Origin of the sequence: Methanothrix sp. (genome assembly GCA_029907715.1) — an archaeon.
In the GTDB taxonomy this organism is placed as follows: domain Archaea; phylum Halobacteriota; class Methanosarcinia; order Methanotrichales; family Methanotrichaceae; genus Methanothrix_B.
The window spans coordinates 1-57,671 of record JARYLI010000007.1 but is presented as its reverse complement, the minus strand read 5'-3'; the positions used below and the strand labels follow the sequence as shown (position 1 = coordinate 57,671).

The window sequence follows — 57,671 nt, the reverse complement described above, 5'->3', positions numbered from 1 at the left end:
CTCATCATCGCCCTCAAGAAGCACAGGAGTTCTCTTCTCGACGACCTCGACATCTGTGCCGTTGGTGAGAACGAACCTGAGGCTTCCCCTGAACGGCACCCTTGATATGCCAAGAACCGTCGCAGATGCGCCCATCTCATCCTCATAGGTCTCGGTGATCCTGGCGTTCTCCACAGCGACGAATCTGTTCATGAAGGCGCGCGTCTGGCCTGTGGACTGCTCTACTATCTTAACCCTGCCTGTGTACGTCTCTCCGGCACTCAGCAGCACAGGCCACTTCCACTCTATGAGCGTGGGCACGCCTCTCCCACCTGCGATCTTCACGGATCTATCTCTGTAGATGTAAACAGCCCTGTCTCCCGATATGAGCATGTAATAGATATCAACAATCGCAGGATCCGCTGCGTATATGATCATGTGTATGCCGGAGGAGTCTGCCAGAAAATCCCTGACATCAAATCTCAGAGGTGTCTCTCCTCCGTGGTAGAAGCTGTGGCATCTCCTCTCCAGGACGGTCCCGTCCCTGGTCAGGCTGGCGCATGCCTCATACGCCCCCTCTTCCTGATCGCTCAGGTTCCAGCTGATTATCACGGTGCCGGGCGTATCCACTGGAAGAACATGGCTGCTTAAAACAACACCGGAGCGCATGAGTTCTGCCAGGAGATAACAGCCAGATACATCACCTGATAAACTCACATCGCACGAATCGATATTTGAGTAGATGTCCTCCACATGCTGCGAGATCGCAGGTTCCTGGATGAAGAGCAGAACTGAGAGGAGTGCGAGCAACGATCTCATATCGCAGATCTCCATAGCACCTCTGCTTTATAGCTATCGCACCGGGATGTGCAGATAACTGATGTTTCATGTCTTGTGACTCTGTCGCTGAGAGCAACCGCATGTGGCTGTGCAGGAGCTGTGAAGTGTTGTGTCGAAGAACATCGATTTCGTTGCAGATCGTTCAATGATGCGATCCCACAAACTTTTCCTGAGCGATCTTCCGCCCGAGTTTCCATTTCATAACCATCACAGCCGGAACCGAAGGATTTATTTACCGATAGTGGATCAAGTTGGTTACGTGGGCTCGTGGTCTAGCTGGTTATGACGTCGCCTTGACATGGCGGAGGTCATGCGTTCGAATCGCATCGAGCCCATCGCCCAAGTAGCTCAGTTGGGAGAGCGTCAGACTGAAGATCTGAATGTCCCCGGTTCGAGTCCGGGCTTGGGCATCGCGACCATGATTTTCAGCCTGATTTCTGCCCACGTGGAGGTTGAGTTTGATCACTGTCTCAGTCCTCTCGACTCTCGTCCAAACCGAAGATCTCCACTGGTGGAGCTGTTCCACATGCAGCATCATATCATCGGATAAGTATTTACGATGTGAGCTGCATAAGACAGATGGCCGGCTTATATCATGAGAGGGTGTGGTAGATCGCGATGAGGCTCATGCTATGTGCAATCATGCTGCTTCTCCTCATTCCGTCTGAGGGGCGACTGATAAAGGTTGATGACGATGGAGTCGCGGATTTCGCAAGTATACAGGCGGCTCTTGCCCTGGCAGAGGATGGGGATACGATCGAGGTGCTTAGCGGAGTTTACGCGGAGAGCGTTAACATAACAAAGTCAGTAAGTGTAAGAGGGGTCGACTCCGGGGAGGGCATTCCGGTCCTGGACGGAGGCGGCCTGGATGGTTTTGTGCTCTCCTCAGAGGGTGTCAGTGTAAGCAGATTCATCATAATGAATGCGAGCGGATGGGGAGCAGCTGGTATCAGGGTCCTCTCAGAGGGCGCCATGATATCAGGATGCAACGTGAGCGATTCGTTCGCCGGCATCCTGCTCCTCGGGGGGAATGGATCTGTTGTTGATAGCAACATAACAGAATGCCACTTCGCCGGAATCGTGGCCGCGTCCCCTCATAATACTGTGAGAATGAACCGGGTGTATGAGAACAACAATGCAGGCATACTCCTTCTCAGATCTCGCGGGAATCTCGTGGATGGCAACAATGCGAGCTTCAACCTTGGAAGTGGGATTAAGGCTTACAGATCAGATGATTGCGTTATCAGAAACAACACCGCAGATACGAACGACTACGGCATAGTGCTCTCCGAGTCCCATGGATGTGCTGTTGAGGGCAACATCCTCGAGAACAACGATTACGGTGTATATCCATACCTGTCATCAGAAAACTTGATCTCGAGAAACACCGCAAGGACGAACGACTACGCTGTGTACCTTTACACCGCCTGGAACAACAGCATCACCGGGAATGATCTCAGGATGAATGATGCATATGGAGTGATGATCTACTATTCTGATAACAATACAATATCATCGAACGACCTGAGGTCTAATGATATCGGCGGGCTGAGTGTGAGAGGCTCCAGGAACAACATCATAAGCGGGAATGTTATGGGCGACAGCCCCCATTCGATCCACATGGAGGGCGCAGATCTCAATATCGCAGAAGGAAACCGGATAAGTGGTGGAGAGACGGGAGTCATCCTCGAGAGGTCGATGAACAACAGCATCACCGGCAACACGATCTCTGACGAGCTCACAGGCATACTGATCTCATCGGGCTCCAGGAATCTCGTTGCAGGAAATAACCTCACGGGATGCAGACTTGGCGTTCAGGCAAACGCCTCCAGTGGTAGCATCATATCAGCGAACACCATCGAGGGTGGCGATCTGTGCGTTCATCTCATACGCTCACCCAACTCCAGGCTCGAGGGCAACACCCTCAGGCAGAGCAGCTCAGGCGTGATCGCCGAGATGTCTGATGGCATCCAAGCGATCGAAAACTCGTTCGAGGGGGTGCCACAGGCGATTCTCATCGACAATTCCCCCGGATTCAGGACAGTCAACAGCACCATAACCGGAGCTGACGTTGCGATTCTCGTCAACGCCTCGGAGAGGGGCGCTGTGTATGGCAACACCATGAAGAACGCGGTTGAGGGCATAAGGCTCCATGCTGCATATGATACGGAGATCGCCGGGAATCTCGTCACAGACTCGAAGAGCGGGATTCGCCTGGACGGATCGAATGGGAACAGAATCGAGAGAAATAACGTCTCGAGGTGCAGCAGCGGAATTGTGCTCTCGCGCTCCTGGAAGAACCTTCTGAGGATGAACAGCATATCATACAACACCAACGGCCTGGCGCTGGATGAGGGCATGTATCCCATAGAGTCAAGCGAGAATCAGATATACCTCAACAGCTTCGTTCAGAACAGAAACGATGTCGTTTCATACATCTCAAGCAATTCCTGGAGTTCTCCCACAGCCATTCGGTACGTATATCGCGGCAGGAGCTTCGAGAGCAGGATGGGCAACTACTGGCACGGATTTGAGGGGGATGACAGGAACAGCGATGGGATACTGGACAGAGGCAAGAGTGTTGGCCTGGAGGACGACCCGTATCCACTCGCAGAGCCTCCGGAGAGGTACACACTCCTCGCAGGCATATGATGCACGGACGCAGACCTGGCTGCTCCCTGTGATTATATCGCATGGCTCCGGCGATCCGCTTCCGTGGCTGGGCAGCGTGGAGGGTTGCGGACCAATCAGGAGATGGAAGTCGTAACGAGCCTGTAGAATGTGGCCGCGGTCAGCGCGTCCCCCAGGCCGACGGTCGTAACAGGATCAGAAGCTATGAAAGACGGATGGACGCAGACGCTTGATCCACCTTTTTCTTTGAAAGCACCGAGCCCGGCCTTCGTTCCCCCCAGGCGAAGAACATCCTCCACCGCTTTTCTTCCCGCATCGCTCACGCCAAGCTCCACCTCTCGTTCAATACAACCTGTCGCGGCGAGCCTGCCTGCGATCTCCGCGCCCAGCTCCAGCGCAGCGATCTCTTTTATTGGATCGGGGGAGATGCTCACCGTGAACTCCCGGGTGTGGACACACACCCTTGGAATATCAAACTCATCGTGGATCTGCTCAGCAGCCCCCGCGATCTCCTCACAGTCGTCTCCTGAATTCGTCAGCATCGAGAGCTCATCCTCGTTCATGCCGATGCTATCGACATCCAGGATCCCCAGGAGGGATCTCATGATCTCCGGCCGCTCGAAACTGCCCATCTCAGCGTGGGTGTACCTTGTGGAGATCCATCGGCTCATCGATCCCAGCCGCGCCTCGAATATCTCCCTGTGCATGTCGTGGGGGACGAGATGGAATCCCGAGAGAATCACTCCCATCACATCCGGATCCTGCCTCTCCAGAAACGCTCGAAATGATGGATTGATGTGCATGATTCGATTCATCGGGTCGAACGTCGCGATTATCCTGTTCTCCCTCGGGGCTGTGATTCTTCCCGAAGGGAGATCGACACTCTCACCACCCCTGTACTGGATCACAAAGTGCCTTAGCTCCTGGCCCACCTCTGATGCATGCACGGGATCTGTGAGTGAGACGCCTCCATCCATGACCGGGACCCTGACCGCTGGATGAAAGAGAGATGCCTGGCGTGGGGTCAGTGATGGTACGTTGACGACAGGTTCTGCTCCGAGCGCGGCGAGAACGTTCGCGATGTTTCCTGCGTTCCCTCCCATCCTGATCTCCCAGTTGAAGAGCGATGATATCTCATCAGCGATCCTCTCACTCTCAATGATGATCTCGCCGCCTGTTCCACGGCGCATGTGAGAGAGGATCGAGATAGCGAGAGCATCCAGGGACGTTATCTCTGATGGGATCTCCGGAGATCTGATGTCCGGTGGTGGACAGAGATCCCGAAAGAGCATCTCAATCTCCTTCCCTGTGATGGTGTGAACGCAGTCGATGTTGACGTTGAACGCGCAGAGAACCCTGGGATCAGATCCTGATGAGTCTGTATCTGCTTGTTCCAAGTCCGATCTTCTCCCCATATTCGATCTGATGCAGTGCGTTCGTCGACTCCCAGCACCCCCTGAACTTGTCCTCTCCAGGCTTCCTGTTGCTCTTCAGGTAGCTGTTCTCGATGCCCATCTGCGCATTGACCAGATCATAGCTGGCCATGTCGATTGCAACCGGATCCCTTGACGCGAGAATTCCTATGTCCGGGACCACCGGGGCATCGGACCAGGGGACGCAGTCGCAGTCCGGCGTTATATCGATCAGAAAGTTGAAGAAACCGACGCGTCCGGATTTGCCGAGAACAGCTCCATATGCATACTCAACCATCCTCTCCACGAATGGGGGTATCGCAACAGTCCAGTCGAAGTCCATTGCCCTCTCCAGGCATGCCCTGACGCACTCACCGCAGCCGACACAGACACCGAGATCTATGTATGCTTTCCCGTCAACCACAGAGATTGCAGACCTGGGGCACGCCTTCATGCATCTGCCGCATCCCCTGCATTTCTCTTTATACACCATGGGCTTTGCAGTGTGCTGCTCAGCCTTTCCGATCGGCGGCGCGCACCCCATTCCGAGGTTCTTTATCGCCCCGCCGAAGCCCGCCACCATGTGCGCCTTGAAGTGAGAGAGCACGATCATGCTATCGGCGCTGGCGATATCCCCTGCGATCTTCACAGACCTGAAGTGATTGAGGTTCACATCAACACTGACGTGGTTCTCGCCACGCAGTCCGTCTGCGATTATGACGGGCGCGTCGACGACCGCATATGCGAAGCCATGCCCTATCGCTGTCCGGATGTGGTCCACAGAGTTCCCACGGCCGCCGCTGTACAGCGTGTTAGTGTCCGTCAGAAACGGCCGCGCCCCCTTCTCCTTCACAAGCTTCACGACCTCACGCACGAATACAGGGCTGATGTACGTGTCATTCCCCACCTCGCCGAAGTGGAGCTTTATGGCGGTGAGATCGCCTTTATCGATAATTTTATCGAAGCCTGCAGCGTTGAAGAGCCTTCTGATCTTCTCGAGCTTGTTCTCGCCGTCGCTCCTGGATCTCATGTCCGCAAAGTAAACATCGCTGGTCATGATACTCCCCTTTGTGAATGTGCTGGCCTGCTAATCAGGCTTTCCATGCTCTTATCGGACGTGTCCGAATAAGTATTAGGTGTTTATTATGTGCAAAAGAGGGGACGATCCAGATTTCTGGCCACAGCTCTTATCCGGACAGGTCCCTCTTATCACGCTGTGAGAGCTCTGCTGATATCGAGCATCCAATGCTCGGATGTGGTTTCACGAATTGTCGATACGTATTTACTCAATATCGTGAGCGTACTTGAGTTACTGATCAAGTGAAGCCGCTATCATCGGGCATGTTGTTCATCCAGAAATCCGCCAAGAGGGCAATTTACCTCAACGTATTGAGCATGTTCGTCGATACTCCTCGCAAGAGGGCCGGATCATGCGGCTCACCGCAGAATCAGATCCCGAGCGCAGATCGTTTCTCCTCGATGTGCCCCAGTATCAGCTCTGCAGCCTTCACAGGATCTTTCTCCACAGATATCACGCCGCCTGTTATCTCCCTGCAGCCTCTGAGGAGCAGATCCAGCAGCCGAGGAGCTCCGGTGATTGTCGGCACAGGGTTCACGTATGTGTAGAGGCCAAACGCAAGCGCGAAGATAGCATCGATTGTGGCCTTCTGCTCCATGTATTCAGGCGCTGCAGCAGCCACCGGCAGATCCTTGACAGACACGCAAAGCATCTCCGAGACGCTCCTGAGAAGCTCGGAGAGCCTGCCGACATCGGTGCATGTCCCGTAGCTCAGCACTGGAGGGATACCAAGAGAGCTGCAGACCCCTTCCAGACCGCTGCCTGCCAGAGCTGCAGCCTCCTTTCGACAGAGTCCGGCGAGCTGCATGGCAGCATTTCCGCAGCCCATTGAGAGGATCAGAACATCTCTTTTTATGAGCTCCTTTGCCAGTGCGACGCTGTGCACATCCTGACCTGAATCTCTGAGCGTTGTGCATGAGACCAGACCCACAATGCCCCTGATCTGCCCTGATTTCAGCGCATTCAGAAGCGGATCGAGGCTGCCGCCAAGCAGTTCCAGAATGCTCTCCGTGGAGAAACCAACAGTCGCCTCCCCAGCAGGCAGATCCCTCACGTGCCTCTCTCCCGATCTGCGCGAGGGATAGTTAGATATCGCCATCTCCAGGAGCTTTGCGGCCTGATGCTCCACCTGCTCAGGCACATAATTCAGCCTGTCACTGATGCCTTCAAACGCAACAAGCTCGCTGACGGGAACCAGCCTGAAGCCGTATCTCCTCGCATACTCCGGATCAAGAGGAAGCGAGCAGTTCATATCGCATGCCATGAGGTCTATGGAGCCTGTGGCCATCATTGGCTCCTGAGAGATCCAGTTTCCGGTAAAACCACCGAGCACCTCATCCATGGACCAGCGCTGTATTATCTCCTGGCCGGTCTCGATGCTCGCTATTATCCTCAGACCCCTTGCGCCCGCGCTCCTCGCCCTCTCCTGCCATTCAGGCTGCCTGGCGAGCATTATCATCGCGAAGCCCATGAACGGCTCGTGGCCGTTGACCACGACATTCACGTAATCCGGATCCAGGACTCCAAGATCGACCATCATCCTGTGAGGCCTAGGAACACCGAAGAGCACGTCCTGGCAGTGTTCCAGCATCATCTGGCTCTGATACGCCATGGCTATCGAGAGGCGCATCGCCTTCATCGCCAGGCTCTCATAACTTCCATCAACGTTTGTGAGGCATGAGCCTGTGGCCAGAAGTATCTCCCCGTGGATGCCTCCAGGAAATATGCCTAAAGCTCGCCACAGATCCTTCCGCTCAGCAGGTGCGAACGCCTCCACGATCTGGCTCTCCTGATAGTAGCTCCGGTTGAAGTCAGCTTCGACCGCATCACAGAGCCTGAGAGCTGTATCCTCTGGAGATCCGGATGTATCGATATCGAGCATGGAGGCGAGACGTCTCAGCTTTTTCTGCTCAACGATCCTGAACGGAGTTCTGCCAAGAGCTGTTGCTCTGAGCGTCCTTATCGTCTGCTCCGCATGGTAATGGTATGTCGATGCGCCCATCACGTTTCTCAGAAGCATCATGCGCATCGCCATGCCATCCGCTGATATCCCGCAGACACCCCGCCTGTCCTTCGATGCATCTGCCCTGCAGGGGCCGTTGGAGCAGAGATCGCATCGCGTCCCTGCCATGCAGTACGGGCATCTCCTGTCGGGATCTCCTCCCATGCCCTGGGACTCATAGCGGTCCCAGAGGTTGCTCATGCCATCTTTCCTTATCTGCTCGTACATCCGCCGAACAGATTCATGATATGATATCCTCTCCGGCTCCATATCTCTCACTCCATACACATCGCACCGGCTGGCCACACCCAGCATGGTTGCGTGAATTCCGCCATCTCTGCAGTAATGAGACGTGAGGCTGCTGCAGGATCACAGATCTCATCACCACACTCATTCCACCAGCACCAGCTCCACCGGGCGTCTCGGAGTGTGCCTGGTCGGCGGGGCGTATCCCATGCGTATGAGGAGCTGTGGATACCTGACGCCAAGAAACTCCGCCATCTCTCCTCTCAGCTCATCTATTGCTACTGGCTGGCTGAAGAGATCGAAGCGCACGTCCATCTCAGTCGCGAGAAGGAACAGCTTCTCGAAGGTGACGCCCAGCCTGACCCACGTCAGTTTATCTTCCGAGTCTGATGATAGAACTGCTGCTGCAGGAGATTCTCTCATGAGAGCAGACTCCTTTCTGGCCCTTGACCAGGATGTGTCGAATGCCCCGAAGATGAACTTTCCAAGGTACGACTCGAAATCAGAATAGCCAAATGCATATCCAGGCAGCCCGTCATACGCATCCGAGGTGTTGGGTCTTATCCAGGATGCCAGCTCCCTCCTGAACTCCTTGTTCCCGAGCTGTATCTTGTGGGCGCGTGCGAGTATCTCTGCCATCCGGTTCTTGCCATCCGGATCCGTCATTATGTCCAGCCTGAATCCATCATTCTCCACGAGCTCTTTCATCCTCTGGAGCTTCTCAGGCTCGATCTCCCGCTCCTCAAACCTGCTTCGATTTGTGTGCCGCTCTGTTATCTGTCTGAACAGGTCAGGGAACCTCCTCTCAGCGATGCCCTCTGAAAAGCCGATGACAGCGATGCGATCCTCATCAATCCCATCCGGGAAGCATTCGACACTGTAACCCAGATTGAAGTGCTCTGCAGCTATGAGCATGTTGGCCACTGCACAGCCCAAACTCATGTATGCGGTCCGGTGCGTCGGATCGACTGCAGGAAGCGTTCTGGATCTATCGAATATCACAGATATGCTGCTGTCTTTGATTGAGAACTTCCATGGCTGTGTGTTCGGACCCGAGGGGGCGAGAACCGCGTACCTCAGGACAAATTTAAGCTTATCATACATGCTTCCGCGTGATGGAAAATCCTCCTCACGTACATCCCATGCGGCAAGGTTTTTCATCATAGATGTTTCCTCCTTGGCATGCAGTGGCCTGACGCGCCACATGCTGCACAGCAGGGAGCGCAACCGACAAATATATTGTGAGCTGATGAAATATAAAAGTTGGCTCATCGTGAATGGGCTGGAGAAATGGCAACTCTGAATCCGATCCTCTCGCTGATCTTCGACGAATATCGATTCTCTTCCGTTTGCTCTCCCTGAGTCATCGTGCACTCCCTGCTCCTCTGTTTCAGATGAATTACAACCCGCAACTCCTTTAACATGGCAAATTCACCTGCAGAATCATGCCGATACATCCGATAGATTACAGGTATGGAACGCCGGAGATGAAGGCGATCTGGGAGGAGGATTACAGGATCAGAATGCTCTTCAGGGTGGAGGCTGCCCTTGCCAGGGCCGAGGAGGAGGTCGGCCTCATCCCAAAGGGTGCTGCAGATGCGATATCGAGGGCAGCTGAGATCGCGTCGCCCCAGCGGGCAAAGGAGATCGAGGCTGAGATAGGGCATGACATGATGGCGGTGGTCCTGGCGATGGCAGAGGTCTGCGATTACGGGGAGTGGATACACCTCGGCGCGACATCGAATGATATTCTCGACACAGCCACAGGCCTGCAGCTCAAAGCATCCCTGGCTATCATCGAGTCAAAGCTCAGGGAGCTGCTCAGAGTCCTTCTGGATATGGCCATGGAGAACAAAGATCTCGTATGCTCCGGAAGAACACACGGACAGATGGCTGTTCCAACAACATATGGACTGAGGTTTGCGATATGGGCCTCAGAGATCGCCCGCCACATCGACAGGCTCAGGGAGATACGGCCCAGAGCCGCAGTCGGGAAGATCAGCGGTGCTGTTGGGACACAGGCAGCATTCGGGCCTCACGGAATGACCATACAGCGCAGGGTCATGGAGATCCTCGGGCTAAACGAGGTCGATGTCTCCAACCAGGTCGTCCAGAGAGATCGCCATGCAGAGGTCATCTGTCTCCTGGCTCTCATCGCGTCGACTCTCGACAAGATCTGCGTGGAGATAAGAACGCTGCAGAGAACAGAGATTGCAGAGGTGGAGGAGAGCTTCGGGAGGCGGCAGGTCGGCTCCAGCACAATGCCGCACAAGAGAAATCCGATAAGATCTGAGCAGGTCTGTGGCCTTGCGAGGGTTGTCAGAGCACAGGTCGAGCCGGCGTTTGCGAACATACCCCTCTGGGACGAGAGGGATCTCACAAACTCGAGCTGCGAGCGCGTCATATTCCCGGAGGCGTTCGTGCTCACGGATCATATACTCAATCTCACCATCAGGATCCTCAGAGGTCTCAGGATACGAAAGGAGAATGTTGAAAGAAACCTCAACCTCCTCAAGGGTCTGAACATGGCTGAGGCGGTCATGGTCGAGCTGGCGAAGAGGGGCGCTGGCAGGCAGACATCCCATGAGATACTGAGGAATGCATCAATGAGGGCTTTCGAGGAGGGGCGGCAGCTGCTGGACGTTCTCCTCGAGGATGGAAGTGTCACAAAGTACATCGGGGAGGATGAGCTCAGAGAGCTGCTCGATCCACACAGGTACACAGGCACAGCTGTTGAGCAGGTGGAGCGGCTTGAGAGGAAGCTCAGGGCATACTGTGGGGATTGAAGAGCGTGTAACATTGAGAGAATTGGGAAGATAGGAGGCAAAAGGCGGGTGTCGGAGGTGGGAACGCGTCCGGCTTTTGCCCAAACAAATTAAGGCAATTGTCGAATATAAATATTTCGGTCGTCTCATGGGACCTGTCCGATAAGGAAGAGGTGCTCATATGATCGGCGTCCTCAAATCTCAAATATCTGGCTCAGAACTTTCGGACAGAGCCGTCTCAGGGGAGGTGTCCGGGTAACAGCAGTACCTTCTCGCGAGTTTTAGATCATAAACATTTTCGCTCTTATGTATTCAGCAACTTGAAGGACATGCAGGCCGGTTGCTGAATGCACTCATACCCTCGGAAGGAACGCATAGCGTGACTGGTGCCTCTTTGGGCCAAGTTATCAGATGGATAAGAGCGACTACAATTACAATTTGTATGAATTGGCCTTATGCTATCGGATTCTCAAACATTATTCAACACAGCACGTACTTCGAATACTTTATAACCGATCCAGTTTATCTTCTGCATGATGCGCTTCCAGATCCTGGATGCAAACTATGTCTATGACAGGAGTGGATATCCTGTTGTGCAGCTGTTCGGCGTCAGCGATGGTGGGGACAGCGTTATCTGCCGTGTGTCGGGATTCCGGCCGTATTTTTATGCAAGCGCTCATGACCTCACCGGTGCTGCGGAAGCTGTCAGATCTCTCGGCCTCGATGTGGAGATCGTCGAGCGATACGAGCCCATAGGTTACCAGTCGAAGCCCACAGAGATGCTGAGGATAATCGCAAGGGATCCGAAGTCCGTCAGGGAGATAAGGGATAGGGTGAAGGAGATCCCGTCTGTGAAGTCGGTCTACGAGACCGACATTCTCTTCAAGAACAGATTTCTCATAGATACGGGCCTCGGCGGTATGGCCTGGGTTACAGTCCCGGACTTGGGGAGGAGCGAGACGCGTGAGAGGCGCCGGTGGATCGTTGATGTGCCTGTTGATGAGCTGGTGCAGGAGGATCTGGAGAGCACGGCACCACTGAGGTTTATGGCCTTTGATATCGAATGCCTCCCGCAGAACGGGGAGATGCCCAGGCCTGAGACCTCACCAGTGATACTGATAAGCATGGCATTCAATCCCCCTTATCGAGGGCTGAGCGACCTCGTTCTTGTGGGAAAGGAGCTAGGGTGCGAGAGGCCGGATGTTGAGGGATATGGTGATGAGAGATCTCTCATTTCCAGGTTCGTCTCCGTGATCGACGACTATGATCCGGATATCCTGGCGGGCTACAACTCGAACGAGTTCGACATTCCGTATCTCAGGGAGCGGGCATCCAGGCTTGGCATCGAGATGGATGTGGGTCGCGATGGGAGCACCTGGCTCATCAAAAGCATAGGCGGTAACAAAAATGTCGCTGTGACAGGCCGGGTCGTTGTGGACCTCCTTCCGATCATCAGATCATCATTCAGCCTGAAGCAGTACACTCTGAGAAACGCTGCCATGGAGCTGATCGGGGAGGAGAAGCGAGATGTGAACCCTGCCAGGATGGAATCGATCTGGCTTGAAGGAGATGGGCTCTCAGATCTCATAAGCTACTCAAGGCGGGATGCGGTGCTTGTCATGCAGCTCCTCCTCCGCCTGAGGCTGATGGATAAATACATAGCTCTGGCGAGGGCGAGCGGCTCGCTGCTCCAGGACATAGTCAACGGCGGCCAGAGCGGCATGGTGGAGAGCCTCCTGCTAAGAAGGTTCCGATCGCATGGAAGGGTTCTCCCACCGAAGCCGGACTCGGAGGAGTCGGACGGGCGGTTCATGGATGCAGATGAGCTCAAGGGCGGGGCGGTTCTCCCTCCGGTGAAGGGACTTGTGGAGAACGTCATCATCCTCGACTACAAATCGCTCTATCCCACGATAATGATGGCCCACAACCTCTGCTACTCAACAGTGGTCACGAAGGAGAGGCCCCCGGAGGTCGTCAAATCGCCATCAGGTGGGGATTTCGCAGCTCCATCTGTCTGCAGAGGGATTGTGCCAGAGATACTGAGGGAGCTGCTGGAGAAAAGGACAGAGACGAAGAGGCTCATGAAGAGTGCAGGCGAAGAGGAGCGTGCGTTTCTCGATGCAAAGCAGTACGCGCTCAAGATCCTGCTGAACAGCTTCTACGGATACTCTGGATACGCCAGGGCGAGGCTTTACAGTCTGACCCTGGCGAACGCTGTTACCAGCTTTGGAAGGCACAACATAATAAGGACAAAGGAGATGATCGAGGAGATCGGCTCCGTTTACATTGTTGACGGGAAGGCTGTGCTCCCCGGAGAGAACCCAGCTGGAGGCAGGCGCTACGGTCTCTCTGTCGTCTACGGGGATACGGACAGCGTCTTTGTCAGGATATCCTCAGATCGGAGCATCTCCCCCGAGGAGGCGGAGCTCATAGGACGAAAGATCGCGGAGACGATAACATCAAAGCTCCCGGAGCCGATGGAGCTCGTATTCGAGGCGTTCGCCAGGCGTGCGATCTTCCTGGCGAAGAAAAGATACGCCCTCTGGCTATTCGAGAGAGCTTCCGGGAATGGATGGAGGGACAGGATAAAGGTCAGGGGCATGGAGACCGTCCGGCGTGACTGGTGCGAACTCACCTCGAAGACGCTCAGGAGATGCCTCGAGCTGATTCTGAAGGAGGGCCGGGTGGATGATGCGGTTCAGCACGTGAGGGACGTGATCCAGAGGCTGAGAGATATGGATATCAGGCGGGACAGGGAACTCCTTGACGATCTTGTGCTAACGAGACGTTTCACAAAGGACACATCATCATACAGGAACAAGCAGCCACACATACAGCTGGTCGAGAAGATGCGGAGGCGCGGCGGGAGGGTCCCGGGCGTGGGCGACAGAGTCGCGTTCATAATAGTCAGGGGCGGCAGAAAGACGCTCTTCGTCGACAGGGCTGAGGATCCGGAGTATGCTGTGGAGAACAACCTTCCGGTGGATACAGAATATTACATTGAGAAGCAGCTCCTTCCGCCTGTTCTCAGGCTCTTCACGCCATTTGATGTGGGCAGGGAGAGCCTGCTCCAGTGCAGATCGCAGAAGAGTCTCCACCATTTCGATCAGCGGGCTCAGAAGCAGCGATCCCTCCTGGACTTTTAGCAGGATATACAGTTTTGATCCGGCACTCCGCATCGAAGTCTTCTTCCGGATTTGTCTGAATCGCTCTCATGTGGTTGGCAGCGTGGAGGCCATGCAGCCTGGATGCTGGAAGCAACCATTCGCGGGGAGCGCATGGCCAGACCAATGTATTTGTGAACGAGCAACGGACAAGAGCAGCCAAACAGCACTGATCCAGCCTCGGAACATGGCCCTTGATGGTCGGATGGGTTCCCGGGGGCACGGCACCTGCGCGCCGGTTGCTGTTGCGGTTTGACGACAGCTTCATTGATACGGATGCGTCGCCTGGCGCGCTTGGTGCATAAAGTGGACGACCATTGGCCCTGGCAGTCGAAGGCAACCGCAAGGCCTATAACTCCGGTCTGAATTCCATTCAGCCCATGCCAAACCTCAATGTGGCGGTGCTCGGTAAAGCAGAGTTCTCGAAGGATCTGGGAAAGAGGGGTACAGCAAGCGATATCACATTTTACAACCTCAAGAGAGGCGAGACGACTGTGACCTTCGTCGAGCCCACCAGGTATCCTGACCGACTTGCGCCGCTCTTCTATGCCCTGTCAATGGCTCGCAGGGCCATCCTAGTTGTGGAGAAGATTGACCAGCTCTTTGGGGAGGCAGTTATCGCCCTGGACTGCATGGGCATTCGCGATGGCTGTATTGTGCTCAAAAACTACATATCAGAGGAGCAAATCGCGCCTCTTGTCCGCTCCACTGCTGTCGAGAGGTATTCTGTGATTGATGACAATCCCATAGAGATACGCGAGCGTCTTCTTGAAGATGCTGATGCTGTGGTGCATGAGGAAAGCGCATCCGGGACGCTACCTGTCGATCACTTCTTCAACGTTCGGGGAGTCGGGACAGTCGTCCTGGGGAATGTTGCAGAGGGAACCATCAGAAAGCACGATATCCTTCGGGTTCTGCCTGAGGGTAAGAATGCCCAGGTGAGATCCATACAGAAGCACGACGAGGATTTCGAGAGCGCGAGCACGGGGGAGCGGGCAGGTCTTGCGCTTAAGGGCATAGAGGTCTCGGAGCTCGATCGGGGAACGGTTCTGACCACGAACGATGCTGTGAAAACCTCCACCAGCCTCAGATCGGAAGCAGAGCTCGTGAGGTACTGGCAGTCTCCCCTGAGAGAGGGGATGGTGCTTCACCTGGGGCACTGGATGCAGTACGTGCCTGCGAGAATCGAATCGACCTCCGGCGATCCGCGGAGCCCTGATCTGACACTCTCCCTGGACAAACCTCTCGTGCATCTTCCAGGGGACAGGGCACTCATGACATACCCGGAGGGAGGAAAGCTGAGGATAGTCGGGACGATCGAGCTTCCCTGACAGCAGCGTGCGTTAAATCACAGGCGCTCATATCTCGCTCCATGCGTCATCGGTTAAGATCGACATGTGTAGAGTTGGACTTAATAGTCTTATCTCGCCTCAGTACTGCTATCAGGACTCAAGTCCACAGGCGGTCGATTTGAATCAAACTCACCGATCTGGCGCGATCTCAATCTGTCAAATTTCATGATCAATATATTTACATAAAATCCTTAACCGATGACCAATGTATCCCGCTCATAACCATCTGATGACTTGCTCGAAGAGGCACCAATCATGCTATGCGCCCGTTTCGACTTATCTTCGACTGCGTCGAAGGCCTGGCGAGCGAATGGGTGCACTCAGCAACCGGCCTTCATGGCCTCCAAGTTGCTGAATGCATGAGAACGAATCGCAGGGTGAGATAGCACCTCTGTGCATCTCTGAACAGGCAGTTTCGCAGTCATCGTGTCTCGCTCGTGCTGAAGCTGCTGGCTGCATCCAGGGCGTTCACGTAGAACTTGCTAGTGTACTCCTTCACCATCCTCCTCGAGGAGAACCTGGGCGCGGTGCTCTTTATCGCCTCCTTCATGACCCTGACCCAGCCATGCGGCACCCCATCGTTGTTCTCCACCCTGTAGAACAGGGGCACGATATCGTTCTCCAGAAGATCGTACAGGCTGTGCGCATCCCTGATATCCCGATCAGCGCCCTCTGCGCCCTCGAATGCCCAGCCATTTCTGCCGTTGTATCCCTCTATCCACCATCCATCCAGAACGCTGAGCTGTGGCACGCCGTTGACCATCGCCTTCATGCCGCTGGTGCCGGATGCCTCGAGCGGCGGCTGCGGCGTGTTCAGCCACAGGTCGACACCATGGACCATGTACTGAGCGAGCTGCTCATCATAGTCCTCGACGAACGCTATCCTCCCCCCGAAGCTCGGATCCTTCGCTATGTTGTAGACTTTCTGGATGATCTGCTTGGCTGTGTCATCCGCAGGATGCGCCTTGCCTGCGAATACTATCTGAACAGGCATGTCCTCGTTGTTCAATATGCCCCTGAGGCGATTCAGGTCCTGGAGTATCAGCGTGGCCCTCTTGTATGTGGCAAACCTCCGCGCGAAGCCTATTGTGAAGACAGATGGGTCAAAAAGCACACCAGACGCGACTATTATCCTCGGATCCGCGTTGTCCATGGACCACCTGAGCCTCGCGCGCTCCCTTATCGTTGTTATCAATCTCATCTTGGCCATCCGATGCGCCATCCAGAGCTCTCTGTCGGGTATATCGTCCACAAGCTCCCATATGGAGGGATCGTCGTGCTCCTCCAGCCATCCGAGTCCAAGATACCTGTTGAAGAGATCCTCCATGCCGCGATCGAGCCAGGTGAGTATGTGCACGCCATTGGTGACATAATCGATGACTATGCCGTTCGATTTTAGCTCGGAGATCAGATGCCGCCACATCGACTCGGTGACCTCCAGATGCCTCCTGCTGACGCAGTTCCTGTACAGGGACATCCGCATCGCGAATGCGGTCATGTTGAACCCGGCCTGCGGGTTTGCCGGATCTATGCCCAGCCTGAAGAACTGATCGCGAGTGAGTCCGATCGAGGGCAGATACGAGTTGAAGTACTTCTCCATGAGATGGAACGGGAATATATCATGGCCCGCCGGAACGGGAGTGTGCGTTGTGAACACGGTCGTTCTCCTGATGTAATCGATGGCGTCACTGCAGCTCATTCCCTTTCCTGTGAGGTGCCTGAGCCTCTCCAGGACCGCGAATGCAGGGTGGCCTTCGTTGAGATGCAGGACCAGATTATCTATGCCCATGCTCTCAAGCACGCTCATGCCGCCAATGCCCAGCACTATCTCCTGCCTCAGCCTCTGCTCAGCATCTCCGATGTAGAGGCGTGATGATATCCCCCGGTTCCATGGGTCGTTCGCCTCGACGTCTGTGTCCAGGAGGTACAGCGGGATCCTGCCGATCCTGAGCTTCCAAACCCCCACATATATCGGAGGCTCTATCACCGGGACCCTCACGAGCAGTGGTTTGCCATTTTCATCGAGCACCTGGGATATCGGCGCGTGGCTCTTGTCCAGGATCTCGCTCTCGCTCAGCTGCCAGCCATCTGGAGACAGCCTCTGCCTGAGGTACCCACCGGGGTACATGAAGCCCACACCGATGACGGGAAGCCTGAGATCGCTGCACTCCTTGAGGTAATCGCCAGCCAGGAATCCCAGGCCGCCGGCGTAGAACGGCATCGAGTGGTGTAGGCCATACTCAGCTGAGAAGTATGCGATTGGCAAGTTCATCGGGTTTCTGATGTGGGATGGGAACCATCCACCCTTTGCCCTCATCTCGGACCTGAACCTTGAGATGACCGCATCGTAATGTCTCAGGAAATGCTCATTCTCAGCCGCTCTCTCTAACACAGATCTATCGATCTCGTGGAGAAGCTTCACAGGATTGTGAACGCTGAGCTGCCATGCAGCGGGATTCAGCATGTTAAATAGATCCCTGGCCTGATGGTGCCATGACCACCAGAGGTTGCATGCCAGCTCCCTCAGCCCCTCAATCCTCGCCGGTACCTCTGGAAATCTGTCTATCACTCTGCCTGCCCTCCGCAAAGAACATCGACTGTGACCCACCGAATGGAGGAGCATCCTGCTTTTACATCCTGCTGGGGGATCGCTGCCATCCGGCTCCTCGCATGTTTTTTGGATTTTCCTCTTCCCATCTAAAGAACCCGCAATGCAGATTCACCCACCATCTGGGGTAGTGATGGCTCAAAGTATCTTCGGGTTGTCTTCTGATTGACAGCGAGGTTGACTCAAGAGCAAAGAATAAAAGGGTTGCGCATAACATAGATAGCCGTCGAGCCCCAGAACATCTGACATTCGCTCTGAGCCGTCTGATATCCAAGTTGATGAGTACATAAGAGCGTTTGGTGTACAAAGTCGAGACTTTCAGGCTGAGCAGGGCCCTGATTTGCGATAAAATCTTTATATAATGTCTGCGAGAGATGAGTGAGACATTTAGGATATTGTTAAATTGATCGCATATCCGGACATGAGAAGATGGTGCTGAAGAGAGACAAGCTGAGCATAATATCTGAGATACTTCAGAAATGCATTGGCGGTGCCACGAAGACCGCTATAGTCTACCAGGTGAACCTGAACTTCAAGACAGTCAACCCGTACCTGGATCTTCTGATCGCCCGTGGCCTTATTGAGATCTCGCAGGGCTCAACTGTGACATACAAAACGACCGAAAAGGGCGTCAAGCTGCTCGAGGATCTGAAGAGGGTGCATGATGTTCTGAAGGAGGCCTCTGAGCAGGATTAGCATGGGATCTGCCTGCATTCGAACTGCCTGAAGGCTGCATGCCCCAACACCGCATACGTTTTCATGCGTCATCGGTTAAGATCGACATGTGTAGAATTTGACTTAATAGTCTTATCTCGCCTAAGTACTGCTATCAGGACTCGAGTCCACAGGCGGTCGATTTGAATCAAACTCTCCACCATGGGGAGATCTCAATTCGTCAAATTTAATGATCAATATATTTACATAAGACCCTTAACCGATGGCCAATGCATACGTTTTTCAGATTTCGGTGGTCGCGATTTATTTTATACCGCTCTGCTCAGATCTCTCCAGGACGTGGTTTTCATAGTTGACGAGTATCTCAGATGCCACGGTCCAGACCGGGAGGCTTTCTCCGTAGATTGATATCGTCTCGTCCGCTTCAGAGCTGACATCGCTTATGAACTCCCCCTTCGGAAAGCCGCCGAGTATGAAGAGCGCGCCATCGCATCCCCTCACGTAATCGCTGAGCCTGACCATTCTCCCCCTCGGGGACAGTAGGATGACCTTTTCGTGTGGTATCTCGCGTATGCATGCGCCTATATCCCGGCCCCTCTGCATCACAATGAGCGGCTCCCTCTCCGGCACACTCCCCGCCTCGAAGAGGCTCTCCATCAGGCCCACAAACCGGGGATAGTTCTTTGGTATCCTGGTCGTGGGGTCTATGGTTATCATCTCGTTGTTCCTTGTGTGGATGCAGACCCTGAGCTGACCCATCCTGTTCAGCACCGATTCCAGAGCCACAAGAAGGAAGATGTGGACTATATCCGGCCTCCCGCGGCGATCGCCCATGGGAAGAGACCGCATCGCGGAGTGGTGGAGACTGGCATCCAGAAGACTCTTCGCAGGCGATTTGTTCCTCCTCCTGGCGTTGAGCCGGACCGCCGGATACCCCACGATCTCTCTCGGCACAAGCTCAAGCTCAGAATCCGCAAGAAGCATGCTTATCATGGTTACTCTCCAACTTTTCAGGCGAACTGCTGAGACTCTTGCAAACAATGCTGCTGGGATGGTGCATTGGCAAGCCATTAAAGCGCTAATACCGTTGTCATCGGCTCCCGACCGTATCTGAATTTATCGACCGGATTGCCAGCGCGATCTACCTCTCACAGGACGATGGACATCATGTCGTGTGCAAGCGGCCACCTCTTCGCAGCCTCATCATGCGGCGGGTACAGGTGGCTCAGGTGCGTCAGCACGGTCTGTCTCACGTTCAGCCTCCGCGCCAGAGAGATCGCCTCCTCAGCGTTCATGTGCTTGTTCAGTTTGTATCCGGGGGGCATTATAGCATCCGCGATGAAGAGATCCGCGTCTCTCATGATATCCAGACTCTCCTCTGATAGCGAGTCGCTTGTATCGCTTGTTATGACGACCCTTTTACCACCAGCGGAAACCAGCACGCCCATGGTCTCGACCGGCGGATGGTTCACCTCGAAGAGCGTGAATTCCATCCCGGCGATCTCGAAGGTCTCCATGGGTTTCACATCATGCCGCTGCGGCTTCAGGAAGTAGAGATAGCTGATTATGTAGTCCATGGTGCTCCGGGTTGCGTATACAGGGACATGGTTCTGCACCCTGTGAAAGTCGCCAAAGCCGGCGTAGTGATCGTAATGCGCATGCGTCCAGATGACTGCGTCAACCTTGCTTATGCCCATCCTGATGAGCTGCCATCTCAGATCCGGGCTCGTATCGATGAGCACTCTGCCCTCGTCGCTCTCCAGAAGTATCGAGAAGCGCAGCCTGCGGCTCCTTCCTCCGTTGAGGGCATCGACGCATGTGGGACACCTGCATCCTATCTTCGGCGTGCCTATAGCATCGCCAGTTCCCAGCATCACGACTCTCATAAAGCCACTCTACCTCTGTGCTCCCTGATCCTGTGCTCGAAGTCCTCTATTGCGCGCAGGAGATCGATATGCTTGAGGGTTTTGCGGTCCTCCAGAAGGGCGTTCAGCACCGCCTCACGGACAACCAGGCGCAGATCTGATCCTGAATAACCATCGGTAAGGCTCGCGATCTCCTCGATATCCACCTCAGCCTCCATCCTCGACAGTATCTTCTCCAGGATCCTCCGGCGCATCAGCTTGTCAGGCAGCGGGAAGTCCAGAACCTTATCGAACCTCCGCCACGCAGCGTAATCCAGAAGCTGTGGATGATTTGTTGCAGCTATGAACAGGACTCCATCCTCCACCAGGCTTATCTCATCGATAGCCTTCAGGAGGGTGTTTACCGCTCTCTTTATCGCGCCGTGCTCATCTGAGGTCCTCGTCTTCGCCACGAAGTCGAACTCATCCACAAAGAGGACGCAGGGGCTGAGCCGCTTGGCCAGGTCGAAGACCTTGTCGATGTTTTTCGAGGTCTCGCCCAGGTACTGGCTGGTGATCATCGAGAGCCTGACCTCTATGAGCGGTACACCAAGCCACTCTGCGATCGCCCTCGCGGTCGTCGTCTTCCCTGTGCCGGGAGAGCCGACGAAGAGGCTCTTTCCTATCTCCCTCAAGCCGACCCTGCGAAGGTACTCCCTGTGTTCTATCGCCTTCTCTATCTTTGATATCTCGCCCCTCTGCTCATCGGTCAGCACCAGATCCTCGATACGCTCTCTGATGTCCTCAGGCGATCTTATCTGGACGAGCTTCAGCATATCCTCCGAGTCCTGTACCGACTCCTGAAGCTCCTTGATCTTGGCCTCGATCCATTCGCGGTCTGCATATCTTGGCTTGTTTGAGCGCCTAGCCTCTGCATAGCTGACATCGAGATGATCATAGCTCTCGTAGTAGTAAGCGAGCACGGGGTTCGACCTCACCCGCTCGATTCCCTCCCTGGCAAACCATCTGGCACCGAGATCGAATACTGTCAGCCTCAGCTGGGATCCGAACTCCTCTATATCGATGAAGGGGAGGCGCTTCGCGATGCTCCTCACGTCCTCTATGCTGCAGATCTTCTCGACATCAGAGATGGTGACGTAGATGGGGCGTTTCACTCCCCTCTGCTCCGGGTCGAAGTAGTGCTTTCTTATCTTTGATGGCAGGTCGTCCTCTGTCAGGCTCTCAAACCTGTTGTATATCTCTGCCGTAAGCAGGAGCTCGGTCACCTCTACAGAACCGGGTATCTCGGAACCCATCTTCAGAACTCCATTCAGAACTGGAGGTAACTGGTGACCTATAAAAAGAGATAAACCTTTCCGTTCGCCGCACAGGATGCCCTGAGGATCCCGCTCGATGGTTGGGATCGAGAGCGAGTGACACCTCAGTAGTGAGATATTGTGCCGCTGGGCGCGATTCCCTGGAGAACATCCGGTGAATCGAGCACGTGACCGGATCCTGACACCAACGCAATATTTCATTTAAAAATAATAATATAGAATATGTTTTTGTTTTACGAGGTACCTTCAAGATCTTCGCGAATTAGAATATTTTGATTACATTTTAAATTTTAAAGTTTTTAAATATATAACAAAAACGCCTTCGGAGAGGCACTATCATAAAATAATGGAGATATACCGATTGCGCTGGATGCTTTCCATCTCCGAAATGTTTATACATAGAAACCATTTAAATATTTCGTGGGGTAGCAGATGAAGGGACTGGGCCTTGTTTGTAGCCCGACTACGCGAAGCTGTATCCGGTTTTCAGCTTGGCTTAGCCTCGGTCTCCTTTTCGTATCCCTCCTGCCATGTACGATACCCTCAGCATGCGCCTGGCCCTTCTGGCTGCCCCTCCCTACCTCCTCTGGCCCGGAACTGGAGATGACGGTCAGAGCAGATTGTGCGGATGTGGTCGCGGGCGATGCACTGGATTACACATGCGTCCTCAGAAACACCGGGGATCGCGCACTCTCAAACATATCTGTGACAGACGGCGCCAGGGAGATCGGGTTTCGTGACACACTGTCTCCCGGGGATGTCTTCAGCATAAGAGCGAAGACGCCGCCTATTTTATCTCCATCACGTTTAAAGATCACCGCAAGCTCAGATGGGAGGGAGCTCGCATCCCAGGATATCAGCGTCGGGGTTCTGGATAAAGAGGTGCGCCAGGCTCCGTATCCTGCTCTCAGGGCGACTGTGGAGACAAGCAGGATCGGCGGAGGCGCAGAGTACAGGGTCAGGATCGCGAACCTCGGGAAGAATGAGCTGAGGCGCGTTAAGATAGTCGACAGCAGGAACAGCATCCTCGGCATAATACCTGCTCTCGGCCCCGGGGAGAGCCACACGCTTGTGATCGGCTCACTGGCTGATAAAGGTCTAAGGGTTCTGGCTGTAAACGAGGCCGGAGAGACTCTTGTCGGTGATGTCACACACCCCCGGTCGCGCTCAGTGCCGGTGGGAGCTGCAGACTCGGAGTCCACCCTGAGGACCATGGAGTACAGGCCCTCCAGCGGCCTGGATCTGATCCTTGAGACGGGCACAACGAGGGCGAGAGCAGGGGATAACATAAGCTACCGCTGCACGGTCAGAAACTCCTGCAGTGATGTCATCTACAACGTGGATCTGCACTGCCACGGGAGGAGGATGACAACCCAGTTCATCCTGCCCGGAAGATCCATGAGCCTGGAGGGCAGTTTCACCATCAACTCCACGACAGAGATCGTGGCGAATGTATCCGGGAGCGACAGGAACGGCGCTCCTGTCGCGAACGAGACATCCGTGACGGTATGGGTCGTCTCGCCTGAGCTTAATGTGAGTGCCAGCGCTGATCCGCCGGAGATAATATCGGGAGGAGTGACGAACATCACAGTCAGGCTTGAGAACTCCGGCTCGGATCTGCTCAGAGATATCTCTGTTGAGGACAGCTTCGGCCATATCGGGGAGATAAACGAGCTGAAGCCGGGAGAGGTCAGCCATGTCAGCAGGAAGAGGCAGATCTCCTCATCGATAGATGACATTGTAATGGCATCTGCCAGGGACTCGACCGGCCGGGAGATTTACGCCTTCTCGCAGACAGCTGTGCATGTCTACAGAGCCGGTATGAACCTCTCGCTTGAGCCATCAGAGCTTGTTCTATATCCCGGGGAGGAGTCTGAGGTCCTGTGCACAATAGAGAACACCGGAGAGGTGGCCCTCAGGAACGTTACGCTCGCAGGAATCAGGAGCGGCAGGATCGGGGAGATCCCTCCAGGAACCCGAACAAGAATAGCCGCATCCATCTCATCAGATGCATCTAAAGATGTGACGATCACAGCAACGGGCTACGGAGCCGGCGATCAGGTCGTCTCTGACACAGCGGTTCTGTCCATGAAGGTCATCCGGCCGAACATAACTCTGTCTGTGATGCCAGCTCGTGTTATGTCCCCTGCCGGAGATGCGTTCAACGTGAGCTGTCTCGTCTCCAACCCCGGCACCGATCTCCTGTATGATGTGCGAATCTCGGAATCGGAGTTCGGGACGGTTGCATCTATCGGAGACCTGGCGCCTGGCGAGTTCAGGACCGCCACTCCCTCGCTCTCTGTTAACGAGAACCGTACATTGATTTTCAAGGCAACGGGCAGGGACGCCCGCGGCAGGATATGGAGTGCAGATGCAATCTGTGAGGCGGTTGTGGTCGATGCAGCTTTGGATCTTAAGCTCAGCGTCTCGCCCTCGGCGGCACGCTTTGGGGACAAGGTGACCATCTCCTGCACCGTGGAGAATGTGGGCGGCGTGCCGCTTCAGGAGATATTCGTGACGAGCAGGGTCATAGGCCCCATGGGAAGCATCGACTTCCTCGCACCGAAGCAGAGAAAAACGGTGACCATGACGATACCTCTCACGATGGATATCTCCGATACTGTTACAGCGGAGGGGCTGACCCCATCGAGATCGCATCTTCTGGACAGGGAGCCTCTGAGAATAAGGCTTCTCAGGGGGCTCGAGCCGAGACCTTCTGGGAAACCGCAGAGCACCCTTCCCGCTGCATCAAGTGCGGAGACATCTGCTGGTGTATCTCCAGTAAAAGAGATCGGCGCGAATGAAAATGTGTCTGATGAGAGGGAATCGAGCGCATCGCTCAACAGCACAGCCGGAGAAAAAGAAAACATCACAATCCCCCTAACCACCAATGCCACTGGAGCTTCATCCGCCAGGAACGCGGTCGCATCTGAGAACGTGAGCAGAGCTGTGAAGGACAGGACAAGCGGTATGCTCAGCCCGGATGGATACCGTGAAAGCATCCCCGCATCCAGAGATCAGTCTGCCCTCTCCATCCTCAGGGAGGTGATCGAATACATCCGGGAGCTGATCATGAGAAAGCAGATCGATGTGCCGGGACAGAGCGCCACTGGCGATAACGTGTCATCTGAGCAGGACAGCATTTCCATGGGCATTCAGGATCCGTCGCTGAACACCACGCTGGGGATAGAGAGCGTGAGGGACAGACGAGCCCCGGTCCGCATTCTGGACGTCACCGCGATACCTCCGGAGCCGGTTGCAGGTGCCCCTGTCAGGGTCGTAGCCCATATCAGAGGGGACTCGGATGTGGATTCCGTCATCCTTGAGTACGGGGTGGCGGACCAGAGCATAGCCAGAGCTGACATGGTCAGCATGAAGAGAACCGCGCAGATCAAGATGCTGCTGGAGAGCGGCAGCCGGAGGGATGGCTACTGGAGCTGCCTGATCCCCGGACAGAGCGCGGGGACAATCCTGGGGATATCGGTCAGGGCCACATGCGGCCAGAGCAGCGCAGAGGACGGGCCGTACATGCTGCAGTGGGTCTCGCACACCCCGAAAAGCAGACCGAGCCCGCTGCCTGAGACGAAAACCCGGGGTGATGGGATGCTCTACATCGAGTCCACAACAGTGAGCGGGAGGGGGGAGGTCTCAATAAGAGATACGTTCATGGAGAATGCCCTCTCGTACGAGGAGGACCTGAAGGGCAGCGGGAACCTGAACATGGATTCTGTCAGGTGCATGGAGAAATCAAACCCGACGGTCAACTTCAGCGAGGTCAAGGATATATCCTTTGATGGAGGCGTTCTGAAGGGGTTCAAGCGGTTTGACTCGCCTGTCTTCCACGGAGGGATGGGCGCGAGCATAACAGAGCGCTTCAACATGAGCCAGCTCGATAAGAGCGAGCGCGGGATGATAAGATCTGTGAATTACAGAAACAACACGGTGGCGTTCTCCACAGAGCAGGCGTTCGAGGGCATGTGGAACACCAGAACTGAGTACTCCAAGTTCAGCAAGAAGATGAAGGCGGATCAGAGGCTCAATGGAAGCTTCCAGATACAGAAGAACATAAAGTTCCAGGACTGAAATTATAGTTCTTTGCGCCACTTCATGTAAATCCATTTAAAAGCTACTGGATATGTCATACTTTATAGATTATTTTGTGTGATATGTTATATTATATCAACTTATGCGGAATACTATATTCGGGTGAGATTGATCGCCTCGTCTGCAGTTTTGGCAGACTGCATATCAGTTGGGACGCACCTGTTCGGAGATGCCGTGCTCAACCGCAGAACTCCTAGCATCAGATCTGGTGCAGGTGCCTTTGAATATCACGAGTGAGACCCCGGGGGAGCTGAGCTCATCCCTGAGAATGCGCTCGATCTCGTGATCCGGTGCAGGCATCTCAACAGTCCGCATATCAGGCACAAGCGCTCTTAAGACATGCTCCAGATCGAAGACCTCCTGGAATCCGGTCATTGCAGCGACGCGGTTCCATATCACGCCCACAACCACATTCTTTCTGTGCCAGATCGCATTGATCAATCCCTGGATGCCGGTGTGCGCCAGCGCGTAGTCCCCCACGATCGCGATCCCCTTCTCCCTGAAGCCAGATGCGACTCCGATCGATGAGCCGAGACCGTAGACCATGTCCACAGCGCCCATCCTCAGGGAGAGTATCGTGCACCCTGCATCACCCGCGATCGGCGCATCAATCCTGGAGAGAGCGCTGTACAGGGGGAGAAATGGACATCCCTCGCAGATTGACCTTCTCGCTGGGCGGCCAGCAGCGGTCTCCATCTCGATACTTCCTCTCAGGTCCGAGATATGGATCAGGCTGATCGCAGTTCTGAGATCGTTTGCTCTGATGCATCCGTACGGGAGATGGCCTGTCAGCCGGCCGCGCACACCCTTCAGATGCGACTCGATGAACGGCCCCGGCCCCTCTGCCACAAGGATGAGCCGGTGCATGCCCATAAACCTCTCGATGGTTCTCATCGGGAGCGGATGGGAGTATAGCGTGACAAGCAGCGAAGATCCGGTCTCCTCGCACACAGTCTCCGCCAGCGGAACCACAGAGCCAGACGCTATCACGCCTGTATCTCCGCGGAGCTTCATGCGGGCTGAGGACTCAGAGGCCTCGCTCAGAGCCGGGAGAACCTTCGCGAGATGCCTCTGGTGGCGTCCCTTCGCTGTCAGATCCCAGATTGACCGATCGAAGCATCTGGGCGTCTGCTGGAGAGATGCTGGTATACCAGCTCCGGTGATCGACTCGGTGCTGGCATCCTCGAGCACATCTGATGTCACCCTCAATATCACCGGTATTGAGAGCTCCTCTGATGTCCGGAATGCCTCAGTAACGGCTCTGTGGAGGTCTGGAGCTGAGGGATCGAGGACCGGCAGCTCTGTCAGAGGGCCGTAGAATCTGCTGTCCATCTCGATCTGCGAGCCTCTCGGGCCGAGATCCTCTCCGACCAGGATCACAATACCAGCGCCAGTAGTATGGGTCGCAGAGATGGCGAGCGGGTCTGCGAGTATGTTCATGCCGAGCTGCTTCACGACGACCAGAGATCTGATGCCGGTGGCGGACGCTCCCAGGGCGCACTCAAATGCGACCTTCTCGTTCACGGCGATCTCAGCCCCTAGAGATTGGGCAAGATCTGTTACCGGGTAGCCGGGCACATACGTGATGTAACCCACGCCCGCATCCATCAGGGCCTGATGTATCTGCTTCAATGCTCCTCGCATAGCCACTCCGGCACAACAGATCTATCAGAGTCTGCAAAGTACGGCACCGCAGCGACCGCGCCGATGAGGCCCTGCCCGTCCATCACGATCTCCAGTCCCGCGCTGATCGCAGCCTTCAGAGCATCCTCGTAGCTCACCCTCTCCAGCCTGCATCTCCTCGCATATTCAAGCAGCACGGAGGGGTCGAAGCTCCTGCATACCACCATTCCTGTCTCATCGGAGACTGTGTATCTCTCAAGAAGCCTCCTGAAATCCTCTATCATCTCCCTCTCCCGTCCGGGGATGCATGCGAACTCCACCGCAGTCGAGACGCAGTTCTGGGTCTTCGTGGGCACAGGAAAGAGCTGCACGAGCGAGTGAGAGATGTACCTCGCCTCGTAACGGTCGACCTTCTCGGATATGTTGTGAACAAGCGACCATGTCGCCCCAGTGGTCTTTGAGTCAGTGTTGTCAACCCCGATCACAAGGCGCTCCCTTCTCGGGACAACAATGGTTCCCGTCGCCACCCTCCCCCCACCTGCCTCTGTGGTTCTCGATCTCAACACATCTCCAGCCCTCGCCCTGGTGAACGTCGCACCGACACCACCTCCCCCGAGGCCTGTGTAGGTAATCTCGACCTCATCGCCTTTCACAAATACAGACGAGATGCCAGCAGACCTTCTTGAGGAAATTAGATCCAGATCCACCTCCCCCGTTCTCACGAGATACCTGAACCACTCCCCAAGGTTTCTCGAGGACAAAACCAGCGGGCCCTTGCTGTAGTGATACCTGGCCCATGCGGAGCCGCCATAGCAGCTGGACCTCTCGAGTATCTCCACCATATCCCCGGACGGGCTGGAGATGGCATGGATCTGCCTGTATGCCACCACGTAGGGATCATCCAGATCGAAGAGCACCCAAAGCACCTCTCTTTCAAACTACTTACAACGACAGAGCCCAACAGCCATTATGATTTTGCGTGAATCTGCAGACGATGTACGCCTTCCTATTCTGGCAAGCCTCTCCTGTCGCATGTGCTGCTTGTACTGATCCAGGGGCTATGATCTTCCATGCGCCCTTTAATACATGCCTGTCAGCTGCATCATTGATCTCTGCAGATAAGCACAGATTCATGAGGTGTTGCTCCCCTGGATGGCGATTCCTGATAAAAGGTTCAGCGAATCGAAGCCACTGCCCAAATGGGAGTGATGGTTCACCCCCATAAAAAAGCTCCGCTGGATGAGAGCATCTCCGGCGGCGGGCAACCACCAGCGCAGCTCAGAGATCCCATCGCACTTGTCCGGTGAATTTCCTCAGGTGCCAGGATCGCAGATCTTTTATCATGAGGAGCCGCTCTGGCCGAGCAGAGCTCTGAGCTTCTGTATCCGCTCCATTGCCCTGTTCGCCTCCTTTAGCTTCTCCTCCTCGTAATACTTCAGTATTTCATCTATCGATGCTCTGAGCCTGTAAACCTTCACCGGCCTGCCGGTGCCGTCGTTCCTCCGCACGCTCTCCTCTATCCAGTTGTGTTTCCTCAGGGTTCGCAGGGCTATGCTCACCTCTGGCTGCCTCAGATCAGATCCCCTCTCGATGTCTCGAGACGTGGCCTCCTCCACGTTTGCCAGGTAAGCAAGCATGTTCGAGACCTTTCTTGGAACCCCCAAGCTCCGAAGGATCTCGACAACCTGCATATCCCTAGAGTCGAACTTCATTACATAGGACTCCTTCATGCTACTCCCTCAATATTGTACCCTTCAGGATGTAAGGTGGACTTTATACTATAAATAGTTTATTTCTGTTAAATAATTCTAATCAATCTTTTTACTTTGGTACATGATATTAATAGTAAACAACATATGCGCAGCCCCTAGAGAATGAATTTGGGTGTGGTCATGAGTCCATAACATGTGAGCAAATCTCAGCATGTCTGCGGAGCTTTCTGATGTGCCAGGAGAGATGCAACCGGTTCCGGGGAACACATCATGCATGCGCATCATCCTGGCATCTCACCATCTGCCCGATGAAATCTCAGCCGGCATGGAAGCATGATGTGATCTGTCTGCGATCCGCCATGCGAATGCTGCCGTGCGATACAGCTGGACGTGGCAGTTATATATGATGCTGATGAGAGTTTGACTGCGATGGCAACGTCTAAAACACTGCCTCTGATCCCCTTTCTGATGCTGTTACTCGTCCTGCTTTTCGTGCCGTCAAATGGAGTGGAGCGGGTTCGTGTCTCTGGATCCACCACCGTCATGCCCCTTGCAGAGCTCTGCGCTGAGGAGTTCAATTTCATGTGCAGGGAGTACATGGTGACGGTCACAGCCGGCGGATCCGGCGTGGGGATAATCGACGCTGCCGAGGGCAGAGCGGATATAGCCATGTGCTCCAGGGAGATAAAGCCCTCGGAAAAGGCGCTTTATGAGAGGGCTGATCGCAAATTCAGGGAGGTACTGGTCGGCTACGATGCGATAGTGATCGTTGTGAGCCCGCAGATATATGACAGCGGCGTGAGGAGCCTCACGGCGGCGGAGGTCAGAATGATATATTCCGGGGAGATGAGAAACTGGAAGTCCGTCGGAGGGCCTGATAGAGAGATCATGGTGGTGGGAAGGAAGGCGGGATCAGGCACCAGAGACACGTTCAATGAGATCATCATGGGATCCGCGGCAGCTGAGACCCCGGGCGTGAGCATCGAGGCCATGGACAGCTCAGAGGTCAAGACCGCGATAATCGGGAGCGACAGGGCCATAGGCTACTTGGGATACAGCTATGTGAAGACTGGAGGCGTGATGCCGATCGCGTTGAATGGGGTCTATCCGACGATGGATAACATAAGGAGCGGAAACTACACGCTCGCGAGGAAGCTGTACTTCTACACATTCGGCGAGCCGACCGCAGGAGCCAGAGCATTCATAGACTTCGTTCTGGGACCGCAGGGTCGCAGGATAGCGGAGATGAACGGGTTCATACCGCCATGAGCCGAGGAGATCACCGTGTGCATCAGATGGGAAGATCAAGGCTCTCATGAGCACAGTGTTGATACCCCCTCTCTGAATCATAATCATTTGTCATCGGTTAAGGATTTTCTGCAAATATATTGACCATGAAATTTGACAAATTGAGATCTCCCCATGGTGGGGAGTTTGATTCAAATCGACCGCCTGTGGACTTGAGTCATGATAGCAGTACTGAGGCGAGATATGACTATTGCTCAGTAACATTAATTTTTAACCGTATTGTAGTGTCGTTTGAGTTTTGCTCTGGCGTTATCTTTGCTGAACTTCCACCGTACAGTTTCGCGGATTGCATTTCGTTCCTGTTGCCAGGTATTTGCTCAATATGGTGAGCGTGCTTGAGTTACAGATCAAGTGAAGCTGCTATGGCAGAGTCGTTCATCCAGAGATCCGTCGAGATGGCAATTTAGCTCAACGTATTGAGCATGTTCATGGATTCCGATGTGGATCGCGCACTGAGAAATCCTCCTGCCAGCGTCTAATCCACATGCAGAAGCCGGTGATTTTTACAGCTCAACTGAAGACGGGGCCTCCGCTGCCCTGCCAGGAGGCCAGCGGACGACCCGCATAGCATGGATCGATGGCAGTCACCTGAACTCCAGCCTGCACTCCTTCGTGACCTCTATCAGGTATGCCCTTCCCGGCTCCATCGGCTCGTCCATCTTCAGCGGCTTCCAGTCGTCATCCTCATACTTCCACATGAATGCCGAGATCAGACCCTTCTCGACCGCCTCTGAGAAGCTGTACCGCCGGTGCTCTGTGTTGACGGTGATGTTCATGGGAGCCAGCGATTCGTTCACAGGCAGCCCGATCAGATTCCAGCCGGGTCTCAGCTTGAGCCTGTACGGTCGCTCCACAGGCTTGCCGGATATCTTCATGGTGAAATCATCATAGCTGTCGATTATGTAGCCCATTCCAGGCTCGAGGGTTGTTATGTTCGTGATCATCGAGTCCTTCAGCGAGTAGCTCCAGGCATCATCGGACACCGTGAATATTCCCCGGTATGGCTTGCCCTTGATGTACTTCTCCACGCGCGGATCCCTGGGCTTGACGTATATGGAGACCGCGTTCCAGCCGGCGGTGATGTTTATGATCTGGATCTCCTCGGGGACGACGCGGTATTCAACTGAGAAGCTCCTAGTATCTCCGAGCCGCGGGTTGATGACAGGCCACATAACACGCTTGTGCTCTCCTGATACATCCTCCGCATGCCACACGACCCTGGACCCTTCTTTGACCACGACATCCTCCGCATCCCTGGGAAGCAGCACCTCAGCTATGATCGCAGGAGGCGCGTTGAGGCTGATCTCCCCGTCGGTGCTGTCCACGCCGAGCCAGTAGAGCCAGTCCGTGGCCTGCTCTGAGATGGGGGAGACGGAAACTGCAACAGTATCGTTGCCCTTGACCTCATCTATCCTGTACGGAAGCTCCGGTGTTTTTGGAAGATAAGGCCTGAACTCAGGATCTCCGAAGAGCATGAAGCTGCTCGCCGTCTGGTTCATCATCTCCTTCATGGAGTACTCCCATGGCGGCAGCATCTCCTCTATCCTCTCGAAGGATATCTTCTCCGCGCCATCCATCTTCATGATGTACAGGTTCTCAGCCTGGCTCATGGCCCCGCCCGCGGTTGCATTCTCGAACACCAGCGCCTGGTAGAAGCGCTTGTTGTAGTCCTCTGATACGTATATCCACACAAGCGCGGACGATCCCACATATCCCACGGCTCCAGCCCTGACGAACGCGAGGGCTATCGAGTCGTCGAGCCTCATGGGTATGTACATCTCCGTGCCGCTCACGTTGATGCTGAATCCCTTCAGTCTGGCGCTAAGACATGAGTTGCTCGTTGTGAGCTGCGGAGCGAGAACGAACTGCTTGACCTGCGTCTCATCCAGGAACGAGTCTGTCATCGCCCAGCTCGAGAGCGCCCAGCCCTTCTCCGAACCATGGTGATCGAAGTGGACTATCCCCACGCCATTGTTCATGAACGCCGAGACCCTCTGGAATGTCGCCTCCTCCCATCGCAGGTCTCTCGAGTTCAGGCCGGCGTCCGCAAGATACTCCTTTATCCTGATCGGCACCGGGCTCCAGGGCCACTCAACAGGCGTGGCCACAACGAGCGATGTGTTCTTCCAGTTGCCCTGAAGCCTGTCGTAGCTCAGCGTCCTGGCAACCATCTGCGAGACGTCATATACGCTGAGACCTATGAACCGGCCGGTCGCCACCTCTGTGTAGTTGTCGTCATCCATCTCTATCCTGTAATCCCTGTAAATATCAAAGGAGAATGGATCTCCCTCGAGCTCCTGCTTCACACCGGTCGTCGGGAATGGAAGCGATCCGGGGTCTCCGACCACCAATAGGTACTCAGGCCTCAGCTCCATCTCCTCCACGCTCTCGCGCAGCCACTCCTCCACATCTTCTGGATCCACATACTGCGGATCCTTTGCCACATCCATCACAATGGCGTGCTTTGCTGCCGCAACCTGCATCGATGCCAGAGATAGCTTCGGCACCTTTGTGTGGCTGAACGCTGTCACGTTGTTCGGCGGCAGTGTCGACCTCACCTCTATGGTCATGTTCTTCGTCCGGTACTCTGTGCCGCCGCCGACCTCAATATTGAACAACCAGCTTCCAGGCTCCGGCATCGGAAGAGCTGCGCGGTATCCGTTCGACCCGGCGCTGAACCTCACGTAGCCTATCAGCCCGTGCGGGCTGAATAGCCGGAGGGCCGTGTAGCTGTGCGGCTCAGTGACGTTCCATGTGACTATCGCAGTCCCGACGGGCATCTCTCCTGGGTACGTTATCTCCGAGACCGGCCCGTCGTTCTCGGTCTTCACAGTGACGTTATCCTCAACGCCGGTGTACCTGACCGTCATGCCCCTGTCGAGAGGCTGCACCCAGCCGGCATCCATCGGGTGTAAAACCACGACCTCTAGGTTCAGGGATACCGACTCGTCCGGGTCGATCTTCTCGAGATCCCACGTGAGTATCGAGCCGTTGAAGAACGCGCCTGCTGGATCAGACGGCTCTTTGGATATCGGGTCGGTGATCGAGAGCTTTCCCTTGTAGTATATCGGCATTCTCACATACCGGCCGCTTGCGAACATGTCGACGAGACTTATACCCTTCAGGGGCTCTGTGCCGGTGTTCCTGAGCGTTATGTTCATCCTCACGACCTCACCGGCCTCCTCTGATGGAATGCTCGCAGGCGTGGTCTCGACAGTGATCCAGAGATCCTTTACGATCGCCCTCTTTATTTTGCTCTCCGGCTTTGGAGGTATCAGGGATATGTCATGGCTGTTTGTCAGCACCATTGATCTGACGGAATCGTTGCGCGCCCTCATCTCTCTCAGAAGAAGATCCAGATCGTATCTGTGGACTGTGACGTTAATCTCCTCCAGACTCCTGACCACGTCAGGTGGCGCGTCTCCTGCGATGATGGCATCCCTGCAACCGAGCCTCTCGATCTCTGAGAGCGTGGTGTTCGATATGTTGGCGGAGAAGAACAGAACAGGCCAGTTCAGGTAAGAGGCCACTGTAGCTGCCTGGATCCCTGCAGTGTAGTTCTCACCGACCAGAACCGCGCCTGGGGAGTAAATCCACCGGCTGCTCACAAGCACCGCCAGCTCCTCGCTGCTGTTGTACCTTATCGTATCATTGCATGCCCAGGAGACATCTCCGATGCCGAGCGTCCTCATGCCGAGCGCCTTTATGAGCCACTGAGCTGCCTTCGATGGCGGCTCGAGCTCAGACCAGAGCGGTGTGTAAACGACGTTGTACTCGAACAAGATGCCGTCACATCCTGATCCGACCAGACTCTCGATGTAGTTCAGAGCGCCCTCAACGTTCTGGGTGGAGAGCATGTACTCGACATAATCATCGCTGAGCCTCACATATACCGGCGTATCAGTCACCCTGGCGGCGAGCTCCGCATCTCGCACCGGCACTGAGGAAATTATAACGAAGTCTGAGGTACCGGAGAGATCATAGAGATTGTAGCCCTTCGATTTGTCAAAGGGTTCGTCTATGGCGATGCCGAGCTCCACCGGCCCGAGATTTCTGGTTATGTTACGCGCCTCTCGCGCGATCTCCAGGACCTTCTGCTCCCTCCACGAGAGCCACTTCTGGTAGTTGTAACCTGAGGACCCTATCCTCGTCAGGTCCAGCCCTGTATCTCTGTAGAACTCCTCCTTGCAGACATCGCAGAAGCAGTAGCCATCTCCCTCGAAGCCGAACCTGTACAGCACCACCCCATCCACCTTGTACTCATCTATGATCTCCTCGATCCTGGCGTACAGATCCTCCCTGACATTCGGATTCACAGGGCACAGTAGAGAGCCCCGGTTCCCGTTTGCATCCAGAGAGTATCCCTCGATCTCTGTATCGTTTCCCTCCTCCAGGCTCTTACTGAGCTCGACACCCCTGAACGCATCGCGGATCATTCCGGCCAGGGTCGAATCGTTCGTTTTTACCAGTGAGGTTGATGTCCACATCCCCTCATCGCTTTCCGGCTCCAGGGAGACGGTCATGTAAACCTTCATTCCCTGCTTCTGAGCTGTTTTGACGAGGGTCTTGACGTCCTCGCCGGAGCCGTGGATCACCATCGCGGAGATGTTGCCGGATATCATCGACTGGAGGATGGCGTCCATGCCGTACCTCTCAAGATCTGTGCCCTCCACCCAGCCGAGCCGCCTTCCGGTCTTCACCTCCCTCGGGAGTATCAGCATCGGCTTCACCACAGTGGTGTTCTCCTCGCTCCATGTCGAGAGCGGCACCGATGCCACAACAGCATGCCAGTCGTGTCCGCCGACGAGTATCATCTCATCGACATCTGATTTCGCCCCCCTCTCGAACACAGCACCTGCCTGTGATACCAGAAGCAGTAGAAGAACTGCAAGATACATGGCGCGCATCACGACACCTCCACTGAGAGGCCAGCTGCTTTGAGCGATTCCACCGCTGTATCGCTCACGCCGCTTGCGATGATCGCTTTCTCCAGACCTCTCGCCATCATGTTCTCCATCGCTGCCCTGATCGAATCTGTGAGCGCATCGCCACAAACAACCAGTGGCAGACCTGAGCGCTTTGCGATCTGATATGATCTGAAGACATCCACCTCGCCCGGCCCGGAGACGACCACTGCCGTCTGGTTGGACCACATCCGGTCTGCGAGGATCCAGGAGGTCTCGGCGAGATCTGCGCCTGCGATCCTCGAGACGTTGAAGCCGGATAGCTCAGACTCGATCTTGCTGCTTACCGCTGATTCATCGCCCAGTATGATCACATCCCTGTACGGGAGGAGCTGGTCCCTGATCTCCTTGCTCAACCTGTCCCCCACCTGAATCACAGGCACGGTCGTGTTGTTTCCTGAGAGCAGAGAGGCCATGGCTGTGTACCTGGGATCAGCCGATGTGATTATCGCGAGCCCTGATGGCTCTATGGCCTCCAGATACACAATCTCAGGCGGGAACGGCACGCCATTCGAATCGACCATCCTGAAGACTATTGCGTATCCTGATGGCTCGGTCGCGATCAGAGAGAAGTTGGCTGATCCGAACCTGCCGTTGATGTCCAGAACCATGCTCGATGGCACGATCAGCAGAGATGGATCTGATACTGCATCGACCATCACCCTGACGTTGTTCTCCAGGAAGAGGGTCATCCTCCCCTCATAGCTCCTGTTCACGACCACTCGCTTCGGGACATCTATCCTGACATCATAACCCTTGACCACAACCCCAACCTCGAGATTCACAGCAACACTGGCATTCTTTGATCTGTTGCCCTGTGATTCCGCCACGATCCTCATTGAACCGCTCCTTGCGTTCTCATCAACCTCAACCTCCAGCCTCAGAATACGGCTTGAGCCGGATGGGAGCGGGAGCGAGTATGGCAGATCTATCTCCTCATCCCCATCAAAGAGCTTCGGGTGCCAGCCCTCTGGGACCTCAGGAATGTACACCTCGATGAGATCCCTGAACCTTCCGGTGTTTCTCACCTCGAGATCGAACTCTGCAGGCTCATCAGGGGTGACCTCCCCGCCCGCCTCCCTGGCATCGTTTATGTAGAGCCCGACGTTGTAGCTGTCCTTCTCGATGACGTTGAGGTTGAAGCTTATGGCTATTGGAAGAGCAGGTGGTGCGGTCTCATCGAAGATGTAGAAGAATCCCGCGTACGCTCCGGGCTTTGTCTCAGGAGGCGCCATGAAGAATATGTCCACATCCATATCATCGCCCGGATCTATCGCCTTCTTTGGTATATCGATCATTATCATATCCTTCGCATCTCCACCCACAGAGGTGGCTCTTATCCTCGATACCGGCTCCTCGCCTGTGTTTGTCAGGGTCAGCGTCTTGTGTATGACCTCTCCAGGGTGGATCTCGATATCGAAACGCTCCCGATCTGGCTTCAGCTGGGCGGAGGCGATCCCGCTCAGAAGCAGCACGATGAGTATGAGGTAAATGGGCTTCATCAGGACCACACAGTGACAACGATTTTCTTTCGGTTCACTCTTTCCATCAAGGTATAAAACAGTATCTAGAGTCGAGAATGCCCTGAAGATCTGGGTCATGTGGATGCAACCATGGTCCAGGGCGCCTGCACAGTCTGAGAATCTTCAGCGTCCCCTCCCAAACGAAGAGATTATCTAGTGGGACGCCAACCTGCATGTTTCAAAGGATTGAATCGAGGGGAGAAAAGGTCGTAGTCATGATTTCGAAAGAGGAGATTTTGGAGATACTGAACGGGTATGATCTGAAGAACATCACCATAGCCACGGTCTGCTCCCACAGCAGCCTCCAGATATTTCATGGCGCGAAACAGGAGGGCTTTCGGACACTCGGCATATGCATAGGGCCGCCTCCTAGGTTCTATGATGCATTCCCTCTTGCAAAGCCGGATGCGTTTCTATCGCTGGACAGCTATAAAGCCATGCTTGATGAGAGCGATCGCCTGATCGATGAGAACGCCATAATAATACCTCACGGCTCGATGGTCGAGTATCTCGGGATCCAGAACTTCGAGGCTCTGCCCGTCCCGACCTTCGGGAACCGAAGGTGTCTCGCCTGGGAGAGCGACCGCGAGATGGAGCGGGAGTGGCTTCTCAGGGCAGGTGTGAACGTCCCCATGAGGTTTGAGAGCGCCGAGCTGATAGACAGGCCTGTCATAGTCAAGTACCACGGCGCAAAGGGCGGAAAGGGGTTCTTCATAGCGAAGAACAAGGAGGAGTTCCAGTCGAAGATCCAGAGGGGACAGAAATACACAATACAGGAGTTCATCCTCGGAACGAGGTACTACATCCATTTCTTCTACTCCCCCATAAGGGAGAGGGGCTACCGTCTGCGGAGAGGCACACTCGACATGCTCGGGATCGACAGGCGTGTCGAATCAAACGCTGACGAGATATTCAGGATAGGATCCGTGAACGAGCTAGAGGCCGCAGGGATATACCCGAGCTTTGTCGTGACCGGGAACCTGCCGCTTGTTCTGAGAGAGTCGCTCCTCCCGAAGGTCTTCGACCTCGGCGAGAGGGTAGTCGAGACGTCGATAGAGCTGTTCGGCGGCATGATAGGTCCGTTCAGCCTCGAGACGATAGTGACCGATGATCTGGACTTCAAGGTCTTCGAGATATCTGCAAGGATCGTTGCAGGCACGAACCTCTTCATAAGCGGCTCCCCATACTCTGATCTGATTGAGAAAGGTCTCTCCACAGGGAGGAGGATCGCCCAGGAGATCGCGCTCGCAAGAAGCATGGGGGCGCTGGGAGAGATCATAAGCTGAATGGTTATCGCATCTGCCTCTGCCGTATCCGCATGATGTAAAGGTGAATGCCAAACAGCCGGTGCCATGTGGCACACATACAGCATGCGATCCTGCAGATATCCAGGGCAGATGGATATCTGCTCAGGCCATGCTGACCGGTATTTTCTTTGACTCCTGGGCACAGGAAAAGCTTATCTTCAGACATCCTCATAGCAGGACCCACCATGTCCGGCCTGTTCGAGATATTCCGGGAGGCAACGCTGCTCCAGTGCGGGTTCCTGGAGAAGCTGCTCCGCCTCGATATGTCTGAGGTTGCGGCCTTCTCAGAGTCGCTGGCGTCCTTCCTGAGCGATACCAAGAGAAACAAGTTCGTCTACGGGCTCGCTGCAGGCAGAAGCGCTCTATCGCTGTACAGCTTCCTCCAGCTCCTTCAGAACCATTTTGACAACGTATTTCCATGCACGCTGGAGGATCCCGTCCAGAGGCACTTCAATCCCAGAAAGACGAATCTGGGCATAGCGGTCTCGGGCTCGGGAGAGACTCCGTCCGTGAACAAATACATCGAGGATGTAATAGGGCAGGGGGGAGAGATCAAGCTTATAACAGCCAACAGAAATGGCACCGCGTACAGGCTTGTGGAGGATTACGAGAACGGCACCATACTCGTGATAGAGGGGAGGACGAAGTACAGCACCGACAAGGAGAGGCGCTCCCGGCTGTCGCCACTTGGCACCGAGTTCGAGCTCGAGGTCCTAGCATTCCTCAACGCCCTCTTCAAGGACATCCAGGCGAGGCTGGATGGTCACCATGATGACCGATGTCCTGAGTACTGCTCCACAATACAGGACTTCAGGGAGAACGGTATGCTCATAGCCGATATGGATCAGGAGCATCTTGAGAGATGGTTCGGCAGGCTCTTTCCGAGATCGGGACGTTATGTCATAGGAGGGGTTGGCAGATCCGGGCTCGTCGCAAGGGCGTTCGAGATGCGATTCACGCATCTGAACAAGATAAGCTACTGGGAGCGGGACTTCAACACGCCAAGCTTCCAGATAGGTGATGTGTACATACCGATAACAGGCGGTGGCAACACCTACGAGGCGCTTGAGGGCGCGAGGAACGCATTCAGGAACGGAGCGGACGTGATGCCGATCACAGCCAGCAGGGAGTCGAACCTGATGGCGCTTGTGAGGGAGAAGGGCAGGCTCGATGATGCTGTTTTCATACCGGTTAAGCAGGAATACGAGAGCCTCTTCAAGGGCAACAGAAGCACAACAAGCTGGCTGGTTTCTGAGTTCACGAAGTACAGATACCCGATATTCGAGATAAACACATCCATATTCACAAACAGCGTTGTCGCAGTGGGCGCCGAGTTCCTGGGTATCGTCGAGGCCGGGATGCGCAGGCTTCATGTTTAGTCGTCGAACGCTCTGGATCTGGAAATCAACACCACGCCAGGAGGCATCATGAGGATACTCCTGATATCGGATACACATCTCGATCGCATCCCAGAGGGTCTCCTGGAGATCCTGTCGGGGTACGAGATGATACTGCATGCCGGCGATCTTGTCAGCATGGAGGTCTTGAGGGATCTTGGATCCCTCTGTGAGACGCATGCGGTTGCTGGAAACTCTGATCATCCGGATGTCAGGAGAGCCCTGCCCGAGCGCCTGAAGCTTGATATCGAGGGGCTGCGTGTAGGCATCATACACAGACCATCTCACTCACCCGATTCCCCCGGCACAGCCCTGATGGCGAGAGAGATGGATGTGGATCTGCTCGTCTTTGGCCACTTCCACAAACCGATCTTCGAGCGCGATGGGAGCCGGATGATGGTATGCCCCGGAAGTCCCACATCCCCCAGGCTCTCTCCGCCATCCGTCGCAGAGCTTATTCTTGAGAAAGGAAGGGCATCGCTCAGGATCGTGCCTGTGGGTAAGCCCATGTGCGGCTACCTCCAGTTTGCTGAGACGCTTTACCTGGGCAGATCGGATGAGTCGGCCTGAAACATATGTGGACAAAACGGATGTCTGATAAGTGCTCAGAGCTGCAGCATCGACTGCATGCGCACTCCCATTGAGCTGACATCCACAACCCGCGAAGTCGGGCTGCTGACCTCCACCAGGAACCAAAATGTTTATCAGCGATCAGTTCGGTACCATCATCGCGGTGGTTTTATGGATACAGCTACGGCTCTGGAATACCTGCAGTCCCTGATCGTGCTGGCGATATTCATACTGATACTGGGCGCTGGCTTCAAGGTGTGGAGATGGAACTACGTGGTCCCTCCAAAGTGATTTTTGTGAATCTGAGAACAGCCGGGAGGAGATCTGAACCCGCAGTTCTCTTTTCTGACATTGCTCCCCTTTAGTGTGCCAGATTGCTGGATTGCAGATTGCTGGATTGTATTCAGGAATCTCGCGGCAAAAAAACTCTGCCGGGTCGGATGCAGCTGTGCGGCCGGTCACTGAGGTGACCTGCTGGCATCATAAGGGCCCGGATTCGGGCCGCTTCATCGCACAGCTTCAGGCGGGCGATGAAACATTTTTAACCACATCCCCCCACCGGTACCACATGCCAGATGCGGTGATCCTTTGCGACAGGTCGTTTCTCTATGAGAAGCTCTTCGAGGAGGCAGATGCTGATGTCCAGTTCATCAAACCTGAGATGCTCTGCAGCCCGTTCCTCCCAAGGTTCAGGGCGCTGATCATCCCGACTGGATTCGCAAACCAGCAGTACTCAAGAGCCCTGAAGCACCTGAGAGCTTGCAGTGAAGGGATAAAGAATTTCGTGCGCTCCGGTGGCGTTCTCGTCGTGTTCGGCCCGCTAGTTCCGGAGCATGACTACGACTGGCTGCCGCTCGCGATAAAATACAGGGGAGAGTACACCGAGGCGGCGCAGATAAAATTCTCCTGCGAGGAGGCGCCGCTCTGCGCTGGATCTGGAGACTGCGACGGATACCTGGAGCCCGGAGCAGATTTCGAGGTGCTCGCCAGGGATCCTGCAGGCCGACCGGTCCTGTGCGCAGGCAGATATGGCGAGGGCATGATATTCATCACATCGATCCATGAGTTCCCATCAGCAGATTTTGTGAGATATGTTATCTCGAAGGGGAAGCCATCGAAGATCGCGTGAAGGCCTTACACCGCCCGGGAGATCTGGCCGTGTGGTATCCAGAACCGGATTTCAGCAATCGGTGCGCATTGGCATGATGTCAAATTACTGCCGCAACTGCGCATCTGTCTGAGCCCGGTGATGCGAGTGCACGAGCGGAGATTGCAGGCTGTGACCAATAAAAATCAGATCCAGTGGAGGGATGCGATGTACAGAAAGCAGAGCAGGCTGAGAGATGAGATCGAGTCGCTGAATGTGAAACCCGCGGGTGGAGTTCTCCTTGTGAACCTGAGCACCGGGGAGCGCTGGAGCTTTGATTCGTACCACGATGCGATCGAGTTCATGAGGGGAAAAAAGGGAAGATGGTATCTGACAGCGAATATAAATAAAAAATGAAATTACAGATGGAACTCTATGTGGAAGGGTATGTAGAATATCCACACGAAGTAGAGAACCATCAGTATCAGGCCGAGCGGAACGCCAAGCCTCGCCCACTCCTTGCTGGTGATATTGAGCTTGCCTGCTGATATGATGTTCGGGATGTTCCCGGGGATCAGCATGCCGCCTGATATGAGAAGTCCCATCAGCACAGCCTGGATCTGGGTTATCTCCATCGACGGGCTCAGCTCCGCTGCAGTGAGTGTGGCGTTGTCGAGGATCGCAGATACCATGTTCACCCAGTACAGGATCTGGGGCGGGATCGTGAGCAGGTACTTGTCGATCACTATCTTCATTCCCCCGCCAAGGAGAAGCAGCGCCATGACGAAGATGTAGACCTTCAGAGCCCTGACGAAGACGTCTCTCAGGCCTGCAGCCTCTTCAGCCGCAACAGCACACGCCTCCTTCGCAGCCTTTCCTGTGAAGAACATCGCGAGCAGTCCCATTGCCAGGCATCCTGGAATTATGTACACCGCCAGCCTGTTGAAGAGGAAGAAGAATCCTGCGTGATAGGGCGGTCCCTGCAGCTTGGTGATCGCTATAGTCGAGAGCGGCTCTCCGACTGGAGTCAGAACAGCGCCGAGGCCTATCGAGAAGCATGCGATGATCACCACGTTGATCTTCGTCTGCCTGTCAAGGGGCATGCAGTTGACGAGCTCCACCAGGAGAAGAGATGCTATGATCGCAGTTATTATGCTCGATGAGAGGCCGAGAATCACAACCATAAGGAAGACTATAATCTTCAGGGGAACGACCTCAAGGATTCTGGCCATGGCCCTCTGGGCTGTTGTTCTCCCATAGTGGAAGAGCAGACCTGCAACCAGGACAGCTGGCACTATGCCCTTTATGATCGGCTCCTTTATGGCCTCCATCACAAGCTCCATGTGCCACCCGATCTTCTCCACCGCTTCAGGGTTGTTTATGTATATCTGCTCAAGAACCCCCTTGCTCTCAAGTCCGGAGAGAGTCACTGCGAGCACGCCCATAACGAAAAGAAACGCCTCCAGGTTGTGCTCTATCTTTTTCACCATGAACGGACCAACGAGCACAATCAGAACTATCGCAAATAGCCCGATATCAACGGGCGTCGGCTGTAATGCCATTGAATCACCTCTTTATTTCTACACCCACAAGACCGAAAGTCTGTTGCCAAATGGTTTTTATCTATTAAATGGTTTTGGTTTTCAAAAGCCGATGCTCGATTTCAGATGCTCTGAGGAGATCAGTGTTCAGAAGGGCCTCGCTGGCGCCTCCCTGTGTGCCTGAAACGCACAAAAAGTGGCTGATGCCCCGGAGGGCGTCAGCTTGATTTGAGCCGGAGATTTATGTTGTCCATGAAGTCGCATGCTCCGCCGATGCATCCTCTCCTGAGCGGCTGGTCCCTGAAGAGTATCTTGCGCATTATCTCAAATGACCCCAGGTACTCCTCGTGCTCCTTCATGCTCCTCTGTCCCGGTTTGGATTGTCGCGCGTCAAGCATGAAGTAGCCTGTGAAGTTATCTGCTGTCCTGAACTCAGCGCTTCTTCCCAGCGTTCCCGTCTGGTAGAGATTGAAGTTCTGGTTCTTGAACTCCATCGCCTGGAGGTTGTAGCTCTCCCTGACCTTCGCGCCGATCCCGCCGAAGGCGATCGAGCTCCTGAAGCTCTCGCTCCCCATGAGCGTGTCTCCGGGCGCCAGAGCGACATAGTCATCGACAGCGTCCTGCTCCTCGAAGTTCGGATTTCTCCCCTTCGCCCTGTCCACCAGATACTCGTTCTTCACCAGCGCCTCGACGCTGCCGCTGAAGTAGACGTCCTTGTTTGATTTTATCCCGGAGTTCATCGACCTGACGTCCTTGCTGAGCTGGAACTGGCCGCTCCCGCTGATCATGGTCTCGGATGCGTAATCGTATCCCTGGACCTTGAACTTCTCTGTATACGATGAGGATTCTGCGCCTGGTGCTGTCGCTGTGACCCTGAATCTGTAATCACCGCCCATGGCGTTTGTGGGCGGCGTGACCTGGAGCGGCTCCGAGACCTCGCCGCCGGCAGGTATGAACACCTCCGTGGAGGTCCAGGTGAACCAGTCCATTCCGCAGGTCTCAGGGCTGACTGTGATGGTGGCGGTCACGTTCGTGTACCCCTCGTTCCTCACGTTCACAATGTAGTCCAGTGTCTTCCCCGGTGTTGTGTACTCCTTATCCCGCTCGTTGATGGGACCGGTCTGCTGCACAGAGACGACGAGCTTCCCGGGGGCGATTGGTGTGGGCGGAACGGATGGGACGTCAAAAGAGCTTGATGGATATGATGGATACACTGAGTCCGCTGCGTACGGCGGGCCTGTTGGGCTTTCCTCAACAGTGGCTGATGCTGGAATCAGCAGAAGCGCCAGGATCAGAATCCAGATCAATTGAACCACCTCAAAAAAAGAGAGGGAGATCAGCAGTCGACGCCTGCGCACGGGCTGGGCTTCTCCTCAGCGAACGGCGCCTCGTGGAACTTGATCAGCTTCTCGACCTCGAATGTGCCTGTGAACGACTGGTGATCCTTTATGTCCTTGTAGAATATCTTGTGCCACTTGGAGTCGGTGCCCCACGTGCCGTTGAAGTAGTTCCTGGTCTCAAAGCCGACGAGATGCGTCGGGCTCACGTTGTACTTCAGGTTGTACTTCTCTGCCTTAGCAAGGTTCTCATCGATCTCTCCAGGATCTACCTTCTTGTTATTATTCGCATCTTTCCACCCCCACGGCATTCCTGTCGCAGGGTTCGCGGTCCAGTGACCTGTTGGATCCGTCGATGAGAAGTACACAGTCTGCTCCTTTTCCATCTCTGTTACAGAGAAGACCTCCTGGACCTCTGCTCCGATGCCTCCGTAGAATGCCTTGGAGTGGAGGTACTTACCACCGACGAGCGGTGTATCTCCTGAGTAGGTCATCTTCGAGGTTTCATACAGGTTGAGCGGAACTTTCTTATCGCCGGTGCTGTTGGGTCCTGTCCTGTTCAACCTGCTCGCGTTCTCCGAGAGCAGGTGCTCGGAGTCGAGCTCGAAATCGCCGTCGCCAGCCATCACGTTGTAGTACTCGAGAGCGATCTTCTTGTCCACGATCGACGTGCTTATGTCTATAACACCGTTCCCTGCCACCTTCTGCGCCTCGCAGTACTGCTCGTACTGCTTTGGCTCTGGAAGTGGTGGATTTGCTGAAGCCAGATTACATGCTAAAAGAGCAGCTATAAGCATTGCCGCTATTACTACTCCCTTCATTCAGTTTCACCCCCTTAGGTTTATCTCAGATGTTCTCTCTCTTGTTATATAAATTTTATTTATCCCCTCCGGCGCGCATGAGGATGGATGCAAAGAGCGGACGTGAGTGCGGGAGGGATATAATCAGGATATAATCAGGAGAAGAATTCGATCGAAGTTGGATAAAAATAGCTCAGACCCCGTGAGGGGTCTGCGTCAGGCTACGCGTTCAGATGCACGGGAGCCAGTCGACGCTTATCGCGCCGCATGTCGAGTTGCCCCAGAGCTGGATGAACTTCTCGATCGAGAAGACACCGGTCAGGTCCTCAACGCTGCGGCCGTACTCGACGTGTCTGCCCTTGACCACGGCCTCAGCCATGGGCTCGCGGGACATCCAGCCGATGTGAGCGACGCCGATCACGTTGCTGTTGAAGTTCGCCTCAAGGACGCCTGTGCAGCAGAGTTTATCTACTGTTGTACCTTCTTGGCCGTCATCACCATCAAGGAATCCATACAGCCTGGTCTTGACCTCTGTGTTCTTCTGCAGGTGCTCCGCATGCGTGTACATCTCTGTCACGACAGCGCCGATCCTGTAGTTCTGGACGCAGAGCTTCTCGATCCACTTCTGGTCGTATGTGCCTGTCTGGTAGCTCACAGGCATGTACTCGAACTCAGCTTCCTTGGTGAAGTTGATGTAGTCCATTGGAACAGCACCGGTTGGATACTCACAGCCATAACCTAGAGGCTCGTAGTCCCTCTGCAGCTGCCTCTCGGCCTCGAGCTCAGTCCTCTCGATGATCACGTTACCGGATCCGGACTCCTTCTCGACAAGCTTGGCGCCCGCGTATCCGTACTGTGTGGAGACGATCATCTCCACGTTCTTGTAGCCGACGCCCTTAATGGTCGCCTTCTCGTACATGTAGTTGGCTGCGCTGGCCATGCCGACAAGAGCCAGAGCAACAACTACGAGAACAGCCAGTTCTCTCTTCATTTCGTTCCCACCTCCATTTTGTTACCCTCAGTTAAAGGATCGATACCTCAGCAGATGCCCCGACGTGGTCGAGGCCTCCCGAAAGAATCGGGGGATGCTGAAGCTCCCTGAGGCCCCGGGATCCAGACCTCCCGTCTGGCAGATGAACGCAGAAAAAGCAACTGCGCCCATCACCTCCGGCCATGCTCCACAGCACACGCCGGAGCCCCCAAACGACCTCTCAGGTTCAGGGTACCTGATCTTAAGACACACGTCAAATATTTCAGTGTTTTGCTCAGGCACAAATCCTGACTTCATATTGATAGCATATAAACATAACGGGCGAGGGCACCATATCGATGCCTCCATATTTCAGCCAGTATTTCTGCATCAGTGGAGGCTGATCCCACGTGTGGGCTTCAACCACTCTCTGACATTTCTCCCCAGTGCCCGAGGGATAGATTAATACGTTGCGAGCAGCTCTTAAGCTAGAGCTCCGGTAGTGTAGCCAGGTCAATCATTCCGGCCTTTCGAGCCGAAGACTCGGGTTCAAATCCCGACCGGAGCATGATCCGCACCCACTGTATGTTTTTCATTATGATGATAGTCGCGGAATACTGGAAATAATATTATTCGTGGGAATATCATCATATTATAGTATTCCGCATAAGTTGATATAATATAACATATCACATAAAATAATCCATAAAGTATGACATATCCAGTAGCTTTTAAATGGATTTACATGAAGTGGCGCAAAGAACTATAATATGGGTTTTGTTTGACATGGCCGGAACCGGGGATGTTCGGAGAAATCCTGTGAGTTCGGCCTGGTCTTGATCACAATTCCTAAATGCTTTTTATATAAAAAATTATCCATACAATTACTTAGCGACATGGGCAATTTGCAGGAAAGGGTTAGAATACTCGCATGCGATAGTCCCGGGCGGATTCGAACCGCCGTCGCTGGCTCCAAAGGCCGGCAGGATTGGCCCCTACCCCACGGGACTCCGGTCTGGATCTTGCCCTGGCTATATATATTCCCTTCTTCGTTCTGATGATCGATGAGAGGGCGCGACCAGAGGAAGCTCCTGGAGATTCTGAGAGTCATAGCAGAGGCGAAGAGGCCGGTGGGCGCGAGGACCATCTCGGACATGCTCAGCAGCCGGGGGTATAACCTCGGCGAGAGGGCGGTGCGGTACAATCTCAGAATACTGGATGAGCTGGGATTCACAAGACGTTACGGCTACTCGGGTAGAATCGCAACCTCTCTCGGTCTCAAGGAGCTCAGGGACGCGCTGATACACGAGCGGATAGGCTTCGTGAACACACTGATAGAGGAGTACATGCTCCGCACCACATTCGATTTCGCGAGCGGCGACCTGGTGGCGAACATCAGCCTCATCGACAGGAACGATCTCGAGAGGGCGCTTGAAATAATGGAGATGGTCGCAGAGTCCGGGTACTCCGGGGATCTGGTGCGCGTGCATCACAAAGATGACTGCGCGGAGATCGGGACGGTGTGCAGCATCACCGTGGACGGGCTTCTCCTGAGAGCAGGGATACCTGTGAACACCACATTCGCAGGAGTCCTCGAGATCAGGAACGGGGAGCTCTGCAGGTTCTCGGATCTGATCGCGTACGCAGGCACATCCATAGACCCCATGAGAGCGTTCATGGCGAGGAGGATCGCCAGGGTGATGGACGCGGTGCGCTCCGGCTCCGGAAAGGTCCTGGCGAACGTGAGGGAGGTTCCGGTCAGCGCTCTGGAGGATGCGATGCGCGTGCTGGATCGCGCGCGCTCGATCGTCGGGAGGATCGCTGTGGGCGCGCCAGGCGATGATGTGCTTGGATGCCCTGTGGCGCCGGGTCGTGTGGGCATAGCGATATGCGCGGGCGTCAACGCTCCTGTGGCGGTCGCCGAGTGCGGTATACGCATCCGGACCTGCCCGATATCCACGCTCATCCCCTGCGGCGAGATGTCTCGGATAAGGTTTTATAAGAGCTGAGAATGGCGGTAATCGAGGTCAGAAAGATGGCTGTCAGAGTTGTGATATCAGATCCAAATACAGGAAAGGCATATCAGGTCGAGCTCAAGGACGCGGGCAAGCTCATCGGTAAGAAGATAGGGGACGCTGTTGAGGGCGATCTCCTTGGGCTGCCGGGATACGCTGTTACGATAACAGGCGGCAGCGATCGCGACGGCTTCCCGATGCGCAGCGATCTCCCGGGGATGCAGCGGAAGAGGCTTCTCCTCGCGGGCGGCGTCGGGTACAGGCCGCGCGTGAAGGGCCAGAAGAGGAGAAAGAGCGTCTGCGGGCGTGAGATCTCGCCGAACATAAGCCAGATCAACGTCAAGATAACAGAGTACGGCGCGAAGCCGATCGAGGAGCTGCTCAAAGCGTAAACATCGACCGGAGCCTTTCAAGAGGCGCGGGCAGGCGGCCGCGCTGGATGTCCTTCATCATCATCGGATCCAGCAGGGAGAATACCACATCCATCGACCTGTCGCTCCTCATGGCCCTGTCCACGATTCTTCTTATCATCACAGAGCCCCTGAGGGGGGCGCCCAGCTCCCTCTCGATCCTGGATGTGTAGGCATCCAGATCATGCGCTGCGGCGACCTCCCCTGCTATCCTGCCTGCAACCATCGCCAGGGGCACCCCCCCACCGCTGGTCGCCATCACATGGCCCGCGGCATCTCCTGCGAGCAGAAACCTCCCGCTCTGTATTATTTCAGGCATCCCGCCCGAGGGCACGATCCCCCTCATAACTGCGACGATCTCGCCCTTTCTGAGAATTCTGCCGGCATGCGGATGCTCCTCCACGAATCTCCTCAGAATAAGAGGGAGATCAATCTCCCCGCGGATGTAGGACCTCCTAACTCCCACACCCACATTCGCGATATCATCGCCCAGAGGTATTATCCATGCGTAGCCTCCGGGCGCCCACCTCTCGCCGAAGTACATCTCTGCCGCGTCCCTGTCGATATCGACATCAACCATCTCGTACTCCAGGCATATCCCGGGCTCGTCCCTCTGGATGGCGCCTATCGCCCTGGCCACTGCGGACATGGGGCCGTCCGCGCCGATGACCACATCCGCATCGATGACACCCTCGCGCCTGCCCTTAAGGCATACCGACTGGCCGCGAACCTCAGCCTCTGTGCCGACGATCAGGCGTGCTCCAGCGCGAGCTGCGCGATGCGCAAGATATCTGTCGAAGCTGCGCCGGTCCACGCACCTTCCCGCGACCGGGAACTCCGCATATCTCCCGGAGGGCGCGTAGAGCCGCTGGACCTTTGTCCTGTTCAGGATGAACCTCTCCGGGATCTCTACGAGCGTCTCTGGGAGACGAGCATCAGGCAGCAGATCAGTGAGCTCGGAGGCCTCAGGTATGAACCCACCGCACTGGACAGGGCTGCCTATCTCCATTCTTCTCTCCACAAGAATGACCTCTGCGCCGAGCCCTGCCGCGGTCTCTGCAGCTGTGGATCCAGCGGGCCCAGCGCCGACGACTGTTATCCTCATGCGGGCAGTGAGGTCGTGTAACCCATGCTCAGAAGCGACTCCTCTATCTCCTCGACCGCGAGGTACATCTCATCCCTGAACCTCTCTCTGGAGGAGAGCCTGGGTTCAGCTGAGAGCCGTATCTCCATATCATCGCCCCTGTAGAGCTTCACGCACGCGAGCATGTCATGCTGTGAGAGCCTGTAAGCGATGTGGCTACCGGTCGGGGTGTACCACTCAGGATGCCTGGATCTCAGGTCCTCGATGAGCCTGTCCCAGTGCATCTCCCCCCTGATCTGGGCACCATCCGCCTTCAGCGGGTTAACCCTGAGAATGAGATCGAGATGCGCCCTCTCGCCGAAGTCCCTCTCCTCTATCATTCTCATTATCATGGGATACCGTGAGTTCTCCCTGTCAACTGTGATCATGGCTCCACCGAAGAGCCTGTCCGCGACATCTGAGAAGAATGGCGCAAGCCTCCTGTCGTCGGTGGGCGGTGTGAGAAGGGAGACGATCGCGAATACCGATGCGCTCAGAGTCAGGCCGACGAGCACGCCGTGCTCTGTGAGGAGTGGAGAGATCGTGTCGAGTGGCTCCCCAAAAATGAACTTCTCATACGCGATCATCACGATCTGTGTCACGCCACCGACGATGACAGCTGCAAGCGCGCCCCAGGATGTGGCCCTCTTCCAGTAAAGCCCGCCGACGATCGGGAAGAAGTAAGATGTCGTCCCTATCACCGTGGCTATTATCACAGCCTCCATTATGCTCTCCACATTCAGCGCGATGAATGCTGAGATGAAGATCATCAGGACCACAAGCAGCCTGCTGATCACCAGCATCTCCCGCATCGTGGCATCCGGTTTGACGAACCTCTGGAAGATGTCCCTGACAATGCAGGACGCGCCAGATGTCGCAAAGGTGTCTGTGCACGACATGGACGCAGCAGCGAATCCTATTGTGAGCAGCGCGACTGCTGCAGGTGGCACGTTCTCGGAGATGAACCTGAGGTACAGCATCTCAGCCTCCACCTCGCCCTCAGGGAGCGGGTAGATCGCGCGCAGGGCTATCGCCGTGAGGAAGCATGCGCCGTAAACGATCGCGAGAAGCATCGACCCCAGGAGCAAGCCCATCCTCGCGCTTCTCTCATCGCGCGCGGCCCAGACCCTCTGCCACGGGTCCTGCTCCGCGATCCAGCCGGGGAGCAGGGCGAGCTGGAAGACAAGGGCGCCGAGCACGCCCCCCATCATGAACGGGTTCCACCACTCCCCACCGAGGGCAGCGCTCTCCGCGATGATGGATGCGCCCCGATCTGCCGAGAGCTTCAGGGAGAGAATCGCCACAACAACCGCGAGCCCTGCCAGGAAGATGTACTGGACCCTGTCGGTCCAGACAACCGCTCTGAACCCACCGAGGCTGACGTAGAGCGCCACGGACACCGCCATGATCAGAACCGCGTACAGTGGCTCGACCCCGAAGAAAGTCCCCAGAACGAGCTTGAACCCGATGAAATCAACCACTGAGAAGAGAATCATCATTATCGTTATCGCCACCGCGACCGGAGCTCTGACCATTGGATCGTATCTTATCTCCAGAAGCTCAGGCTGGGTCATCGCAGGTATGCGCTTGATCCTGCCTGCGATCAGCGCTATGATCGCCAGCGCAGCTATGTTCGGAAATACCCACACCCATATCGAGCTGACGCCTATGAGCATGAAGAGCCCTGTGGAAAGAAGTAAAGCGCTTGCTGTCAGCCATGATGCTGCAGCTGAGAACCCGAGGGAGGACGCCCCCAGCTCCCTGCTAGCAAGCCAGAACTCCGTCACCGAGCCCTGTCGCCTTGATGAGACGAATCCTATTACGATGAGGACAGAAATATATGCACCCAGGACGAGGAGGAATATGTGATATGGATCCAAGCGATACCACCGCTGGGCCACTAAAACATACCCTCTATATATACACTCGGACATCCTGAGTTTTGTTTGAGACAAGCGATTTTTACCGCGCAGCGTCTGTGCGAATGGTTTTCCCCAGATTTCGCGAAAGCCGCTTATACTAAGCGGGCAGAGCCGGTCTGGGATCGTGATGAGGAGCGATATCACCAAGTCAGGACCTGAGAGGGCGCCGCATCGCGCACTTCTCAAGGCGATGGGCATCACCGACGATGAGATCAAAAGACCGTTCATAGGCGTTGCGAACTCTGCGAATGAGTTCATCCCCGGACACATACATCTCGACAGGATCGCAGAGGCTGTGAAGGCAGGCATAAGGATCGCAGGAGGTGTGCCGTTCGAGTTCCAGACGATCGGCGTTTGCGACGGGATCGCGATGGGTCATGGCGGCATGCGGTACTCCCTCCCATCGAGGGAGCTCATCGAGGACTCGATAGAGATCATGGCCCAGGCGCACCAGCTGGACGGTCTCGTTCTGATACCGACATGCGACAAGATCGTCCCCGGGCATCTCATGGCAGCTGGGCGTCTTGATCTCCCGACCATAGTCGTGACGGGCGGCCCGATGCTTCCAGGATTCGCATGCGATCGTGAGCTCGATCTGATCAACGTCTTCGAGGAGTGGCAGAAGGGGGGCGAGGCGATACCGATCCTTGAGGACCTCGCATGCCCTGGCGCAGGCTCATGCGCAGGCCTCTTCACAGCGAACTCGATGGCGTGCATGACTGAAGCCCTTGGATTGAGCCTCCCGGGATGCGCGACAGCGCACGCTGTGGATGCCAGGAAGATGCGCATCGCCAAGCTCTCCGGCATGAAGATAGTGGAGCTCGTGAAGAAAGGCCTCACTGCGAGAAAGATCGTCTCGCGGGAGTCGTTCGAGAACGCAGTCAGGGTCGACATGGCCATCGGAGGTTCCACAAACACAGCGCTTCACCTTCCAGCAATAGCTGCTGAGTTTGGGATCGATCTGGAACTGGATGTCTTCGACAGGCTGAGCAGGGAGACGCCGCATCTGGTCAATCTCCGGCCTGGAGGACCCTATCACATGCTGGATCTGGATCGAGCAGGTGGCATACCTGCCGTGATGCAGCGTCTCTCATCCAGGCTGGACCTGAGCGTCCTCACTGTCACAGGAAAGACGCTCGGCGCAGTGCTCGCGGAGTTCAGACCCGTCAACCCACTGACGAACGCGGAGGTCATAGCAACCCTGGAAAAGCCTGTGCATCCTGAGGGCGGGATCGCGATACTCAGGGGAAGCCTGGCACCTGAGGGCTCTGTGGTCAAGCAGACCGCGGTCTCGAAGAAGATGCTAGTGCACAGGGGTCCTGCAGTCGTCTACGACTCCGAGGAGGAGTCGATGAAGGGTATACTGAGCGGAGAGGTCAGGGCCGGGGATGTCGTCATAATAAGATACGAGGGGCCGAAGGGAGGTCCCGGGATGAGGGAGACTCTGGCGCCGACGTCCGCGATTGCAGGCGCAGGCCTCAGCGAGTCCGTGGCGTTGATCACAGACGGCAGGTTCAGCGGCGGCACGCGCGGGCCGTGCATAGGCCACGTCTCCCCTGAGGCAGCAGTCGGCGGTCCGATAGCGCTCGTCGAGAACGGTGACATGATCTCCATAGACATACCGAACAGAAGGCTGGATCTGCTTGTTGCTGAGGATGTCCTGGAGAGAAGGCGTGCGTCATGGAGACCGCCTGAGCCGAGGGTGAGGGGTGGTGTCCTGGAGAGGTACAGAAGGTCTGTGACGTCTGCGAGCAAGGGCGGAGTTCTGAGATGAGATGCTTTGTCGCTGTCGATCTGCCGGAGGAGATTAAGAGAGGAGTGCCGGCGATACAGCAGGCGATCGCGATGGACGGGCTAAAGCTCGTCGATCCAGAGCTGGTGCACATAACCCTGAAGTTTCTGGGGGAGGTGCCGGAGGGCAGGGTCGCCGAGATCAGAGAGGCGCTGGCGCGCGTGAGGTTCTCGCCATTCCAGGCGCGCATCACGGGCGTCGGCGCGTTCCCCGGGAGATCCATCAGGGTAATCTGGCTGGGCGCCACAGGCTCTTTCGAGGAGCTGGCGCGTGCCGTGGACACCGCGCTCGAGCCCTTTGGATTTGAACGCGACAAGAAGTTCAGCGCGCACGCGACCCTGGCCAGGGTGAAGGATCCGTCGCTGAGCCGTCTTCTCTCTGACAGGATATCAGGCATATCTGATATCGATCTCGGCGAGTTCACTGTGGACAGGTTCGTTCTCAAGAAGAGCACTCTGACACCGAGGGGGCCGATCTACGAGGACATCGCAGAGTTCAGAGCTTCTCCGTGAGGTCCTCAGAAGGATAAAGCCATCAGAGGAGGAGCGCAGGCAGCTCGAGAGGATCTCATCATATCTTCTCAGGAGGGTGGGGGAGGTCGCAGGGGCGAAGGGCGTGGCATGTCGCGGTATCCTTGTCGGATCTGCGGCCAGAAACACCTGGCTCTCAGGGGATCGCGATATCGACATATTCCTCGCGGTGCCGGAGGATGGGGATATCACCGCTGCCCTCGAGATCGCAAGGGAGATAGCTCCCGAGCACGAGGAGAGGTACGCGGAGCATGCTTATGTTCATGCTCGGATCGATGGATTCGATGTGGATCTCGTGCCGTGCTACGATGTCAGCGACCCCTCCAGGATAAAATCCGCTGTCGACAGAACTCCGTTCCATTCGCGCTACGTCTCAGAGCGGATAAAAGGCATGGAGGATGATGTTCGTCTCCTCAAACAGTTCATGAAGGGCGTCGGAGTCTACGGCTCTGACCTGAGAACAGGCGGATTCTCCGGATACCTGGCTGAGCTTCTCGTGATCCACTACGGCTCATTCCTCAGAGTCCTGGAGGGGGCGAGCTCCTGGCGGCCCGGAACGAGGATAGACCTTGCGCAGGGCGCAGATATAAGTGGGCCACTGGTGGTCATAGATCCTGTGGATCCGAACAGGAACGTGGCCGCTGCCCTGACCCTCGACAGGATGTTCCAGTTCGTCGCAGCGGCGAGATGCTTCCTGAATTCCCCGGATATCAGCTTCTTCTTCCCGCCAGAGGTTCAGAGGATGCATCCTGATGAGATCAGAGCTGAGATCGCGCGGAGGGGGACGGAGTTCGTGCTTCTGGAGATCAGCGCACCGGATATGGTCGATGATGTTCTGTACCCGCAGATGAGAAAGGCAGAGGCTGCGGTGAGGGGTCTTCTTGAGAGGGAGGGTTTCCAGGTGCTGAGGAGCGATGTGGATCTCGTTCGCGGAGGGGATGTCAGGGCGCGCCTCCTCCTCGAGCTCTCGATCTGGGAGCTGCCGTCTGTGAGGAGACACACCGGCCCGCCGGTCTGGGAGGCGGAGCACGCATCCAGGTTTGTGAGGGGCAATCCCTCGCCGCTCTCAGGGCCCTACATCGATGATGGCAGGCTCGTCGTCGAGATCCCGAGGAGATACAGGCGGGCTGTGGATCTGCTCAAGGGTGAGATCCACAGGATATCCCTCGGGAAGCATCTCTCCTCCGGCAGGGTGAGAGCGCTATCAACGCGCGAGATCATCGAGATGATGGACGAGGATCTCGCGGAGTTCCTCACAGCCTATCTAACAAAAAAAGTCCGGATCTGCTGACTCAGGCGAGGCTCCTCCAGTATGCTTTCTGGACGCTCTTGACCTCCTCGATCCGGCGGGTGAGCTGTGCATCCTTTAAAGGCATCACATCAGGAACATCCCCCTGGAAGGCCCTGAGGACCGAGACAACCGACTCTGAGAGGGTTTCAAGGCGGTAGCCGCCCTCGAGCGATGCGACAAGTCGCCCTCCTGCGTGCCTTTCAGCTATATCCTTCACCAGTCCTGCGAGCGCGCCGAAGCCGTACTTCGTGAGGCGCATCCCTCCCAGCGGGTCCATCTGGTGCGGGTCGAAGCCAGCTGATATGAAAACAATGTCCGGCCTGAATTCATCCGCCACAGGCAGCAGTATCTCCCTGTACACTGCCATGTACCCGCTGTCGTCCACGCCGGGGGAGAGGGGGACGTTAACAGTGAACCCCTTCCCCTTTCCATCGCCCACCTCGGTGACCCTGCCGGTGCCAGGGTAGTGCGGATGCTGGTGGGTGGAGAAGAAGAGCACGCTGTCGTCCTCGTAGAAGACCGCCTGCGTGCCGTTGCCGTGATGCACATCCCAGTCGACTATGAGCACCTTTTTCAGCCCAAGGGATTGAGCGTACCTCGCGCCTATCGCAACGTTGTTGAAGACACAGAAGCCCATGCCCCTGTGCGGGGTTGCGTGATGCCCTGGAGGCCGGACGAGGGCGAACACAGGCTCAGGTTTCTTCATGACGTGGTCCACGCCTGCGCAGACGCCGCCCGCGGCCATGAGCGCGACATCGTACGAGTCCTTCGAGAGGACCGTGTCTATATCGAGACGGCCTCCCCCACGCTCGCATATGCTCCTAACCTGCTCGATGTAGCGGCGCGAGTGGACGGCCTCGATCTTATCGAGGGACGCGGGCCTGGGCTCGATTCTGTTCGGATTCAACCCCTCTGCCTCGATCCTCTCCATTATGGCTATCAGTCGCTCCTTCCTTTCAGGGTGCTCGTGGGTCTCGTGCATGAGATAGACGGGGTGGTAAACGATGGATGTCATACAGCTGTTGTATATCTGCATGGCGTTAAAATGCTTTTCTTGTTATGCGGTCAACCAGAGCGCAGCTTGCATCACTTGCACCAAAAACATTCAACCCTATCGCATACCATGCAACCGAGAACCTGTTCTCCGAAGTCTGGGATTCGTGGAGATAACATGATCTCTGCTCTTATCCATCTGATGACTTGCTCGAAGAGGCAGCAGTCATGCTATGCGCTCGTTTCGACTTATCCTCGACTGCGTCGAAGGCCTGGCAAGCGGATGGGCGCATTAGGCAACCTCCCTCATTGGTCATCGGTTAAGGATTTTATGTAAATATATTGACCACTAAATTTGACAAATTGAGACCGTGCCAGATTGGAGAGGTTGATTCAAATCGACCGCTTGTGGACTTGAGTCCTGATAGCAGTACCGAGGCGAGATAAGACTATTAAGTCCAATTTTACACATGTCGATCTTAACCGATGACGCATGCAACCTCCCTGCATGGCCTCCAAGTTGCTGAAAACATGAGAGTGATGATCCCAACTGGAGTAGAATGACTCAGCACATGAATCTTCACAAATCATCGAATACGAGATCCAGGATCTCCATTTCGGTGCTTTTCTGTAGAATGCGGGTTTCACAGGAACAGCCCCTCAGAGACCAGCGGCCTTCACAAAACACCTCACGAATCCTGCAATCGGGAATCAGCGTGCACCTGCATGATACCACATGACCCCCACACAAGGCCGCATGCATTCATGGTCTCACTGATACGCTGATTAGACTGAGAACTGCCCACACATCTCGATGCTTTCCCACAAGGCCGTATGCGTCATGATCTCAGCGATACGAGCACATGACTCCAGGAGACCACCGGTGGAGTTCAGGATCAAGGAGCGTGCTGTTCGATATGCACAGCACGGTACAAGGACCAAAAAGGATATAATAGGGAAATACTCTATCACTACGCTATAATTCCCATCAAAGGGGGAATTTATGGAGGGTGATGAAGCTATAAGTCTGTGAGGCTGATGCTACAGGGTCTCTGCAGTGCATTCCCTGTATGGCATATTCCAGACTTTGCTGGGGCAATAGTTTTAAGAATAATCAGACTGTATGTTGCAAAATAATCCGATATGGGAAGATAGGAGGTTAAAAGATGAATAAGACTGCAATAATGATTACAGCGCTGGTAGCGGTACTAGCGACAGCGATGGTAGTCGGCGCAGTCGATAGGGTCGAGATCCGTGGTGCTGTTCAGGAGGTCAAGGATGGTGCAACAGTCACCTGGGATCCGCAGAACTTCGCCGGCTTCTACTACGACATCGATGACGGCATCGGCAACGAGCAGATCACAATGACAATCACGGGCAACAAGCTCGAGGAGCCAAACGGTGTCAAGTACACAACCA

The 57,671-nt window shown here is 55.3% G+C and carries 39 protein-coding genes and 4 tRNA genes (1 of these 43 running past the window's edge); 21 read left to right on the top strand and 22 right to left on the bottom strand.

Annotation, left to right across the window (positions count from 1 at the left end; translation table 11 throughout):
* A protein-coding gene (locus QHG98_06075) for a hypothetical protein (GenBank protein MDH7597289.1) crosses the window boundary here: on the bottom strand, positions 1–798 show its 5' portion. Its footprint begins 246 nt before the window's first position; the window shows 798 of its 1,044 coding nt (coding positions 1–798); the start codon lies at positions 796–798; its stop codon lies beyond the left edge, outside the window.
* Between the two features lie 282 nt (positions 799–1,080).
* Between QHG98_06075 and QHG98_06070 the strand changes: the two genes are divergently transcribed.
* The 3 genes from QHG98_06070 (at position 1,081) to QHG98_06060 (ending at position 3,471) form a co-directional block, all read left to right on the top strand.
* Positions 1,081–1,154: transfer RNA gene (locus QHG98_06070), tRNA-Val, on the top strand.
* Positions 1,155–1,156: 2 nt separating this feature from the next.
* Positions 1,157–1,229: transfer RNA gene (locus QHG98_06065), tRNA-Phe, on the top strand.
* Positions 1,230–1,437: 208 nt separating this feature from the next.
* On the top strand, positions 1,438–3,471 hold the full coding sequence (locus QHG98_06060) for a NosD domain-containing protein (GenBank protein MDH7597288.1): 2,034 nt from the start codon (positions 1,438–1,440) through the stop codon (positions 3,469–3,471).
* A 95-nt stretch (positions 3,472–3,566) separates the two neighbouring features.
* Here QHG98_06060 and QHG98_06055 read toward each other — a convergent pair whose 3' ends face one another.
* From QHG98_06055 to QHG98_06040, 4 genes are all read right to left on the bottom strand, one after another.
* On the bottom strand, positions 3,567–4,847 hold the full coding sequence (locus tag QHG98_06055; GenBank protein ID MDH7597287.1) for an ADP-dependent glucokinase/phosphofructokinase: 1,281 nt from the start codon (positions 4,845–4,847) through the stop codon (positions 3,567–3,569).
* A complete protein-coding gene (locus QHG98_06050) occupies positions 4,813–5,919 on the bottom strand; it encodes a DUF362 domain-containing protein (protein MDH7597286.1) in 1,107 nt (368 codons plus the stop codon). Before QHG98_06050 ends, QHG98_06055 begins: the two co-directional genes overlap by 35 nt.
* Positions 5,920–6,310: 391 nt before the next feature.
* Complete coding sequence (cooS, locus tag QHG98_06045; protein ID MDH7597285.1) at positions 6,311–8,212, bottom strand: anaerobic carbon-monoxide dehydrogenase catalytic subunit; 1,902 nt, start codon at positions 8,210–8,212, stop codon at positions 6,311–6,313.
* Positions 8,213–8,332: 120 nt separating this feature from the next.
* Positions 8,333–9,352: a hypothetical protein gene (locus QHG98_06040; protein MDH7597284.1), complete on the bottom strand. Its 1,020-nt coding sequence runs from the start codon at positions 9,350–9,352 to the stop codon at positions 8,333–8,335.
* Between the two features lie 281 nt (positions 9,353–9,633).
* Here QHG98_06040 and purB point away from each other — a divergent pair, with 281 nt between their 5' ends.
* The 3 genes from purB to QHG98_06025 all read left to right on the top strand — a co-directional run bounded on the left by purB (position 9,634) and on the right by QHG98_06025 (position 15,448).
* Complete coding sequence (purB, locus tag QHG98_06035; GenBank protein ID MDH7597283.1) at positions 9,634–10,974, top strand: adenylosuccinate lyase; 1,341 nt, start codon at positions 9,634–9,636, stop codon at positions 10,972–10,974.
* Positions 10,975–11,489: 515 nt separating this feature from the next.
* Entirely contained in the window at positions 11,490–14,099 is a 2,610-nt protein-coding gene (locus tag QHG98_06030) for a DNA-directed DNA polymerase (protein MDH7597282.1), read from the top strand.
* Positions 14,100–14,497: 398 nt separating this feature from the next.
* The gene (locus tag QHG98_06025) at positions 14,498–15,448 is read left to right on the top strand and encodes an EF-Tu/IF-2/RF-3 family GTPase (protein ID MDH7597281.1); all 951 of its coding nucleotides are present in this window, start codon (positions 14,498–14,500) and stop codon (positions 15,446–15,448) included.
* A 442-nt stretch (positions 15,449–15,890) separates the two neighbouring features.
* Here the strand turns inward: QHG98_06025 and glgP are convergent, their stop codons facing one another.
* Positions 15,891–18,038 (bottom strand): alpha-glucan family phosphorylase, encoded by a 2,148-nt coding sequence (gene glgP, locus QHG98_06020; GenBank protein MDH7597280.1) that lies wholly within the window; start codon positions 18,036–18,038, stop codon positions 15,891–15,893.
* 468 nt (positions 18,039–18,506) lie between these two features.
* Between glgP and QHG98_06015 the strand changes: the two genes are divergently transcribed.
* Entirely contained in the window at positions 18,507–18,773 is a 267-nt protein-coding gene (locus tag QHG98_06015) for a winged helix-turn-helix domain-containing protein (GenBank protein ID MDH7597279.1), read from the top strand.
* Positions 18,774–19,055: 282 nt separating this feature from the next.
* On the opposite strand, the gene QHG98_06010 is transcribed toward QHG98_06015, so the two are convergent.
* The 3 genes from QHG98_06010 to QHG98_06000 form a co-directional block, all read right to left on the bottom strand.
* Complete coding sequence (locus QHG98_06010) at positions 19,056–19,745, bottom strand: 16S rRNA methyltransferase (GenBank protein MDH7597278.1); 690 nt, start codon at positions 19,743–19,745, stop codon at positions 19,056–19,058.
* A gap of 155 nt (positions 19,746–19,900) precedes the next feature.
* Positions 19,901–20,638, bottom strand: a complete 738-nt coding sequence (locus tag QHG98_06005) for an MBL fold metallo-hydrolase (GenBank protein ID MDH7597277.1) — start codon at positions 20,636–20,638, stop codon at positions 19,901–19,903.
* The gene (locus QHG98_06000) at positions 20,635–21,912 is read right to left on the bottom strand and encodes an ATP-binding protein (protein MDH7597276.1); all 1,278 of its coding nucleotides are present in this window, start codon (positions 21,910–21,912) and stop codon (positions 20,635–20,637) included. The genes QHG98_06005 and QHG98_06000 overlap by 4 nt, the downstream gene beginning before the upstream one ends.
* A gap of 624 nt (positions 21,913–22,536) precedes the next feature.
* Here QHG98_06000 and QHG98_05995 point away from each other — a divergent pair.
* The gene (locus QHG98_05995; protein MDH7597275.1) at positions 22,537–26,016 is read left to right on the top strand and encodes a hypothetical protein; all 3,480 of its coding nucleotides are present in this window, start codon (positions 22,537–22,539) and stop codon (positions 26,014–26,016) included.
* Positions 26,017–26,181: 165 nt separating this feature from the next.
* Here QHG98_05995 and QHG98_05990 read toward each other — a convergent pair whose 3' ends face one another.
* The 3 genes from QHG98_05990 to QHG98_05980 all read right to left on the bottom strand — a co-directional run bounded on the left by QHG98_05990 (position 26,182) and on the right by QHG98_05980 (position 29,390).
* A complete protein-coding gene (locus QHG98_05990; GenBank protein MDH7597274.1) occupies positions 26,182–27,681 on the bottom strand; it encodes a thiamine pyrophosphate-dependent enzyme in 1,500 nt (499 codons plus the stop codon).
* Complete coding sequence (locus tag QHG98_05985) at positions 27,666–28,577, bottom strand: DUF1743 domain-containing protein (GenBank protein MDH7597273.1); 912 nt, start codon at positions 28,575–28,577, stop codon at positions 27,666–27,668. The genes QHG98_05990 and QHG98_05985 overlap by 16 nt, the downstream gene beginning before the upstream one ends.
* Before the next feature lie 423 nt (positions 28,578–29,000).
* Positions 29,001–29,390 carry an ArsR family transcriptional regulator gene (locus QHG98_05980; protein ID MDH7597272.1) on the bottom strand — a complete coding sequence of 130 codons (390 nt, stop codon included), beginning with the start codon at positions 29,388–29,390 and terminating at the stop codon, positions 29,001–29,003.
* 411 nt (positions 29,391–29,801) lie between these two features.
* Here QHG98_05980 and QHG98_05975 point away from each other — a divergent pair, with 411 nt between their 5' ends.
* The gene (locus QHG98_05975) at positions 29,802–30,641 is read left to right on the top strand and encodes a phosphate ABC transporter substrate-binding protein (GenBank protein ID MDH7597271.1); all 840 of its coding nucleotides are present in this window, start codon (positions 29,802–29,804) and stop codon (positions 30,639–30,641) included.
* A 623-nt stretch (positions 30,642–31,264) separates the two neighbouring features.
* Here the strand turns inward: QHG98_05975 and QHG98_05970 are convergent.
* Entirely contained in the window at positions 31,265–35,587 is a 4,323-nt protein-coding gene (locus QHG98_05970; GenBank protein MDH7597270.1) for a C25 family cysteine peptidase, read from the bottom strand.
* On the bottom strand, positions 35,587–37,146 hold the full coding sequence (locus QHG98_05965) for a hypothetical protein (GenBank protein MDH7597269.1): 1,560 nt from the start codon (positions 37,144–37,146) through the stop codon (positions 35,587–35,589). The genes QHG98_05970 and QHG98_05965 overlap by 1 nt, the downstream gene beginning before the upstream one ends.
* A gap of 236 nt (positions 37,147–37,382) precedes the next feature.
* Between QHG98_05965 and QHG98_05960 the strand changes: the two genes are divergently transcribed.
* The 5 genes from QHG98_05960 to QHG98_05940 all read left to right on the top strand — a co-directional run bounded on the left by QHG98_05960 (position 37,383) and on the right by QHG98_05940 (position 41,945).
* Positions 37,383–38,453 carry a formate--phosphoribosylaminoimidazolecarboxamide ligase gene (locus QHG98_05960; GenBank protein ID MDH7597268.1) on the top strand — a complete coding sequence of 357 codons (1,071 nt, stop codon included), beginning with the start codon at positions 37,383–37,385 and terminating at the stop codon, positions 38,451–38,453.
* A gap of 206 nt (positions 38,454–38,659) precedes the next feature.
* Positions 38,660–39,853 carry a sugar phosphate isomerase gene (locus QHG98_05955; GenBank protein ID MDH7597267.1) on the top strand — a complete coding sequence of 398 codons (1,194 nt, stop codon included), beginning with the start codon at positions 38,660–38,662 and terminating at the stop codon, positions 39,851–39,853.
* Positions 39,854–39,901: 48 nt separating this feature from the next.
* A complete protein-coding gene (locus QHG98_05950) occupies positions 39,902–40,441 on the top strand; it encodes a metallophosphoesterase (protein ID MDH7597266.1) in 540 nt (179 codons plus the stop codon).
* Between the two features lie 568 nt (positions 40,442–41,009).
* Positions 41,010–41,570, top strand: a complete 561-nt coding sequence (locus QHG98_05945) for a hypothetical protein (GenBank protein ID MDH7597265.1) — start codon at positions 41,010–41,012, stop codon at positions 41,568–41,570.
* 150 nt (positions 41,571–41,720) lie between these two features.
* Positions 41,721–41,945 carry a hypothetical protein gene (locus QHG98_05940; GenBank protein MDH7597264.1) on the top strand — a complete coding sequence of 75 codons (225 nt, stop codon included), beginning with the start codon at positions 41,721–41,723 and terminating at the stop codon, positions 41,943–41,945.
* Between the two features lie 2 nt (positions 41,946–41,947).
* Here QHG98_05940 and QHG98_05935 read toward each other — a convergent pair whose 3' ends face one another.
* From QHG98_05935 to QHG98_05920, 4 genes are all read right to left on the bottom strand, one after another.
* Entirely contained in the window at positions 41,948–43,090 is a 1,143-nt protein-coding gene (locus QHG98_05935; protein ID MDH7597263.1) for a DUF1646 family protein, read from the bottom strand.
* Positions 43,091–43,287: 197 nt separating this feature from the next.
* The gene (locus QHG98_05930; protein ID MDH7597262.1) at positions 43,288–44,385 is read right to left on the bottom strand and encodes a hypothetical protein; all 1,098 of its coding nucleotides are present in this window, start codon (positions 44,383–44,385) and stop codon (positions 43,288–43,290) included.
* Positions 44,386–44,405: 20 nt separating this feature from the next.
* Complete coding sequence (locus QHG98_05925; GenBank protein ID MDH7597261.1) at positions 44,406–45,227, bottom strand: hypothetical protein; 822 nt, start codon at positions 45,225–45,227, stop codon at positions 44,406–44,408.
* A 208-nt stretch (positions 45,228–45,435) separates the two neighbouring features.
* Positions 45,436–46,197: a hypothetical protein gene (locus tag QHG98_05920; GenBank protein ID MDH7597260.1), complete on the bottom strand. Its 762-nt coding sequence runs from the start codon at positions 46,195–46,197 to the stop codon at positions 45,436–45,438.
* A 472-nt stretch (positions 46,198–46,669) separates the two neighbouring features.
* On the opposite strand from QHG98_05920, the gene QHG98_05915 reads away from it, so the two are divergent.
* Positions 46,670–46,744, top strand: a tRNA-Glu gene (locus tag QHG98_05915).
* A gap of 369 nt (positions 46,745–47,113) precedes the next feature.
* Here QHG98_05915 and QHG98_05910 read toward each other — a convergent pair.
* Positions 47,114–47,186, bottom strand: a tRNA-Gln gene (locus QHG98_05910).
* Positions 47,187–47,240: 54 nt separating this feature from the next.
* Between QHG98_05910 and QHG98_05905 the strand changes: the two genes are divergently transcribed.
* Complete coding sequence (locus QHG98_05905; GenBank protein MDH7597259.1) at positions 47,241–48,185, top strand: NrpR regulatory domain-containing protein; 945 nt, start codon at positions 47,241–47,243, stop codon at positions 48,183–48,185.
* A gap of 2 nt (positions 48,186–48,187) precedes the next feature.
* On the top strand, positions 48,188–48,583 hold the full coding sequence (locus QHG98_05900) for a 30S ribosomal protein S6e (GenBank protein ID MDH7597258.1): 396 nt from the start codon (positions 48,188–48,190) through the stop codon (positions 48,581–48,583).
* Here QHG98_05900 and QHG98_05895 read toward each other — a convergent pair.
* Both QHG98_05895 and QHG98_05890 read right to left on the bottom strand, forming a co-directional pair.
* The gene (locus QHG98_05895) at positions 48,573–49,706 is read right to left on the bottom strand and encodes an NAD(P)/FAD-dependent oxidoreductase (GenBank protein ID MDH7597257.1); all 1,134 of its coding nucleotides are present in this window, start codon (positions 49,704–49,706) and stop codon (positions 48,573–48,575) included. The two genes, QHG98_05900 and QHG98_05895, sit on opposite strands and share 11 nt — an antisense overlap.
* Positions 49,703–51,604 (bottom strand): sodium:solute symporter family protein, encoded by a 1,902-nt coding sequence (locus QHG98_05890; GenBank protein MDH7597256.1) that lies wholly within the window; start codon positions 51,602–51,604, stop codon positions 49,703–49,705. The genes QHG98_05895 and QHG98_05890 overlap by 4 nt, the downstream gene beginning before the upstream one ends.
* Before the next feature lie 169 nt (positions 51,605–51,773).
* Between QHG98_05890 and ilvD the strand changes: the two genes are divergently transcribed.
* From ilvD to cca, 3 genes are read left to right on the top strand one after another with little or no spacing between them, the layout of a single operon-like run.
* Complete coding sequence (gene ilvD / locus QHG98_05885) at positions 51,774–53,420, top strand: dihydroxy-acid dehydratase (protein MDH7597255.1); 1,647 nt, start codon at positions 51,774–51,776, stop codon at positions 53,418–53,420.
* Entirely contained in the window at positions 53,417–53,950 is a 534-nt protein-coding gene (gene thpR / locus QHG98_05880; protein ID MDH7597254.1) for an RNA 2',3'-cyclic phosphodiesterase, read from the top strand. The genes ilvD and thpR overlap by 4 nt, the downstream gene beginning before the upstream one ends.
* Positions 53,951–53,963: 13 nt before the next feature.
* On the top strand, positions 53,964–55,259 hold the full coding sequence (gene cca, locus QHG98_05875) for a CCA tRNA nucleotidyltransferase (protein MDH7597253.1): 1,296 nt from the start codon (positions 53,964–53,966) through the stop codon (positions 55,257–55,259).
* Between the two features lies 1 nt (position 55,260).
* Here the strand turns inward: cca and QHG98_05870 are convergent, their stop codons facing one another.
* Positions 55,261–56,274, bottom strand: a complete 1,014-nt coding sequence (locus tag QHG98_05870; protein ID MDH7597252.1) for a histone deacetylase — start codon at positions 56,272–56,274, stop codon at positions 55,261–55,263.
* Positions 56,275–57,436: 1,162 nt separating this feature from the next.
* Here QHG98_05870 and QHG98_05865 point away from each other — a divergent pair.
* Positions 57,437–57,671 (top strand): S-layer protein domain-containing protein (locus QHG98_05865; protein ID MDH7597251.1); only part of this gene is annotated, 235 nt, incomplete at its 3' end.

Coding starts and splice junctions, on each gene's coding strand:
- QHG98_06060 (MDH7597288.1), top strand. CDS start 1,438: ATGAGGCTCATGCTATGTGCAATCATGCTGCTTCTCCTCATTCCGTCT.
- QHG98_06050 (MDH7597286.1), bottom strand. CDS start 5,919: ATGACCAGCGATGTTTACTTTGCGGACATGAGATCCAGGAGCGACGGC.
- cooS (MDH7597285.1), bottom strand. CDS start 8,212: ATGGAGCCGGAGAGGATATCATATCATGAATCTGTTCGGCGGATGTAC.
- QHG98_06040 (MDH7597284.1), bottom strand. CDS start 9,352: ATGATGAAAAACCTTGCCGCATGGGATGTACGTGAGGAGGATTTTCCA.
- purB (MDH7597283.1), top strand. CDS start 9,634: ATGCCGATACATCCGATAGATTACAGGTATGGAACGCCGGAGATGAAG.
- QHG98_06030 (MDH7597282.1), top strand. CDS start 11,490: ATGCGCTTCCAGATCCTGGATGCAAACTATGTCTATGACAGGAGTGGA.
- QHG98_06025 (MDH7597281.1), top strand. CDS start 14,498: ATGCCAAACCTCAATGTGGCGGTGCTCGGTAAAGCAGAGTTCTCGAAG.
- QHG98_06015 (MDH7597279.1), top strand. CDS start 18,507: ATGGTGCTGAAGAGAGACAAGCTGAGCATAATATCTGAGATACTTCAG.
- QHG98_06010 (MDH7597278.1), bottom strand. CDS start 19,745: ATGATAAGCATGCTTCTTGCGGATTCTGAGCTTGAGCTTGTGCCGAGA.
- QHG98_06005 (MDH7597277.1), bottom strand. CDS start 20,638: ATGAGAGTCGTGATGCTGGGAACTGGCGATGCTATAGGCACGCCGAAG.
- QHG98_06000 (MDH7597276.1), bottom strand. CDS start 21,912: ATGGGTTCCGAGATACCCGGTTCTGTAGAGGTGACCGAGCTCCTGCTT.
- QHG98_05995 (MDH7597275.1), top strand. CDS start 22,537: ATGACGGTCAGAGCAGATTGTGCGGATGTGGTCGCGGGCGATGCACTG.
- QHG98_05990 (MDH7597274.1), bottom strand. CDS start 27,681: ATGCGAGGAGCATTGAAGCAGATACATCAGGCCCTGATGGATGCGGGC.
- QHG98_05980 (MDH7597272.1), bottom strand. CDS start 29,390: ATGAAGGAGTCCTATGTAATGAAGTTCGACTCTAGGGATATGCAGGTT.
- QHG98_05975 (MDH7597271.1), top strand. CDS start 29,802: ATGGCAACGTCTAAAACACTGCCTCTGATCCCCTTTCTGATGCTGTTA.
- QHG98_05970 (MDH7597270.1), bottom strand. CDS start 35,587: ATGCGCGCCATGTATCTTGCAGTTCTTCTACTGCTTCTGGTATCACAG.
- QHG98_05965 (MDH7597269.1), bottom strand. CDS start 37,146: ATGAAGCCCATTTACCTCATACTCATCGTGCTGCTTCTGAGCGGGATC.
- QHG98_05960 (MDH7597268.1), top strand. CDS start 37,383: ATGATTTCGAAAGAGGAGATTTTGGAGATACTGAACGGGTATGATCTG.
- QHG98_05955 (MDH7597267.1), top strand. CDS start 38,660: ATGTCCGGCCTGTTCGAGATATTCCGGGAGGCAACGCTGCTCCAGTGC.
- QHG98_05950 (MDH7597266.1), top strand. CDS start 39,902: ATGAGGATACTCCTGATATCGGATACACATCTCGATCGCATCCCAGAG.
- QHG98_05945 (MDH7597265.1), top strand. CDS start 41,010: ATGCCAGATGCGGTGATCCTTTGCGACAGGTCGTTTCTCTATGAGAAG.
- QHG98_05935 (MDH7597263.1), bottom strand. CDS start 43,090: ATGGCATTACAGCCGACGCCCGTTGATATCGGGCTATTTGCGATAGTT.
- QHG98_05925 (MDH7597261.1), bottom strand. CDS start 45,227: ATGAAGGGAGTAGTAATAGCGGCAATGCTTATAGCTGCTCTTTTAGCA.
- QHG98_05920 (MDH7597260.1), bottom strand. CDS start 46,197: ATGAAGAGAGAACTGGCTGTTCTCGTAGTTGTTGCTCTGGCTCTTGTC.
- QHG98_05905 (MDH7597259.1), top strand. CDS start 47,241: ATGAGAGGGCGCGACCAGAGGAAGCTCCTGGAGATTCTGAGAGTCATA.
- QHG98_05900 (MDH7597258.1), top strand. CDS start 48,188: ATGGCGGTAATCGAGGTCAGAAAGATGGCTGTCAGAGTTGTGATATCA.
- QHG98_05895 (MDH7597257.1), bottom strand. CDS start 49,706: ATGAGGATAACAGTCGTCGGCGCTGGGCCCGCTGGATCCACAGCTGCA.
- ilvD (MDH7597255.1), top strand. CDS start 51,774: ATGAGGAGCGATATCACCAAGTCAGGACCTGAGAGGGCGCCGCATCGC.
- thpR (MDH7597254.1), top strand. CDS start 53,417: ATGAGATGCTTTGTCGCTGTCGATCTGCCGGAGGAGATTAAGAGAGGA.
- QHG98_05870 (MDH7597252.1), bottom strand. CDS start 56,274: ATGACATCCATCGTTTACCACCCCGTCTATCTCATGCACGAGACCCAC.